This is a genomic window from Streptosporangium sp. NPDC050855 (genome assembly GCF_044456585.1).
Classification (GTDB): Bacteria; Actinomycetota; Actinomycetes; order Streptosporangiales; family Streptosporangiaceae; genus Streptosporangium; species Streptosporangium longisporum.
On record NZ_JBITFY010000001.1, the window covers coordinates 962478 to 1020148 of the forward strand.

The following is a 57671-nucleotide window of genomic DNA, read 5'->3' on the forward strand; positions in this document are numbered from 1 at the left end:
CCCGAGCCGTACTGGGCCGCCTACGTCGAGGCGCTGCTGTCGCGCTGAGCGGCCCGGTCGCGGAGCGCGTCCGCGGAGGGGTCGCCGTCCTGCCGGGCGGTCCCGGTGCGGGAGAGGCGTCCCCACAGAAAGCCGATCCCGGCCCAGCTCACGTCGGCCAGGGTGAACATCACCCTGGACACCACCGCCGCCACCAGGGCCCTGGGGGAGTCCAGCACCGGTGCCAGGGCGAGCACCATCGCCCCCTCGCGGACGCCGATCCCGGCGGGGACGATCACCGTGACGATGCCCGTCGCCCAGGCCAGCGCGTAGGCGCCGGTGGCCACCGCGTACAGCGAGCCCGCCTCTCCCAGGGCGCCCAGGTCGGCCAGGGGGAGCAGCAGGTGCGGGCCGTACGCCAGCCAGCCGGTGACCGTGAGGGCGACCGCGGCCAGCACGGTCCTGCCGCCGAGCAGCCGGCCCTGGCCGAGCGGCTCCTGGCGGGCGACGCGCAGGGCCGTCTCCAGCCCGAACGTGAGCACCCTGGGGTGCAGGCAGACGGCGATGACGGGGATCAGCGCCGTCAGGTACCACGCCTGGGCCATGGTCTCGCGCAGGGTCACCGCCGCCACCAGCAGGGCGCAGCCCAGGGAGATCAGCAGCGCCAGGGAGATCGAGCCGAACATCCGCCGGGGCGGGACGCGGTGGTCGCGGCCCAGCTCGATCATCGCGGCGTACGCCCAGACGCTGCCCGGCACGTACTTGCCGAGCTGGCCGACGAAGAACACCCGCGCGGCGGCACCGAGCGGCAGCGGCGAGCCCATGCCGGCCAGCACGGTCCGCCAGGCCAGCACCATCACGGCGATCCCGGCCATCACCGACAGGTAGGAGCCCACCAGCGTCCACACCGATAGCTGCGCCACCGCCGCGGCCGTCTGCTCGCGGTTCCCGGCCAGGCCGTACCCGAGGAAACCCAGCGCGACCAGCGCGAGCAGCACGCGGAGCAGGCGGCTTGACCGCAGTCGGCTGAGCATCCGCCCAGGGTACGACGGCGTCGTCACACGGCGGTAGGGCGGCGGGCCACCGGTACTCTTGTGCGGCGTGGCGCCCCGGCGCCGCCCGGACGGGAGAACAGGAGCGGTGAGGCAGTGATGAGCGCCGAGCGGGTCGCGCAGCTGGAGTACTCCGAGTTCCAGGCGGCGATGCTGGACGAGGAGAAGCGCCGCAGGAAGGCCGCGAAGATCGTCGCGGTGCTCGGCCACTTCCTCGGCCGCGACACCGACGTGCTGGCCGGTCTGACGGTCGCCGACATCGGCTGCTCGGCGGGCTTCATCGCCGACGAGCTGGCCGCGGCGGGCGCCCACCGGACGTTCGGCGTCGACATCGACGTGCCGGGGCTGCGCAAGGCGGCCCGGCGGTTCGGCGAGCGGGTCGAGTTCGTCTGCGCCGACGGCACCGCGCTGCCCTTCCCGGACGGCTCGATCGACGTGCTGGTGTTCAACCACATCTACGAGCACGTGGTCGACCCGGACGCGATCATGGCGGAGATGCGCCGGGTGCTCTCCGACGACGGCGTCCTGTACCTGGGGCTGGGCAACCGGCTCGGGGTGATGGAGCCACACTACAGACTGCCGTTCCTGTCCTACCTGCCGCCCGCGCTGGCCGACCGCTACGTGCGGCTCTTCGGCCGCGCCGACAGCTACTACGAGCGTTACCGCACCCGGCGCGGCCTGCGCCTGATGGTGCGGGGCCTGAGGGTGTGGGACTACACCTTCCCGGTGCTGGTCACCCCGGCGGCCTTCGCCGGGAACGAGCTCTTCCCCGGCACGGTGGGGCGGGTGGCCGGGGCCGTGCTCTCGCGGCTGCCGAGGCCGGTGCTGTGGGCGCTGCTGCCGGTGGTGCCCACCTACCTGTGGGTGGCGACCAAGGGGGGACGCCGCCCGGCCGGGCCGTCCCTGCCCCGGCCGCCGGAGCCGGTGCGCCCGCGGTGAAGCGGCTGGCCCGCATCGCCTTCCTGGCCCTCGCGCTGGGATTCGGCGCCTGGGTGGTGGTGAGGCAGTGGGACGAGATCCGCGACGGGTTCGCCCTGCTGTCCTGGACGTCGCTGACGCTGTCCCTGGTCGCGGTGGTCGCCGCGCTGTGCGGCGGGATGATGACCTGGCGGGCGCTCCTGGCCGACCTGGGCTCGCCGCTGCCGCTGCGGGCCGGGGCCAGGGTCTTCTTCGTGGGGCAGCTCGGCAAGTACATCCCGGGCTCGCTCTGGCCGGTGATCGCCCAGATGGAGATGGGCCGGGAGCTGGGCGTGCCGCGCTCGCGCAGCGCCGCCGCGTTCTTCCTGACCCTGCCGGTACAGCTCGGCAGCGGGCTGGTGGTGGCCGGGGTGACGCTGTCGGCGACCCTGCCGGGCTCGGTCGCGCCGTACGCGTGGGCGTTCCTGCTGATCCCGGTGCTGGCGGTGGCGTTCCAGCCGAGGGTGGTCAACGCCGTCCTGGGGTTCGGGCTGCGCAGGCTGGGACGCGAGCCGCTGGAGCGCCCGCTCACCCGCAGGGGCCTGCTCACCGCACTGGGCTGGGCGCTGGCCGGCTGGGTCGCCTACGGGCTGCACCTGGCGGCGATCGTCGCGGACCTCGACTCCGGGGGGTCCCCGGGGTTCTCCGCCCTGTCGGTGGCCGTGTTCTGCGTGGGGGCGTTCGCGCTCTCCTGGTGCCTGGGCATCATGACGTTCGTCGTCCCGGCCGGGGCGGGGGTGCGGGAGGTCGCGATGGTGGCCGTCCTGGCGCCGGTCCTGGACCGGGGACCGGCCATCGCGGTGGCGCTCTGCTCCAGGATCGTGATCATCGCCGGTGATCTTCTCTGCGCCGGTCTGGCCGGTCTGGCCGTGCGCCGCGCCGGGGGGTCCCGGAAGGACCACGCTTCGGGAAAAGCCGTGTGATTTCCCCCACGTTTCCGGAGCTGCGGGCAATAGAGTGAGCAGAAGAAGGGGACTGTCGTCCCGAGTGGATCATGAGGGGAGCGATCCTTCTTGTCGCCCAGAGTGCTCGTCGACGCGGCCGCGGTCCCGGCCGATCGCGGTGCGCTGATCCGGTACGTCGACGGGCTCGTCGCCGCCCTGGACCGGGCGGGCGCCGATCTCGCGGTCGTCTGCCAGCGTGCCGACGCGGCCCGCTACGCCGCGCTGGCGCCCTCGGCCCGGATCGTGCCGGGGCCCCACGGGATCACCAACCGGGCCGCGCGCCTGACGTGGGAGCAGACGGGGCTGCCGTTCCTGGCCCGCCATGCCGGGGCCGAGGTCATCCACGCCCCCTTCTACTCGATCCCGCTGAGCCCGGGCCTGCCGACCGTCGCCACCGTGCACGACCTGACCTCCTTCACCGAGCCCCTGCAGCACGACGCGGTCAAGGCGGCGTTCTTCCGGGCGGCGACCCGCACCGCGGTCCGGCACGCCACCCGGGTGATCGTGCCCTCCAAGGCCACCAGGGACGAGCTGATCCGGCTGCTGTCGGCCGACCCGACCCGCATCGACGTCGCCTACCACGGGGTCGACCCGGCGCTGTTCCACCCGCCGTCCGAGCGCGAGATCGAGCACGCCTCCGACCGGCTCGGCCTGCACGGCGCCCCGTACGTGGCCTTCCTGGGCCCGCTGGAGCCCCGCAAGAACGTGCCGAACCTGATCCGCGGCTTCGTCCGCGCCGTCGAGGACCTCGCCGACCCGCCCGCCCTGGTGCTCGCCGGGGGCGTCCGTGACGCCCAGGTCGACGCCGCGGTGGAGGAGGTCCCCGCGACCGTGCGGGTGCTGCGCCCCGGATTCCTGTCCTTCGCCGACCTGTGCGGCTTCCTCGGCGGGGCGACGGTCGCGGCGTTCCCCTCCCGGGGCGAGGGCTTCGGCCTTCCGGTGCTGGAGGCCATGGCCTGCGGCGCGCCCGTGCTGACCACACACCGCACCTCGCTGCCCGAAGTGGGCGGCGACGCGGTCGCCTACACCGAGCCGGACGCCGAGAGCATCGCGGACGCGCTGCGTACGCTGCTGTCCTCGCCCGAGCGCAGGAAGGCGCTGTCCGCGGCCGGGATCGCCCGCGCCAAGGAGTTCACCTGGGAGGCGTCGGCGGAGGCGCATATGCTCTCCTACCGGCGTGCGGCCGAGCAGTGAGTTAACCTCGCGGAATGACGGAGACCCCTTTGCCGGATCTTGAGGCGATCCTTCTCGTCGGTGGGCAGGGAACGCGCCTGCGTCCCCTGACGCTGGGCACGCCGAAACCGCTCCTGCCCACGGCGGGAGTGCCCTTCCTGGCGCACCAGATCGCCCGTGCCAGGGCGTTCGGCGTCCGGCGCATCGTGTTCGCCACCTCCTACCGGGCGGAGATGTTCTCCGAGGCGTTCGGCGACGGCGAGGCGTTCGGCCTCGCCCTGGAGTACGTGACCGAGGACCTCCCGCTCGGCACCGGCGGCGCGATCCGCAACGCCTCCCGGGCGCTGACCGCGGGCCCGGACGATCCGGTGCTGGTGCTCAACGGCGACGTGCTCTCCGGCCACGACATCGGCGACCAGGTCGCCACGCACGTCGCCCGCCGGGCCGCCGTCACCCTGCACCTGACCGAGGTGGACGACCCCTCGCGCTTCGGCTGCGTGCCGACCGACGAGCAGGGACGGGTGACGGCCTTTTTGGAGAAGACCCCCAACCCGGTCACCAACCGGATCAACGCCGGGTGCTACGTCTTCACCCGCTCGGTGATCGACACGATCCCGGCGGGCGAGGTCGTCTCGGTCGAGCGCCAGACGTTCCCCGGGCTGATCGAGGACGGCGCCCTGGTGCTCGGGTACGCCGACGCGTCCTACTGGCTCGACGTGGGCACGCCCGCCGCCTTCGTGCAGGGCTCCCGCGACCTGGTGCTGGGCCGCCTGGCCTCGCCCGCCCTGCCGGGCCCCACCGGTGACTTCCTGGCCCTGCCCGGAGCGATGATCTCTCCCGAGGCGAAGGTCTCCGGCGGATCGGTGATCGGTGCCCGCGCGCTCGTGGAGTCCGGGGCACAGGTCAGCGGCAGCGTGCTCGGGGACGACTGCGAGGTGCACTCGGCGGCCGTCGTGGTCGACTCGGTGGTCGGCATCGGCGCGCGGATCGAGTGTGGAGCGGTCCTGAGGGACGTGGTGGTCGGCGACGGGGCCGTGGTCGGCCCGGGGAACGAGCTGCTCGCCGGGAGCCGCGTCTGGCCCGGGGTCGTGCTCCCCGAGTCCGCGATCCGCTTCTCCAGCGACATCTGACGGTCACGGCGCGGACGGCGGGGTCGTCGATGGTCACCACCTCCGGCCGGTCCGCGGTGCGGGAACGCCGGTGGAGTGCCCCGTGGCCGGTGGACCCGGCGCTGGTGCTGGGCCCGTACCAGCGCGGCCCGGGGGATCCCACGATGAGGGCGGAGCCCGGCGGGGCCTTCTGGCGCACCTCGCGCACCCCGGACGGGCCGGGGACGCTGCGGGTGGCGGGAGTGTCCGGCCGGGTGGCGGCCACGGCGTGGGGGCCGGGGGCGGAGTGGATGCTGGCGACGCTTCCGGCGCTGCTCGGCGCCGACGACGACGTCTCGGGGTTCGTCCCCGGGCACGAGGTGGTGCGGGACGCGGCCAGGCGCTATCCGGGGCTGCGGATCGGGCGGACGTCGCGGGTGCTGGAGGCGCTGGTGCCGGCCGTCCTGGAGCAGAAGGTGGTCGTCGCCGAGGCCAGGCGGGCGTGGCGGTGGCTGCTGGGCCGTTACGGGGATCCCGCGCCGGGGCCCGCGCCCGAGGGGATGCGCGTCTTCCCGGGCCCCGAGGTGTGGCGGTCGATCCCGTCGTGGGACTGGCACCGTGCCGGCGCGGAGGCCGTACGGGCCAGGACGATCGTGAACGCGGCCGGGCACGCCGCGAAGCTGGAGGCGGCCGGGGGCAGCGCCGAGCTGGACAGGCTGCTACGGGCGCTGCCCGGGATCGGGGTGTGGACGTCCGCCGAGGTGCGACAGCGTTCGCACGGCGACGCGGACGCCGTCTCGGTCGGGGACTTCCACCTGCCGTCGCTGGTCGGCTGGTCGCTGAGCGGGGAACGGGCGGACGACGCGCGGATGCTCACGCTGCTCGCTCCCTACCGGGGGCACCGGCACCGGGTCAGCCGGTTACTGCGGTTGGGCGGTGCGCGGCCACCCGCTCGCGGGCCGCGGGCACCCGTACGCGATCATCGGTGGTTCTGAGCTCGCCTTCCTCGGGGGAGGGCTCGTGGCTCTGCCAGTCGCGTCCGTCGCGGGTGTCGGCCCCGATCATCGGGGCGAGGACGGCGACGGCGACGAGGGCGAGAAGAAACCAGATCATTGTCGGCTCCTGGGTCGAGGTCCGGGGCGGGTGCCCCGTCTGTCCGGCCGGTTCCCGCGGGTGCGGGCCGGGGTGATGCCTCTAATCTATGTAGCTGCAAGCATTTATGTCTATCGAGATCTGCTTGCGCGACACTTTAGGGATCCTGAAGTGTCGGCCCGGGTGGCGGGCACCCGCCGCCCCGCGGGTGCCCGCCGCGCCGTACTGTGCGGTCATGAGCTCCAACCCCACCGACACCGCGATGCGCCGGGCTCTGGCCAGGGCCCGCGACGGCAAAGCTCTTGATATGACCGAAGCGACCGTTCTGCTGCACGCGCGGGACGACCATCTGCAGACCCTGCTCGGCCACGCCGGCCGGGTCCGGGACGCCGGGCTGGAGGCGGCCGGCCGCCCGGGGGTCGTCACCTACAGCCGCAAGGTCTTCATCCCGCTGACCCGGCTGTGCCGCGACCGCTGCGGGTACTGCACGTTCGCCACCGCCCCGCACAAGCTGGAGAGCATGTTCCTCAGCCCCGACGAGGTGCTCGAGATCGCCCGGCAGGGCGCGGCGATGGGGTGCAAGGAGGCGCTGTTCACCCTCGGCGACCGGCCCGAGGACCGCTGGCACCAGGCCCGCGAGTGGCTGGACGCGCACGGCTACGACGACACGCTCTCCTACGTGCGCGCGATGGCCGTGCGGGTGCTGGAGGAGACCGGGCTGCTGCCGCACCTGAACCCGGGCGTCATGACCTGGCAGGACCTGCAGCGCCTCAAGCCGGTGGCGCCCTCGATGGGCATGATGCTGGAGACGACCTCGCGGCGGTTGTTCGAGGAGAAGGGACAGGCCCACCACGGCTCGCCCGACAAGGACCCCGCCGTGCGGCTGCGCGTGCTGGAGGACGCCGGGCGGACGAACGTGCCGTTCACCAGCGGCATCCTGATCGGCATCGGCGAGACCGTCGCCGAGCGCGCCGACTCGCTGTTCGCGCTGCGCAGGGTGGCACGCGAGTACGGCGGCCTCCAGGAGATCATCGTCCAGAACTTCCGCGCCAAGCCGAACACCGCGATGCGCGGCATGCCCGACGCCGACCTGCAGGAACTGGCCGCCACCATCGCGGTGACCCGGCTGGTGATGGGGCCGAGGATGCGGGTGCAGGCCCCGCCGAACCTGGTCGACTCCGAGTACGAGCTGATGATCGCCGCGGGCATCGACGACTGGGGCGGCGTCTCGCCGCTGACGCCCGACCACGTCAACCCCGAGCGCCCCTGGCCGCAGATCGACAACCTGGCCGCCCGTACGGCCGCCGCCGGGTTCACCCTGCGCGAGCGGCTGACCATCTACCCCGAGTACGTGCTGGCCGGGGAGCCCTGGCTGGACCCGAGGCTGAACGCGCACGTGGCCGCGCTGGCCGACCCGCGGACCGGCCTGGCCCGCGAGGACGCGGTCGTGACCGGCCGTCCCTGGCAGGAGCCGGACGGCGGCTTCGTCTCACTGGGCCGGGTCGACCTGCACACGGCCGTCGACACCGAGGGGCGCAGCGCCGACCGCCGCGCCGACTTCGACGACGTCTACGGCGACTGGGAGGCGATCAGGGAACGGCTGCCCTCGGCGGGCGCCGGGACCGCCGCCGGTGCCATCGGGGCCGCCGGCGCCACCGGCACGGCGGGCCGGGTCGCGGCGGACGTGCGGGAGGCCCTGCGCGCGGCCGAGACCGACCCGGCCGGGCTGAGCGACGCCCAGGCGCTCGTCCTGCTTGGCCTGGCCGGGGACCAGCGCGGCGCGGGCGCCGACGACGCCGCGCTGGACGAGCTGTGCCGGATCGCCGACGGCCTGCGCCGGCAGGCGGCCGGGGACGAGGTCACCTACGTGGTGAACCGGAACATCAACTTCACCAACGTCTGCTACACCGGCTGCCGCTTCTGCGCCTTCGCGCAGCGCCGTACCGACGCCGACGCCTACACGCTCTCGCTGGAGCAGGTCGCCGACCGCGCCTGGGAGGGGTGGCGGGCCGGGGCGACCGAGGTGTGCATGCAGGGCGGCATCCACCCGGACATGCCCGGTACGGCGTACTTCGACATCGCCAGGGCGGTCAAGGCGAGGGTGCCCGGGATGCACGTCCACGCGTTCTCGCCGATGGAGGTCATCAACGGCGCCAGCCGCACCGGCCTGTCCATCGAGGACTGGCTGGTCGCCGCCAGGGAGGCGGGCGTGGACTCGCTCCCGGGCACCGCGGCCGAGATCCTCGACGACGACGTGCGCTGGGTGCTGACCAAGGGCAAACTGCCCACCGCCGAGTGGGTCGAGGTCATCTCGACCGCGCACCGGACCGGCATCCCCACGACCTCCACGATGATGTACGGCCACGTGGACACCCACGCCCACTGGGTGGCGCACATCCGGCTGATCCGCCGCATCCAGGAGGAGACCGGCGGGTTCTCCGAGTTCGTGCTGCTGCCGTTCGTCCACCACAGCGCGCCCATCTACCTGGCGGGGATCGCCCGGCCCGGGCCGACGGCACGGGAGAACCGGGCCGTGCACGCGCTGGCCCGCATCCTGCTGCACGGGGCGATCGCCAACATCCAGTGCTCCTGGGTGAAGCTCCAGGACGACCTCTGCCGCGAGGTGCTGCGGGGCGGGGTCAACGACCTGGGCGGCACGCTGATGGAGGAGACGATCAGCAGGATGGCCGGGTCGGAGAACGGCTCGTTCAAGACGATCAGCGAGCTGGAGGCCATGGTCGCCCACACCGGAAGGCCGGTGCGCCAGCGGACCACCTCCTACGGCGTGCCGGACGCCGAGCGCCTGGCCGCAGCCGCGGCCAGCGACGGCGTCTGCCGCAGCGTGCGCGGGGCCGGTCTGCCGTTGCTCATGCCGGAGCCGTCTGCGAAGTCATAACAAGTTCTATATTTCCTTGCCGCCCGGACGGGGCCGCTTGGGAGAATCGTCATCCCCCTCCGACGAGAGGTGTCCGCGTGTCCTCCTCCGGCCGGCACCGTGTGGCCGCCGGCGCCGCCCGGCGCCGGCGGCAGGTCCGTCTGCGGCTGTCCCTGGCGGCGGTCGCGATCACCGTCGCCCTGACCGGGACCTTCGTGCTGGTGACCGGCCGGACGGGGGGCCCGTGCTCCACCCGCGACCCGGTGCTGGTCGACGTCGCCGCGGCCGTCGACATCGCCCCGGCCGTCATGGAGGCCGCCCTGAGGTTCAACCGGGACCGGACGGGGGTCGAAGGCAGGTGCGTGCTGGTGCAGGTGACCGAGCAGCCGCCCGCCACCGTGCTCCGCACCCTGCTGGGCGGCACCGCGGGGGTGCTCGCCGGCCGCCCCGACGGCTGGATCTCCGACTCCTCGGCGTGGATCAGGCTGGCCCGCAAGCAGGGGGCCGCGGACCTGGCCGCCACCGAGACCGTGATGGCGACCTCGCCGCTGGTCTTCGCCACCCGCACCTCCCTCGCCCGGCGCTTCGCCGTCGGCAGGACCGACATGAACTGGCGGATGGTCTTCCCGGCGACCACCCGCGGCCGGATCCGGCCGACCGAGAAGGAACCCGACGTGGTCCGCGTCCCCGACCCGTCGCTCGCCGGGGCCGGGATCGCCACCGTGGCCGCGGCCAGGGACGTGGTGGGCACCGGGGCCGAGGCCGACCGCGCGCTGACCGCGTTCGTCCGCTGGGCGCAGGCCGGGTCGGCGCCCGACTACCGCAGCATGCTCGCGGCCGTGGACGACCGGTCCTTCTGGCGGCGGCCGGTCGTGATCGTGCCCGAGCAGTCGGTCTGGCAGCACAACCGCCTCCCGTCCGACGACCCGGTGGTCGCCCTGCATCCCCGCGAGGGAACCGTCAACCTCGACTACCCGTACGTGGTGACCTCCTCCGACGAGGCCAGGGCGAGCGGGTCGCGGGCCTTCGCGGCCTGGCTGCGCTCCCCGCAGATCCAGGAGGCGGTCCGCCGGGCGGGCTTCCGCTCGGCCGACGGCTCCCAGGGGCCGTACGCGCCGGGCCCGGGGATCCCGACCGAGGCGCCCCGCACCCGCCCGAGCATCCTGCCCGCCCGGATCGACGAGGCGCTGGAGGCATGGAGCAGGCTCGCCCCGCCGACCAACATCCTGGTGCTGGCCGACACCGGCAGGCACATGGCCGAGCCGATCAGCGGCAGGAAGGGGAGGACCAGGCTGACCGTCGCCCTGGAGGCGGCCCGGCTGGGCCTGCAGCTCTTCCCCGACTCCACCCACATGGGCATGTGGGAGTTCTCCTCGGCCGAGGGGCCGGACCAGCGGGAGCGGGTGCGGCTGGGCCCGATCACCGAGCCCGACGGCGGGCGGCTCGTCCGGCGCGGCCGCCTGGAGGAGGTGAGCCGGACCCTGCGCGCCGACGCCCGGCGGCCCAGCGCCCTGCACGACTCGATCCTCGCCGGGTTCCGCGAGCTGACCGGCGCCTACGACGAGAGCATGAACAACACCCTGCTCGTCATCACCGCGGGCAGGGACGACGGCAAGGGCATCTCCGCCGGGGAGCTGGAGAAGGCGCTGCGCGAGGAGTGGGACCCCGAGGCGCCGGTCCAGGTGGTCGTCCTGGCCTTCGGCACGGACCTCGACCGGGACGGCCTGAGCCGGGTCGCCGCCGTCACCAACGGCTCCCTGCACGTCGCCCGGCGTCCCGAGGAGATCATCGACGTCTTCCTGTCGGCGCTGGCCCGGCGGCTGTGCCACCCGACCTGCCGCACCCCGGCCTGACCGGCCCCGTCCGAACAGGACCGTCCGGGTCCTGTCCGAACGGTCCCGGCCGATCGGTCGCGTCCGAACGATCCCGGGCTCGGTGGCCCGGGGCGCGGTGGTCAGGAGCGCGGAGGTGGCGGGTGCGGCGGCTCAGCGCACGGCGATGAAGTCGGCCGCGTGCCGAGGGGCGCGGTCGCGGGGCGGGGCCGCGGGGTGGCCGATCGCGACGGCGCCCATCGGGTCCCAGCCGGACGGCAGGTCGAGCACCTCGCGGACCACGTCGCGGCAGAACATCGTGGACGACACCCAGGCCGAGCCCAGGCCCTCCACCGCGAGCTGGACCAGGAAGTTCTGCACCCCGGCACCGGCCGCGACCACGAACATCTCCCGCTCGGCGGCGTTGCGCCGGTCGTCGCGGTAGGTGTGCGCGCCGTCCGCGACCAGGCACGGCACCGCCAGGTACGGGGCCGCCCGCAGCACGTCGCCCCGCCTGACGCGCCTGGCCACCGACTCCTCGGAGAAACCGTCGCCGCGCAGGTCGGCGATCCAGGCCTCGCGCATGGCGTCGAGCAGCTTCTCGCGGATCGCGGCCGACTCCAGCAGGACGAACCGCCAGGGGGTCGTGTGGTGCGGGGCGGGCGCGGCGATCGCGGCCTCGACCGCCCTGCGGACCGCGGCGCCGTCCACCGGAACGGCGGAGAACTCCCGGACCGTCCTGCGGGCGAAGACCACGTCGCGTGAGCCGTACCGGAACATGTCCTCGGCCGACGGGCGGACCAGCTCGCCGACGCCCGGTCCGTCCTCCTCGGTGGTGTACTCGGCCAGGCCCCTGATCACCGCGACCGGCGTCTGGGCGACCTTGCCCTTCACCAGGTCCCCGGCCGCGGCGAACTCGTCGGCGACGGCGGTCAGGGTGACCTCCAAGGGGTTGCCGTGGTCGTCGGACATGCCCCGGTAGTCGAGGGCGGGCGTGACCCCGGCCAGGCCGACCGCCATGTCGGTCTGGCCGTTGCGCCACGGCCGGCCGAAGGTGTCGGAGACCACCACGCCGACCGAGACGCCGAGCAGCTCGGCCAGGCGTGCCCGGATCGCCGACGCCGAGGCGTCCGGGTCGGCCGGGAGCAGCACCACCGTGCCCGGCCGGGTGTTGGAGGCGTCGACCCCGGCGGCGGCCATGACGAACCCGTGCGCGGTCTCGGCGATCACGGTCTCACCCCTGCGGGCGACCACCCGCCTGGTCTCGGCCTCGACGGCCTCGGCGCGGGTCACGCCGTGCAGGACCCGGCCCTCGGCCTTGCTCGCGATCTTGGAGGTGACCACCAGGATGTCGCCGTCGCGCAGGCCGGGCAGGGCCGTGGCGATCAGCTCGCCGAGGTCGTCGCCCTCGCGGACCTCGGGCATCCCGGGTACGGCGAAGATCTCCACCTTGACGTCCCCGGGCTCGCGTCCGGCCCGTCCGGGCCCGCGCCCGGCCCGGCCCGTCACGCCCCCTCCCCGGGGGAGGCGTCCGTGGCGGGGCTGTCCGCGCCGGGGGCGCCCGCGGGGGAGGGGGCCGCGGCGCCGGACGAGGTGGCGGGGGCCGCGGCGGTGGCCGAGGCGGCGGGCGAGGTGGCGGGCGAGGTGGCGGGCGAGGCGAGCCGGACGGCCATGTCCAGGGCGGCGCGGGCCAGGGCCGCGGCGGAGTCGAGGTCGTGCATGATCAGCGGGCGGGCCTCCACCTCCACGCCGTCGAGGGCGACCCCGGCGTCCTCCTCGGCGACCAGCCAGCCGTCCACCAGCGCCGGTCCGTACAGCTCCAGGACGGCCTGCGCGGTCGTGGGGACGCCGATCGCGGTCAGGCAGGCGTCGGCCATGCCCCGGACCGGGGCCCCGCCGACGATGGGCGAGACGCCCACGACCGTCCTGCCCTCCAGGGCCTCGCGGATGCCCTTGATCTGCAGGATCGTGCCGATGCTGACGACCGGGTTGGACGGCGGCAGCAGGACCACGTCGGCCGCGGCGACGGCGTCCAGCACCCCGGGGGCGGGGACGGCCTGCTCCGCGCCCACCAGGATGATCTGCTCGGCGGGCACCGAGGCGCGCAGCCGTACCCACCACTCCTGGAAGTGGACGGCGCGCCGGCCGCGCTCGTCGGAGATGACCACGTGGGTCTCGGTACGGTCGTCGCTCATCGGGATCAGGCGGACGCCCGGCTGCCAGCGCGCGCACAGCGCCTCGGTGACGGCCGAGAGCGGGTATCCCGCGTCGAGCATCTGGGTGCGCACGATGTGGGTGGCGAAGTCGCGGTCGCCGAGACCGAACCACTGCGGCTCCACGCCGTAGGCGGCCAGCTCCTCCTTGACGACGTGGGACTCCTCCCGCCGCCCCCAGCCCTGCTCCTCGTTGATGCCGCCGCCCAGCGTGTACATCACGGTGTCCAGGTCGGGGCAGACCCGCAGGCCGAAGAGGCTGATGTCGTCACCGGTGTTGCCGATGACGGTGATCTCGGAGTCGGGGGCGGTGGTGCGGAGACCCCGCAGGAAGCGGGCGCCGCCGATTCCACCGGCGAGGGACACGATGCGCATGCCGTCCAGTGTTCCACTAGGTCGTCACGGGCGCGGGCGGGGTGTCGCGCGGGGCGTTCGGGGGGTGTCCGGGCGGGGCGCCCGGGGGTGTCCGGGCGGGGCGCCCGGGGGCCGTCCGGTCGGGCCGTCACACCGCCGGTACGTGCGAGTTGTCTGTCGGAAATATGCATGTATGGGGGACAATGGAGCACTTATGGGGGTGGTGGGCTTCCTGGGACCACCGGCGGCAAAGTCGGCCATGTGCAAAACTGACCCGGGTTTACCTAAAGACCCTATGGGGGTAGTTGTGATCAATGTCGAAGCGAGCCGGCTTCGGGAACCGGCGGCGTGGCTCATGGCCGCCGTCGCGTCCGCGATCGTTCTCGTCGGCATCGAACGCCTGCTGTTCGGAGGGTCCGCGTTCGGGGACTCGTCCTTCGCCGCGCGCGCCGCGGCCCGCCTGGGCACCTTCACCTCGCCGGTGACCGTCGCCCTGCTCGTCGGGGCCGTGGTGCTGGCCACCCACCTCGGCCCGGTGATCGCGCGGCTGCGCCCGCTGGCGCTGCTGGTGACGGTCACCCTCGGGCTCTGCGTGCTGTTCGGCCTGATCGCCCTGCTGGCCGGGGTGCTGGGCGGCGCGACGAGCGCCCGGGAGAAGATCGAGCTCCTCCTGGTCCACCTGCCCTCCCTCGCGCTCGCCGCGGTCGCGTTGCTGTACGTGCTGCCCAGGGCGATCCCGGCCGCCTCCCGGGCCGGTGGCGTGTCCGGCCCGCTGTTCGGGGGGCAGGGACACGGTCCCGTCCCCGGGTACGGCCCGGCGGGCGGGCAGGGTCCCTTCCAGGGGCAGGGCCAGGGGCAGGGTCCCTCCCGCGAGCACGCCCCGTTCCAGGGCGCTCCGGACGGCCGGGGCCCGCGCGACGGCTATCCCCAGGACGGGGACCGCTACCCCCAACCCCAGAGCGGGGACGGCTACGCTCACCCCCAGGGCGCCCCCGGCCAGGGCCCTCACTCCCAGGGCCCGCACTTCCAGGGCGCCCCCGGACAGGGGCCCCACACCGGGCAGCACCTTCCCCAGCAGGGGTTCCACCCGCAGGACCGGCCCGCGCAGGAGATGCAGCCCGCGCAGTCCCCGCCTCCGCACGTCCCGTACGGCCGCCCGGCCCTCCCGCCCGCCCCCGCGCACGCCTCCACCGGCACCCCCGCCGAGAACACCGCCCAGAACGTCCCCTCCGGGGGGTACGACGGGCACTCCTCCGCGCCGACCGGGGACGGGCACCACTCCCAGGCCGGTCATCCCCGGCAGCCGGAGAACCGGCAGCAGGCCGAGGACCAGACCTGGCCGGGACGGTCGCGGACGCCGGAGCAGCAGGCGTCGCAGCGGCCCGCCCAGGAGTCCGTCCCGCTGTCGGCTCCCCCCGTGGGGCACGCCCCGAGCCCGTACACCGCCGCGGACGCCCCTCCCGCGCCCCCGGTCACGCCGTACGACGCGCCGTCCCTCTCCTCCGCCTCCTCCGCGCCGGCGGAGCAGCAGGACCGGACGGAACCGCGCCTGCCCGACCCGCTCTCCTTCGACCCGTCGTACTCCCCGGACCCCTCGCACGGGCGGCCCGACCCGGCGTACGGGCAGTCGTCCTCCGACCCGGCCTACGGGCGGCCCGACCCCCAGGATCCCGGGCACCGGAGCGACGCCCCGGCCTACGGGTGGCAGGAGGCGACCTCGCCGGGATCCTCCGGCCGTCACTCCGAGACGCAGGGCACCGGACGGACCGAGCAGGGCTCGTACCCGCAGCCCGAGCAGCAGGGCTCGTACCCGCAGCCCGAGCAGCAGGGCTCGTACCCGCAGCCCGAGCAGCAGGGCTCGTACCCGCAGCCCGAGCAGCAGGCGGACCCGCGCACCGAGCAGTGGGCGACGGCGGGGTATGCGCAGCCGGAGACCCAGGGGTACGCGCAGACCGGGCCGGACGACCGGCGACGGACCGAGGCACAGGAGCGGGAGCAGGGACGGCGAGCCGAGTCCCGCCGATCCGGGTACGGGCAGCACCACTCCAGCCCGCGGCTGCCCGATCCGCTCTCGTCCGAGTCGTTCACCTCGAACCCGCGACTGCCGGACCCGCTCTCGTCGGACCCGCTTCCGGAGTCGTTCACCTCCAGCCCACGGTTGCCGGACCCGCTCTCGTCCGAGTCGTTCACCTCGAACCCGCGGCTGCCGGACCCGCTCTCCTCCGAGTCGGCGTACGGGCGGCCCGAGCCGCGCGACCAGGGACCGCAGGAGTCGTACGGGCGGCAGGAGCCCTCGCCCGCCGAGCCCTCGGGCTGGTACACCGACTCCCAGGCGCCGGGTGCCGACCGGTCCGAGCAGTGGGCCCGCGGGGGTCCCGAGCAGGGTCACGGGTCCGAGCCGCAGGCGCACGGATTCCCGGAGCCGCAGGGCTACCTCCGGCCGGAGCCGGAGGACCGGCCGCACCCCGGATCCCAGGGATCCGGGTACCGGCAGGACCCGCAGGGGTTCGGGCAGCAGGGCCCGTACACCCCCGACCTTCAGGCCGCCCCCCGGGCGCACCGGCCGGAGCGGCAGGTTCCCGGTGGTCAGGCCGGGGTGCCTCTCGCGCCCGACGACGTCTCCGCGTCGCCGTTCGAGGACCGTCCTTCCCCCTTCGAGGACCGGGCGCCGCACGGTTTCCCCACGCCTCCGGAGAACTACGGCGGGCCGGTCGCCGGCCACCCGGGTGCGGACCCCTCCTACTCGACCGCGCCGGACCTGCACTACCCGACGCCCGACCCGGTGGACCTGAGGTCCCAGCAGATGGCCCAGGCCTACCAGCAGGCGAAGAACTACCAGCAGGCGCACGGCAACGAGTCACCGCTCCGCCTTCCGGAGTACGGGGCCCCGGGCCACGGCGACCCGCTCGGGCACCCGCAGACCCCGCAGGCGTCCCAGCACCCCCAGCCCTCCCAGGACCGGTACCCGCAGACCCCGTCCCCTCAGGCCCCCCAGGAGCAGTACCCGCAGGCACAGCCCTTCCAGCCGCAGTCCCCCCAGGACCGGTACTCGCAGGCCCGGCCCGCGTACGACCCGTCGTCGCAGGACCGGTACTCCCAGGCGCAGCAGCCCCCGTACGACCCGGCGCAGCAGTACCCGCCGCGTGACGAGCAGCGGTGGGAGCCCGAGTCCGAGGCGACGCTCCGGTTCGACCCGGCCGCCTACCGGGACGACCCGCTGGGCGCCCCGGCCCCGCCCCCGGCGGCCCCCGCCCACGCCCCCGAGACGTGGGACTCGAAGCCGATAGATCCCACCGCGATCTATCGTCCCGAGCAACGCCGGGGACAGGTCACGGATGAGGAAACGCCGGATACAGAGAAGGTGGGCCCCGGTCAGGATCAGAACATCTCCTGGTACGGTTCCGACCGCCGAGAGCGCTGAGCCCCTGGCGGTGACAGCGATCACCTGGTGCAATTGCCGTCGTGGCAGGCAGACGACCCACAACCGGGGAGAGCAGGTCTTTCCCCGGATACCAGCATGCCGCTTGACGTCACACCGGGCACGCGCGTGTAATTACACACGTGTTGTTACGCCTTCCTCTGGGTGGGTAAGGGGCAGGCGTTCATAGGGGGGCTCCATTTTGCGGGCGTGCGGCAGGGAGGTGTGCAGTGGCCGACCTGGTCATCGCACAGGAGAGCATCGCTGAAGAGCAGCTTGGCTGGCAGGAGCGTGCCTTGTGCGCGCAGACCGACCCGGAGGCGTTCTTCCCGGAGAAGGGAGGCTCCACCCGCGAGGCCAAGAAGGTTTGCCGCTCCTGCGAGGTGCGTGCCGAGTGTCTTGAGTACGCACTGGAACATGACGAGCGGTTCGGCATCTGGGGTGGACTGTCCGAGCGTGAACGCCGCCGGATCAAGCGCGAGGCCGTCTGACCCGTCCGGACGAGGGCCGGCCGGCAGGCCGGAGCACACCGAGGATCCGGACGGTACGCGAATCCGAGCACCGATGAACACCTGACAACATCCGACCGGTACCGAACGGGTGCCGTGCAGGGCACCGTGCGGGTGCCGCAAGGCCACCGGAGAGGTCCGGACGGTCCGACAGAGAACACGTGACGCCCTCACGGGGGCTTGACGAATATGCCCACGGGGCCACGTGACGTCGGTCGCGTGGCCCTTTTTCCTGGGCGTCATCAGGTGTAAGACATACACCGACATAGGGTGCCGTATCGTGGTCGCGCCGATCATCACCCCCTCCTGAACACGGGACGTATGTCCATCAACGACCCCCAGCGCCCCCCTCGCCCCCAGCACACGGTCACCGCGATCGTCGTCTCCCACGACGGTTCCCGCTGGCTGGGGGAGACCCTGGAAGCCCTGCTCCGGCAGACCCGCCCGGTGGACCGGGTCGTCGGGGTGGACAACGGCAGCAGGGACGGCAGCGCCGACCTGCTGACCCGATCCCTCGGCCCCCGTGCCGTCCTGACCCTGCCCCGCTCGACCGGATTCGGCGAGGCCGTCACCGAGGTGCTCGACCGGCTCGGGCCCGGCGGCGGCCGGGAGTGGATCTGGCTGCTGCACGACGACTGCGCCCCGGACGCCCACGCCCTGCAGACCCTGCTGGAGGCCGCGGACTCCGATCCCAAGGCGGCGGTGCTCGGCCCCAAGCTCCGCGACTGGGTGGACCGGCGGCTGCTGCTGGAGGTCGGCTTCACCGTCGACCGGACCGGCCGCAGGGACACCGGGCTGGAGGCCCGCGAGTTCGACCAGGGACAGTACGACGGCACCAGGGACGTACTCGCGGTCTCCACCGCGGGCATGCTCGTCCGCAGGGACGTCTGGGAGGAGGTGGGCGGGCTCGACCCCGCCCTGCCGCTCTTCCGCGACGACCTCGACCTGTGCTGGCGGGTCAGGGCCGCCGGGTACCGCGTGCAGAACGTCACCCGGGCGGTCGCCTGGCACGCCGAGGCCGCCACCCGGCGCAGGCGCCGCATCACCGCCAGCGGCGACCATCCCCGCCGCCTGGACCGCCGCAACGCCCTGTTCGTCGTCATGGTGAACCTGCCCCCACGGGCGCTGCCGTGGGCGCTGGTCCGCAACCTGTTCGGGTCGCTGCTGCGCACGGTGCTGTTCCTGGTGGCCAAGCAGCCGGCCAACGCCCTGGACGAGTTCCTGGCCTTCGGCTCGGTCTTCGGCCACCCGGTACGGATGGTCAAGGCCAGGCGGGCCCGGTCCAGGGGACGCGGATCGGGGGCCGTGGCGGCCGCCAGGCTGCTCACCCCCGCGGGCGCGGGCTACCGCAGGCTCGTGGACCGGGCCCGCAACTACCTGGCCGGGGCCGGGTTCGTGGAGTCCGCGGGCCGCCACCACGCCGTGGCCGCCCAGCGCCCGCAGGAGGACGGCGAGGAACTGCTCGCCGACACCGGGGTGATGCAGCGCGTCTTCGGCAACCCGGGGGTGCTGCTCTTCCTGGCGCTCACCCTGGTCACGCTGATCGCCGAGCGGGCCCTGAACGGCGGTGCCCGGCTGGGCGGCGGCGCGCTCGTCCCGGCGATCGGCGGCGCCTCGGACCTGTGGGACCTCTACCGCGAGGGCTACCACCGGACCGGCCTGGGCACCGACGCCTGGGCCCCGCCGTACGTGGCGGTGCTGGCCGCGCTGTCCACGGTGCTGTTCGGCAAGACCTGGCTCGCGGTCTCGGTGCTGCTGCTCGGCTGCGTGCCGCTGGCCGGGATCTCCGCCTACGCGGCCACCCGGTGGATGATCCCGGGCCGCTGGACCCGGGTCTGGCTGGGCTCGTCGTACGCCCTGCTGCCGGTGGCCACCGGCGCCGTCGCCGCGGGGCGGCTGGGCACCGCGGTGGTGTTCGTCCTGCTGCCCGTCTACGCGGCGCTGGCCACGGTCGTGCTCGCCGGGGAACGGCGCCGGGCCCGTCGCGCCGCCTGGGCCCTGGGACTCCTGCTGGCGGTCGGCACGGCCTTCGCACCGCTGGTCTACCCGCTCGCCGCGGTGCTCGGCGCGCTGGCGGCGCTGGCCTTCCCGCGCCGGGGCGTCGCGGTCTCGATGCTGGTGGCGTTCGCCGTGCCGGTGGCCCTGCTGCTGCCCTGGCTGGTCCAGATGGCCGCGGCCCCGGGACGGCTGCTGCTGGAGGCCGGTCTGCACCAGCCCTCCCTGGTCGATCCCGCGCTGAGCGCCGAGTCACTGCTGCTGCTGAGCCCGGGAGGGCCGGGCATGCCGCCGCTCTGGGTGACGGCCGGTCTCATCGTGGCCTGCCTGCTCGCGCTGCTGATGCGGCGCAACCGGATGGTCATCGCGGTCGGCTGGGGCGTCGCGCTCTTCGGGCTGCTGACGGCGATCCTGGTCAGCAGGACCTGGGTCACCTCGATCAACGGCGACGTGGAGGCCCCGGCCTGGCCGGGGGTGCCGCTGGCCTTCGCGGCCACCGGCATGCTGGTGGTGGCCGCGCTCACCGCCGGCCGGATCACCGAGTTCCGGGCCGCCGGGGGGACGCGCAGGCTCGTCGCGTTCGGCGTCGTCGTGGTGGCGTTCTCCACGCCGCTGCTCGCCGCGGGCATGTGGATCGCCAGGGGCGCGGACGGCCCGATCCGCGGGACCGTGCGCGACGTCGTCCCCGCCCTGGCCGCGGTGAACTCCGCGGGCGGCGAGCGGACCCTGCTGCTGCGCGCCTCGCCGGACCGGCTGCTCTTCACCGTGCTGAGCGGGCGCACGCCGATCGTCGGCGAGGCCGACATCCCCGTCCCGGAGGGTCCCAGGGAGCGGGTCCGCCTGGCAGCCGCCGGGCTGGTGTCCGGCAGGGGCGGGGACGACGCCCGCGTGCTCGCCGCCCACGGCGTCCGTTTCGTCGTGGTGACCGCGCCCGTCGATCCTGAGGTCAGCGCCGCACTCGACTCCCAGCCCTCGCTGGCGAGGATGAGCCTGTCCCGTTCGGTCGGCGTGTGGCGGCTGACCCGGCCCGTGGCCGTCCCGCCCGCCCCGCCCGGTGATCCCTGGCACGGCCGCTGGCTCCTGGTCCAGACCGTGCTGGTGATCGTCGTCATGGTGCTGGCGGCGCCCGGCCGCGGCGAGAACGACGAACCCGCGGTCCCCGTGGACCTGCCCGAACCCCGTAGAGAGCCGGTCGCCCGGTGAGATCCCTGATCGAGAACCGATTCGGCCTGCTGGCCCTGGTGCTGGTGGCCCTGCTCGCCCTGTACGGGACGGCCGCCGCGAGCCGGCCACAGGTCGCCGCCACCCCGGTGCCCCGCCCCGAGAGGGTGCCCGTCGCCTCGGTGACGGCCGTCTGCCCGGCGCCCGGCGAGGCCGCCGTCGGCGTGCTCGCGCCCCCGGGAAGCAGACAGGCGGGCGCCGCCTCGCTCGTCACCGGGGAGAAGACCCTGGCCACCCTGGACACCCCGGGACGCCTCTGGCGCGAGGAGGTGCCCGCCTCGTCGCCGTCCCTCGTCGTCACGGCCTCCGGGAGCATGGCCGCGGGCCTGGAGGCGTCACAGACCCGGAAGGAGACCTCGGGCGGGCAGCGGGGGCTGGCCGGGGTGCGCTGCGCCGAGCCCGCGGCGAGCACCTGGCTGGTCGGGCCGGGACCGGCCGCGGCCGACGTCACGCTGTACCTGTCCAACGCCGATCCGGCCGCGGCCATCGCCGAGGTCATGGTCTACTCCGGTGAGGGCCCGGTGATCACCGACCGCGGGAGCGTGTTCACCCTCAAGCCCGGTGAGAGCCGCACGGTCAAGGTCGCCGATCTGGCGCCCTCGGCGCTGGTCATGGCGATCCAGGTACGTACCACCTCGGGGCGGGTCACCGCGGCGGCCCGCGCGCTGATGAACGACGGGCGCGGCGTGGACTGGCTGCCGGTCTCCGCCGCCCCCGCCACCCGCGTCGTGGTGCCCGCCATCCCCGGCGGGGGCGGGAAGCGGGAGCTGCTCGTGGCCTCTCCCGAGGAGGCGGACACGCTGGTCGAGATCAGGGCGCTCACCCCCGACGGGACGTACGCCCTCAAGGGCCGCGAGCTGGTGGAGGTGCCCGCGGGTTCCGTCGCCACCCTGGACCTGTCCACCGGGGTCGGCGGCCAGCCCGCAGCGCTGCTGCTCACCTCGGACAGCCCGGTCGTCGCCGGGCTCGTCGCCACCGGCACCGGCGCGCGGCCGGACGTGGCGTTCACCGCCGGGTCGGCCCCCATCGACCTGGGCAGCGTCGTGGCCGAGAACCGTACGGGCGGCAAGACGGCCTCCCGGCTGCTGCTGACCGCGCCGGAGACCGCGGGCTCGGTGAGCGTGCAGGTGGTGACCGGTACGGACGAGGCGCCCGAGCCGTTCCAGGTGGACATCTCCGCGGAACGCACCCGGCAGGTGGACCTTCCCAAGATCAAGGGGGCCTTCGCGGTGGTCGTGCAGCCGCTGCCCGGCTCGGGGCCGGTCCACGGCGGGCGCGTGATGGAGGAGCGGCTCAAGGGGGGGACGGCGCTGACCGTGCAACCCCTGGCCGCGGCCCGGATGTGGGCGCTGGTCCCGCCGATCGCCGAGTCCGCCGCGACCGTGCTGCCCTGAGCCGTGCCGGGCCGTCCTGAGCCGTGGTGAGGTGGTGAGGTCGTGGTGCCCCGAGCCGGGTGCCCCGGGGGCTGCCGTCCCTGGCCCGCGCGTCCCTGGCCCGTGTCGCCCTGAGCCCGCGCGTCCCTGGCCCGTGGCCATGCCGGGGCGGTCGTGCCGGGGGTCAGTCGTGGTCGTCGAAGCCGGGGTCGACCGACTCGGGGGAGAGCCCCAGCAGGCCCGCGACCTGTTCCACCACGGCCTCGTGCACCATCGCGCCCAGGTGGTCGCGGTCGCGCGACCGGCTCTCCAGGGGGCGGCGGTAGATGATCACGACGGCCGGGCGGCTCCCCGCGGCCGGTTCGGACCGTCCGAACGGGATCGGCTCCCCGGTCAGCAGGCCCGGCCCGTCGCCCAGCTCGCTGATCGGCGGGACCTCCTCGACCGCGAACTCCACGGCCGCCAGCTGCTTGCCCCAGCGGGGCTTGAGCCGGTCGACCGCGTCCAGCACCAGGTCGTCGAACCGCTCGCTGCGGGCCTTGGCGATCGGCACGTGCGAGGGCGCCAGCGGGCCGCGCAGGCCGCGGCCGTGCCTGTCGCGCCTGCGGGGAGAACGAGGTCTGCCGGGTGCCGGGCTCACGGCCCCAGCTTAGACGCGACCCGGGCGGGCACGGGAGGGCGCCGGTCGCGGACGGCGGGACCTCCCGGGGAGATCCGAGGGAGATCCGGGGGGATCCGGGGGCGTGCGGACAGGGGGTGAAGCCGTACAGGCGGGTGGAAGCCAGGACACGTGTCCGAATTGTGGCGACACGCTCGTTAAGAGCGCTCAGATAGTGGCGCCCCGGACGCTTACCGGATACGGTCCCACCGTGAGCCCCGTCCGCCGCTGTTCCCGCACCGCGTGCAGTCAGCCTGCCGTTTTCACGCTCACGTACGTCTACGCCGATTCGACCGCTGTTCTCGGGCCCTTGGCGACGTACGCCGAGCCGCACTGTTACGACCTGTGTGCCGAGCATGCCGAGCGGCTCACCGCCCCCCGCGGCTGGGAGGTGGTCCGCCTGCCGACCGACGGCACCCCGCCCAGCACGGACGACCTGGAGGCCCTGGCGAACGCGGTCCGCGAGGCCGCCAGACCCGCGCCGAGCGGCGGCACCGAGCCGGTCGGCCAGGGGGTCGAGGTCGGCCGCAGGGGGCACCTGAGGGTGCTCCGCTCGGCTCAGCCCCAGCGTGACCGCTGACCCTACTAGGCTGGGGGGCGCCGGACACGACGCAAAGGGTGGAGCTGGAGTGGGCGACCTCGCCAAGATCTTCAAGGCGTACGACGTTCGTGGCGTCGTGCCGGACGAGTTCGACGAGGCGACCGCCGAGGCGGTGGGCGCGGCCTTCGCCGAGGTGACGAACGCGAGGACCGCGGTCGTGGCGCACGACATGCGGGCCTCCTCGGTGCCGCTGACGGCGGCCTTCGTCCGGGGGGTCGTCTCCCGCGGGGCGGACGTGATCAACGCGGGCCTGGGCTCCACGGACATGCTCTACTACGCGAGCGGCAGCCTCGGGCTCCCCGGCGTGATGTTCACCGCCAGCCACAACCCGGCCCGCTACAACGGCATGAAGATGTGCAGGGCCGGTGCCGTGCCGATCGGCGGCGCCACCGGGCTCGTCGAGATCCGCGACCGGGCGGCCGAGATCCTCGCCTCCGGCTCCCTGGGCGGCCCCGGGGGCGGCACGGTCTCCGAGCGCGACCTGCTGGCCGGTTACGCCGAGTACCTGCGCACCCTGGTCGACCTGTCCGGCATCCGGCCGCTGCGGGTCGTGGTGGACGCCGGCAACGGGATGGGCGGGCACACGGTCCCGACGGTGCTGGCGGGGCTTCCGGTCGAGCTGACCGCCCTGTACTTCGAGCTGGACGGGACCTTCCCCAACCACGAGGCCAACCCCATCGAGCCCGACAACCTGCGCGACCTGCAGAAGGCCGTGCTGGACGTGGGCGCCGACCTCGGGCTGGCCTTCGACGGCGACGCCGACCGCTGCTGGGTGGTGGACGAGCGCGGGGAGTCGGTCTCCCCGTCCACGATCACCGCGCTGGTCGCGGTCCGCGAGCTGGGCAGGCACCCGGGAGCCGCGATCATCCACAACCTGATCACCTCCCGTGGGGTCCCGGAGATCGTCGCCGAGCACGGCGGCAGGGCGATCCGCACCCGGGTGGGCCACTCGTTCATCAAGGCCGAGATGGCCAGGACCGGCGCGGTCTTCGGCGGTGAGCACTCCGCCCACTACTACTTCCGGGACTTCTGGTTCGCCGACTCCGGCATGCTGGCCGCGCTGCACGTGCTGGCCGCGCTGGGCGAGCAGGAGCGGCCCCTGTCGCAGGTCCTGGCGGAGTACTCCCGCTACGCGGCCTCCGGGGAGATCAACAGCACGGTCGCCGACCAGGCGGCCGCGACCGAGCGGGTCCGCGCCGCGTTCGCCTCCCGCGACGGCGTCGCCTTCGACGAGCTGGACGGCATGACCGTCTCCGGCCCCGGATGGTGGTTCAACCTCCGTCCGTCCAACACCGAGCCGCTGCTCCGGCTGAACGCCGAAGCGGCCGACGAGACCCAGATGGCAGCGATCAGGGACGAGGTCCTTGCCCTCGTGAGGAGCTGAACACGTGAAGATCGACGACTGGCTGCTGGAGATCCTGGCCTGCCCCAACTGCAAGTCCCCGCTGCGGGCCGAGCCCGCCGTGGACGAGCTGTCCTGCACCTCCGCCTCCTGCGGCCTGGTCTACCCGGTCCGCGACGACATTCCGGTCCTGCTGGTCGACGAGGCCCGGAAGTCGTGAACTGGGAGCCGGATCGGCTCGACGACCAGAAGTGGCTGACCGAGGGCGACCCCTCGGGCATGCTGCGAGCCGTGGCCGACTCGGCCGCGCAGATCCGTACCTCCCGCAGGGCCGCCGTGGAGGCGGGCCTGTCCTCGCTCACCGGCCAGGGCCGCCCCCGGGCGATCGTGGTCGCGGGCATGGGGGGTTCGGGCACCGCCGGTGACATCCTCAACGTGGTGTGCGGCCCCGGCGCCCCGCTGCCGATCGTGACCGTCAGGTCCCATCGGCTTCCAGGCTGGATCGGCGCGACCGACCTGGTGATCGCCGTCTCCCGCTCCGGCGGGACCGAGGAGACCCTCACGGCGGCCACCGAGGCCGTCCGGCGCGGGTGCCGCCTGCTCGCCGTCGCCGCGCCCGGCTCGCCGCTCCAGGCGATCGCCAGGCAGGCGGGGGCGCCGTTCGTGCCCGTCGCCGAGGGGACGCGTCCGCGTGCCGCGCTGTGGGCGCTGGCGGTCCCCCTGGTGGTCGCCGCGGCCGAGCTCGGCCTGGTCGAGGCCGGGGAGGAGATCTTCGAAGGGGTCGCCGGCCGGCTGGAGGACCTGGCCAACCGCTGCCGCCCGGCCAGCGAGTCCTTCATCAACCCCGGCAAGTCGCTGGCCATGGACGTCGCCGAGACCGTGCCGATGATCTGGGGGTCCTCGCCGGTGGCGACCGTCGCGGCCCACCGGTGGGCCTGCCAGTTCGGCGCGACCGGCAGGTACCCGGCGATGTGGGGGGAGCTGTCGGAGACCGGCCACAACCAGGTCGCCGCCCTTGACGGCCCGCTCGCCCAGCGCGACATCTTCGCCGACGAGAGCGGCAGGTCGCTCCGGCTGTTCCTGCTGCGCGACGTGGAGGAGGACCCCCGGCTGCTACGGCGCAGGGAGGCGTCGGTCCGGCTGGCCGAGGGACGCGGTGTCCCGGTCACCCAGATCGCCGCGGAGGGGCTGCACCCGCTGGAGCGACTGGCCACGCTGATCGCGCTCGGAGATTTCGCGAGTACATACCTCGCACTCGGGTACGGGCTCGACCCGACCCCTGTATCGGCCATCACCGAACTCAGGGCGAGAATTTCCCAATAGGATTCCTGTCTCGTCTTTCGACCATACGAGCTGAGCGGAGGCTGCCGTGAGCGCGGGCGGCGGTACTAAGGCAATCATCGCGGCATTGGTCGCCAACCTGGCGATCGCCGTGGCCAAATTCGTGGCGTTCCTGTTCACCGGTTCGTCATCGATGATCGCCGAATCGGTCCACTCGGTGGCCGACTCGGGCAACCAGGCACTGCTACTGCTGGGCGGCAAGCGCGCGCAGCGCGAGCGCACGCCCCAGCACCCCTTCGGGTACGGCCGGGAGCGCTACTTCTACGCGTTCGTCGTGGCGGTGGTGCTGTTCACCATCGGCGCGGTGTTCTCCCTCTACGAGGGGATCCACAAGATCCAGCACCCCGTGGAGCTCTCCACCCCGCAGTGGGCGTTCGGCGTGCTGATCTTCGCGATCATCGCCGAGTCGTTCTCGTTCAGGACGGCGATCATCGAGTCCAACCACGTCCGGGGCAACCAGTCCTGGGTGCAGTTCATCCGCCGTTCCAAGTCGCCCGAGCTGCCGGTCATCGTGCTGGAGGACCTCGGCGCGCTGCTGGGCCTGATCTTCGCGCTCTTCGGCGTGACGATGGCCGTGGTGACCGGCGAACCGATCTGGGACGGCATCGGCACGATCATGATCGGCGTGCTGCTCGCGGTGATCGCGATCATCCTGGCGATCGAGACCAAGTCGCTGCTGCTCGGCGAGGGCGCGGGCCCGGAGGTCGAGGTCGCCATCATGCAGGCGCTGGAGAGCGCCCCCGAGGTGACCCGGGTCATCCACATGCGCACGCTGCACCTGGGCCCCGAGGAGGTCCTGGTCGCGGCCAAGATCGCGGTCGACCACGACGACACGGCCGCGGACGTGGCCCGCGGCATCGACGAGGCCGAGAAGCGCATCCGCGCCGCCGTCCCCACGGCCCGGGTCATCTACCTGGAGCCCGACCTGTACCGGTCCGACGTGTCGGCGCCCTCCTCCGGCGCCGTCTGACCGCACGTCCCGCCGTACCCCGGCCGGTCACCGGACGGTGACCGGCCGACGCCGTCCGGCCGCCCCGACGGGCCTTGTTCTCCTCGGGGCGCCCGTCGCGGGCGTCAGGGCCGCCCGTCGCGGGAGGTCCCCGGGACGCCGCCGCGGGAGGCCACGGAAGTGCCACCGCGGGAGGCCCCGGGAACGCCGCCGCGGGGGGCGCCGGGGCCGCCCTGGAGCAGGCGCAGCGCCTTCTCCTTCTCGAAGTCCAGGGCCCTGCGGGGGACCTGCAGGCGTCCGATCCGCAGCCCCAGATCCCGTACGGCCTGGGCGACCGCGGGTTCGCTCAGCACGCGCAACGCGAACGCCAGCTCGGCCGGGGAGACGTCGAACCGCCTCTCCAGTTCCAGGCTCTGGGCGACGGCGGCGAGCTCCTCGGGGCCGAACCGGCGGTGCGCGCCCTGGTTCCTGATCGGGGGCAGCAGCCCGAGCGCCTCGCGGTAGCGGAGCATCCTGGGGGACATCCCGAGCCTTCTGGCGGCCTCGGTGATCCGCATCGACGACCCCTTTCCGCGAAACCTTACATTCTTGTGTCAGGTTAACCCCTCAAAGGGTGCGCGCGGTCGTTCCGTCCGCCTAAACTCGCAAGCGTCGAACTTTCCGGTGGAGCGGTGAGCCGGGGCCCGAGAGCGAGGCCGGTCGCGGGACGAGAGCGACGGGCGCGGGCGCGAGGCACGCACCGCCCATCAACCAGAGGGGTAACCACACATGGACTTCAAGGTCGCCGACCTTTCCCTTGCGGCCTTCGGCCGCAAGGAGATCCAGCTGGCGGAGCACGAGATGCCGGGCCTGATGGCCGTCCGCGAGGAGTACGCCGCGGCCCAGCCGCTCGCCGGTGCGAAGATCATGGGCTCGCTGCACATGACCATCCAGACCGCCGTGCTCATCGAGACCCTGGTCGCGCTGGGCGCCGAGGTCCGCTGGGTGAGCTGCAACATCTTCTCCACCCAGGACCACGCCGCCGCCGCCGTGGTGGTCGGCCCCGACGGCACCCCGGAGGACCCCAAGGGCGTCCCGGTCTTCGCCTGGAAGGGCGAGACCCTGGAGGAGTACTGGTGGTGCACCGAGCAGGCGCTGCTCTGGCCCGGCGGCGGTGGCCCCAACATGATCCTCGACGACGGCGGTGACGCCACCCTGCTCGTCCACAAGGGCGCCGAGTACGAGAAGGCCGGCGCCGTGCCGAGCGCCTCCGAGGACGACCCCGAGGAGTGGGGCGTCATCCTGGAGCTGCTCCGCCGCACGGTCACCCCCGAGGGTCACTGGACCAAGGTCGCCGCGGGCATCAAGGGCGTCACCGAGGAGACCACGACCGGTGTGCACCGCCTGTACGAGATGTTCAAGAACGGGACGCTGCTCTTCCCGGCGATCAACGTCAACGACTCGGTCACCAAGTCCAAGTTCGACAACAAGTACGGCTGCCGCCACTCGGTGATCGACGGTCTCAACCGCGCCACCGACGTGCTGATCGGCGGCAAGGTGGCGCTCGTGGCCGGCTACGGCGACGTCGGCAAGGGCTGCGCCGACGCGCTCCGCGGCCAAGGCGCCCGCGTGATCATCACCGAGATCGACCCGATCTGCGCGCTCCAGGCGGCCATGGACGGCTTCCAGGTCGCCACCCTGGACGAGGTCGTCGGCAGCGTCGACATCTTCGTCACGACGACCGGCAACTTCAACATCATCACGGCCGACCACATGGCCCAGATGAAGCACAACGCCATCGTGTCCAACATCGGCCACTTCGACAACGAGATCGACATGGCCGGCCTGGCCAGGATCCCGGGCATCGAGAAGACCGAGGTCAAGCCGCAGGTGCACACCTGGCGCTTCCCCGACGGCAAGCAGATCATCGTGCTCGCCGAGGGCCGCCTGATGAACCTGGGCTGCGCCACCGGCCACCCGTCGTTCGTGATGTCGAACTCCTTCACCAACCAGGTGATCGCGCAGATCGAGCTGTTCACCAAGACGGACGACTACCCGATCGGCGTCTACGTGCTGCCCAAGCACCTGGACGAGAAGGTCGCCCGCCTGCACCTGGACGCCCTGGGCGTGAAGCTCACCAAGCTCACCAAGGCCCAGGCCGAGTACATCGGCGTGGACGTCGAGGGCCCCTACAAGTCCGACCACTACCGTTACTGATACCGATCGGTACGTTCCACCGGGCCCCCGCGACGTCGCGGGGGCCCTGCCGGGTGAGCGGGGGAGAGACGTGGACAGCGCTCTGGTGGCCGCCGGGGAGCGGAGGATCGGGTGGGCGGCGCGGGCGATGCCGGTGCTCACCGCCCTCGGTGAGCGGTTCGCCGCCGAGCGGCCCTTCGAGGGCCTGCGGATCGCCGCCTGCCTGCACGTCACCGCCGAGACCGCCGTGCTCATGGGCACGCTCCGGGCCGGAGGGGCCGAGATCGCCCTGGCCGCCTCGAACCCCCTGTCCACCCAGGACGACGTGGCCGAGGCGCTGCGCGACTACGGGATCGTCGTGCACGCGGAGGCCGGGGTGACCAGGGAGGCCTACTACCGCCACATCCACCAGGCGCTCGACATCCGCCCCGACCTCGTCCTGGACGACGGCTGCGACCTGGTCAACATCCTGCACACCGAGCGGACCGAGGTGCTGGAGACGGTCTCCGGGGGGTGCGAGGAGACCACCACCGGGATCATCAGGCTCCGCAGGATGGCCGCGGAGAACGCCCTGCGCTTCCCCGTGGTGGCGGTCAACGACACCCGGACGAAGCGGATGTTCGACAACCGCTACGGCACCGGCCAGTCGACCATGGACGGCATCATGCGGGCCACCAACACGCTGCTCGCGGGCAAGACCGTGGTGGTCGCCGGGTTCGGCTACTGCGGCCGGGGCGTCGCCGAGCGGGCCAGGGGGCTGGGCGCGCGGGTCGTGGTGACCGAGATCGACCCGGTGAAGGCGCTGGACGCCCTGCTCCAGGGCTACGACGTGCGGTCGATGACCGCCGCGGCCGAGACCGGGGACGTCTTCGTCACGGTCACCGGCAACCGTGACGTGATCAGGGGAGAGCACCTGGTCCTGATGAAGGACGGCGCGATCCTGGCCAACGCCGGGCACTTCGACGTCGAGATCGACGTCCGTGCCCTGGACGACCTGGCACAGGCCGTCCACCGCGGCGTACGCCCCAGCACCGACGAGTACGTCCTCGCCGACGGTCGCAGGCTCCTGCTGCTCGCCGAGGGCCGCCTGGTGAACCTGAGCGCCGCGGAGGGGCATCCCGCGGCCGTCATGGACATGTCCTTCTCCGCGCAGGCGCTCTCGGTGGAGTGGCTGGTCCGCGAGCGGGCACGGCTCGCGCCCGGGGTGTACGACGTGCCCGAGGACGTGGACGTGGAGGTGGCGCGGCTCAAGCTGGCCGCCGCCGGGATCGAGGTGGACGAGCTGACCGGTGACCAGGAGGAGTACCTGCACTCCTGGCGGCTCGGCTCGTAGGCGTCACCCGCCTCCCGCAGGCGTCGCCCCGCTCCTCACAGGCATCGCCCACTCCTCACAGGCGTCGCCCCGCTCCTCACAGGTGTCGCCCGCTCCTCACAGGCATCGCCCCGCTCCTCACAGGTGTCGCCCCGCTCCTCGCGGGCGTCACCCGCTCAGAGCTCGGCCTCCATCTCCCGCATCCTGCGGATCTCGGCGCTCTGGGTGACCGAGACGTCGTTGGCCAGCTCCTCGATCCGCTGGTGCGAGCCGGAGACCAGCAGCTTCTCGGACATGGTGATCGCGCCCAGGTGGTGGGCGGTCATGAGCTTGATGAAGAGCCGGTCGAAGTCCTTGCCCGAGGCGGCCTTGAGCGCCTCCATCTGCTCCGGCGTGGCCATCCCGGCCATGCCCTCGTGCCGGGCGTGGTGGTCGGGGGCGCTCACCCCCTGCTGCTGGAGCCAGGAGATCATGAACTGGATCTCCGGGCCCTGGGTGTCCTTGATGCGCGAGGCCAGGCCCTTCAGCCGGGTGTGCTCGCCCCTGGTCGGGGCCAGGGCGGCCATGTCCAGGGCCTGGCGGTGGTGGACGACCATGTTCCGGACGTACGTCACGTCGGCGGCGTTGGCGGTGTCGGTGGGGACGATCGTGGCGGCCTCGGAGGGGCCGACGGTCCTGGCCTGCTCGCCCGGCCTTCCCGGGACGATCACCGGTGCCGACGCCCCGGACGCCGCGGGCGGTTCCGCCTCCGAGGTGCACGCGGTGAGGGAGAGTGCGGCGATCACGACGACGAGCGCGGCACGCACCCGGCCTCCTTCTACCAGTTTCCAGTAATGCATGACCGTAACTGCCTGCGCATCCGTCCGTAAAGGGCTCACCCCGGCAACAGTTGCTAACACTATGACAACTTGTCGCGCGAGGCGCTTGGGTAAACTATTTGGACTTTATGCTCCATTTATAGGTGCATGTACCAAGGAGGTCCACGAGTGTCCACCCTTTTCGGGAAGGGCCTGACCGGCCGTTTCCTGATCGCGGCAGGCATCGCCGCCGCGACGGCACTGGCCGCGCTACCCGCGCAGGCCGCTGACATCCCGGCGCCCGGTGAGATCGCCAAGAGCGCGAACATCGAGCACGTGCTCAATGTTCCCAAGCCCGCCGAGCTCCCCGACATCCACACCGACATGGCGTTCCAGGGCGACTACGCCTACGTCGGCAACTACTCCGGCTTCTCGATCTACGACATCCGGAAGCCGAAGCGGACCTCGCTGGTCAGCTCGGTGCTCTGCCCCGGCGGCCAGATGGACGTGGCGGTCTACGGCAACCTCCTCTTCGGCGCGGTCGACTCCCCCCGCAACAACGACTCCTGCAGCAGCGTCGGCCAGACGGCCGACGTCAAGGAGTCGTGGGAGGGTGTGCGGATCTTCGACATCAGCGACAAGAAGAACCCCAAGTACATCAAGGCGGTCGAGACCAACTGCGGCTCGCACACGCTGACCCTGGTCCCGGGCAAGGGCAGGGACCGTCGCAACGTCTACGTGTACGTGTCCTCGTACCGGCCGAGCGCCGCGTTCCCGGACTGCCAGCCGCCGCACGACAAGATCTCGGTCATCAAGGTGCCGCTGCGCACGCCCACCGACGCGGCCGTGGTCGCCACCCCGGTGCTCTTCCCGGACGGCGGCAACCCGGGTGACGGCCTGCCGTACCCGGAGGGGACCTCGGCGACGAGCGGCTGCCACGACATCACCGCCTACCCGGAGAAGAACATCGCGGCCGGAGCCTGCATGGGCGAGGGCATCCTGATGGACATCTCCGACCCGGTCGCCCCCAAGGTCACCGCCACGGTCCGGGACGACGAGAACTTCGCGTTCTGGCACTCGGCGACCTTCAACAACGAGGGCACCAAGGTGATCTTCACCGACGAGCTGGGAGGCGGCAGCAGGGCCACCTGCAACGAGGCGATCGGCCCCAACCGCGGCGCCAACGCCTACTTCGACCTCGTCGGCGGGCAGTTCGTCTTCAAGAGCTACTTCAAGATCGCCCGCCACCAGGCCGACACGGAGAACTGTGTCGCGCACAACGGCTCGCTGATCCCGGTCAAGGGCAAGGACATCATGGTCCAGGCCTGGTACCAGGGCGGCATCTCGGTCGTGGACTTCACCGACTCGGCCAACCCGCAGGAGATCGCGTTCTTCGAGCGCGGCCCCGACGAGACCGCCGCCCCGCTCAGCGGCGGCTTCTGGTCGGCGTACTACTACAACGGTTACATCTACGGTAGTGACTTCAACCTCGGCCTCGACGTGTTGAAGATCAACGACCGGCGCACGGACAAGGCGTCGAAGGTGAGGTTCGACATCCTGAACGCGCAGACCCAGGCCTCCTACCGGGAGGGCCACGGCCACGGCCACGGCCACGGTCACCACTGATCACGATCGACGGCGGGACGGCCGCCGGGTGCCCGGACGGGGCACCCGGCGGCCGTCCCTTTTCCGTCGCGGCGCGCCCGGTCCTCCCGGGCCGTCCGTCTCCCCGGAAGCCCGCGTCCGTGCGGCCGGTCCCGTCGCGGGCGCTCGCCGCCGGCATATGCCCAGGCCGGGGACCGGGACCTCGGACATCCCGACCCTCGCATGCGAAAAATGCATAAATCATAATGTCTACAAGATGCCAAGTAAAGGCCCTGTATCGCATTTTATTGTGACAAACCGACAGGGGATCCGCCCGAGCTGTCAAGGACGTTGTTTGTTAATTTATGGGTGCCTTATGTCTGCTCCTAGGAGGCACCCGAGTGTTCGCTCATCGAAGAGCCGTACGGGCGTTGGTGGTGGTCGCGACGGCCGCGGCCACGCTGATGTCCACGGTGTCCGCGCAGGCCAACGACATCCCCCCGCCCGGTGAGGTCGTCACCAGCCCCAACGTGACGCACGTGGGCACCCTGCCCAAGCTCCCCGGTCTCGAAGCCACCACCAACAGCGACATCGCCTTCCAGGGCGACTACGCCTACGTCGGCAACTACGGCGGCTTCTCGATCTACGACATCAGGAACCCCACGCGGGCCAAGCTGGTCAGCGGAGTCCTGTGCCCCGGCTCTCAGATGGACGTCTCCGTCCACGGCGACCTGCTGTTCACCGCGGTCGACAACTCCCGCAGCGACGACTCCTGCAACAGCGTCGGCCAGACGGCCGACGTCAAGGAGTCGTGGGAGGGTGTGCGGATCTTCGACATCAGCGACAAGAAGAACCCCAAGTACATCAAGTCCGTCGAGACCGACTGCGGCTCGCACACGCTGACCCTGGTCCCGGGCAAGGGCAGGGACCAGCGGCGCAACGTCTACCTGTACGTCTCCTCGTACAACCCGAGCGCCGCGTTCCCGGACTGCCAGCCGCCGCACGACAAGATCTCGGTCATCAAGGTGCCGCTGCGCAAGCCCACCGACGCGGCCGTGGTCGCCACCCCGGTCGTCTTCCCCGACGGCGGCAACGAGACCCAGCCGGGCCTGCTGCTGCCGACCAGCGGCTGCCACGACATCACCGTGTACGCCGAGAAGGACATCGCGGCCGGAGCCTGCATGGGTGACGGCGTCCTGTTCGACATCTCCGACCGGGAGAACCCGGTGGTCACCGAGCGGACCACGGACCCGAACTTCGCGTTCTGGCACTCGGCGACCTTCAACAACCGGGGCAACAAGGTGATCTTCACCGACGAGCTCGGCGGTGGAAGCCTGGCCACCTGCAACGAGGCCACCGGCCCGACCCGGGGTGCCGACGCCGTCTACGAGATCGTCAAGGGCAAGCTCGTCTTCAAGGGCTACTTCAAGATCGGCCGCCACCAGACCGACACGGAGAACTGTGTCGCGCACAACGGCTCGCTGATCCCGGTCAAGGGCAAGGACATCATGGTCCAGGCCTGGTACCAGGGCGGCGTCTCCTTCGTGGACTTCACCGACCCGGCCAACCCGAGGGAGTTCGGCTACTTCGAGCGCGGCCCCGAGCCCGACGGCGGACGCGGCGGCATCTGGTCCGCGTACTACTACAACGGGTACGTCTACGCGAGCGACTTCCGCCGGGGACTGGACGTCCTGCGGATCGACGACCGCCTGACCGACCCGGCCAAGCGGGTCCGCATGGACCGGCTGAACGTGCAGACCCAGAGCTCCTACCCGGAGCGCCGGCACTGACCGCCCGGCGGGCCGCCGTCCCGTGTCCCTGACGGGGGCGGCGGCCCGCGACGACGGATCCGTCGACCGACGGGTCCGCCCCACCGTGAACGACGCCCCGGCCGCCTGCGGCCGGGGCGTTTCGGCGTGACGGAACCCTCTCCCGTCGGCCATGGTCCAGGCCATGTCGCGACTGTTTAGACTGTTATAGTCTAATGCAAATAGTAGGAGGTGGGATCGTGTTCATTCCCCTGTCCGCAGCGTCTCCCTGCCGCTCCGATCACGCCGCGCCGGGACGGACGCGCCGGTTGCTTCTGACGATCTTCGGCCCGGTGCTCCTCCTGACCGTCTCCCTGGCCGTGATCAGGTTGTACGGCGAGCACCTTCCCGCCCACGTCCGCTTCGCCGGGCGCCCCGTCCACACCGGGCAGGGGTTCACCTGGCAGGGCGCGTCCTTCCCGCAGGTCCTGGGGATGATGATGTGGATCGAGGCGGCGTTCGTCATCCCCTTCCTGTACTACTGGCGCCTGCCTCGGGTCCAGCGGGTGCTGGTGGCCCTGAGTTTCGCCGTCGGCCTGCACGCTCCGGTGTCGGGCCTGCTGCTGGCGTCGGCCACGGGCTCCGCGGCCCGGCCGGTGTGGCACGTGGCGGTGGAGGCCGTCGTGCTGGCGGTGGGGTTCGCGCTGGGCCGGGTGGCGGCGGGTCCGCTGCCACAGCCGCCCGAGGTGACCGCCGCACCACCGCCGCACGCCCCCGCCATGACGCTCGGCCCGCGGCAGCGTGTCCTGTTCACCACCTCGACCTGGTCGATCCGTACCCTGCTGGTCGCCACGACGCCGGCGGCGGCCACCGTGTCGATCGTTCTGTGGGACGACCTCGAATGGCAGCGCGTGGTGCTGCTCGTCGGGATGACGGTCTTCGTGGCGGCACAGGCGCGTACCCGCCTGCAGATCGACGGCTCGGGGGTGACCCTGCGAGTCCCCTGGATGCCCTTCCTGAGCCGTACCGTGCCGTATGCGCTGATACGGTTCGCCGAGGCCAGGAACGAGCCTCCCCCCTACCGCGGGCCGGCCGAGGCCGAGGCGGGCGTGGCGGGGAGCGAGCCCCCTCCCGGGCGGTACAGGCTGGGCGACGGCACGAACGGGTGGGGTGCCGTCAGCGGAAAGGGCCCGGTGCTCGCCCTGTCCCTGGCCGACGACCGGTGGTTCGTCTACTCCACGCGTGAGGCGCGGGAGGCGGCGGCCCTGGTCAACGGATGGCTGCACAGGCGACGACAGGCGGAGACGGCATAATGTTGATCACGGTTGATCCCTCGTCGGCCCAGCCGCTCGCCGACCAGGTGGCGGACTCGGTCCGCGTCGCGCTGGCCGGCGGCATGGTGGGCCCCGGGGATCGGCTCCCCTCGGCGCGGACCGTGGCCGCCGCCCTGGACATCAACCTGCACACCGTCCTGCGCGGTTACCAGCAGCTGCGCGAGGAGGGGCTGGTCGAGCTGCGCCGGGGCCGGGCGGCCGTCATCACCGGGCAGGCCGACGGGCTCCGCCTGCGGCTCGCCGCGGCGGCCGAGGAGTTCGCCAAGGCCGCGCGGCAGGCCGGTGCCTCCACCGAGGAGGCGCTCGCCGCGGCCCGCGAGGCCCTGGCGCGATGACGCGACCGGCACGACAGGCGTGACGAGCACAGCGACGGGCGCCGCGACGGGCGCGGTGGCGGTGGCGGTGGCGGTGGCGGTGGCGGGACGACGGTCAGGCCGGGGGGACGAAACCACCCGGGGTGGGGCCGCCCGCCCGGTCGGCGGGTTCGGGGGCGACCGGCGGACGAGCGGGCCCGGTCGGGTACTCGCCGGACGCGGGAACACCGGTCCGGTACGCGCCGGTCTGAGGAGCACCGGTCTGGTACGCGCCGCTCTGAGGAACACCGGCCTGGTACGCCCCGGATGAAGGAACACCGGGCCGGTACACGTCGGGTGCGGGAGCACCGGTCCGGTACGCGCCGGGTGCCGGCACGGCCGGGGGGTACGCGCCCGTGCTCCGGGCCAGGCGGAACTGCTCGCGGCGCCGGCGCTCGGCCAGGACGGCCGTCAGGTAGGCGAAGGGCGGCACGCCCGGCGGGGCGGGCGGGGAGACGAAGGCCGACACCTCGGTGGCGATGCGCACGCCCATCTGGTGCCGGACGGCGGGTGACAGGTCGTGCCAGCGCATGAGGTACTGCCGCGCGGTGGCCGCGACCTGCTCGGGCAGCCGGGACAGCTCCAGCGTCGCCGCCCACGCGGCGAGCGGCGGGGGCATGTCCAGCACCGGCCCGTACTGCCGGGGAGCACGCTCGGAGATCACCATGGTGCCGGAGAAGACGTCGCCGAGCCTCTTGCCCCGCTCCGAGATCAGCGAGCTGATCAGCGCGGGGGCGCCGCTGAGGATCCAGAACTCCAGGACCCCGGCCAGCCCGCGGAACAGGGCCTGACGGAACCGCTCGGGGCCACCGTCGTCGCTGACCACCCGGAGCCCCAGGGCGAGCTTGCCCAGGCTGCGCCCGCGGCTGAGCGTCTCGAAGATCACCGGATAGCCGACGAGCACGAGCACGCTGAGCGCGAGATAGACCATCGTGGTCAGGGCGGGGTCGTTCAGCAGGCCCAGGCTGCCGACCAGCAGGGAGACGCCCAGCAGCGTCGCGGCCTGGACGGCCATGTCGATCAGCAACGCCGCGGCCCTGCTCGGGAGCTGGGCGACGCGTACCTCTACGACCACGGCCTCGCCGGTTACGACATCGGACACATCCAGCACCCTACCTTCGACTGGATAGGCTGCCCGCGTGGACATCGACGCCTTCGTCACCGCGCACCGCCCCGCCTGGGACCGCCTGGAGGCCCTGATCCGGCGGCGCAGGTCGCTGAACGGCGCCGAGGTCGACGAGCTGGTCGACCTCTACCAGCGGGTGGCCACCCATCTGTCGCAGGTCCGCTCGGCCTCGGCCGACCCGATCCTGGTGGGCCGCCTGTCGGCGCTGGTGGCCCGGGCCCGCTCGGCCGTGACCGGCGCGCACACCCCCGCCTGGCGGGAGTTCGTCCGCTTCTTCACCGTCTCCTTCCCGGTGGTCGCCTACCGGGCCCGCCACTGGTGGGTGGCCACCACCGTCGCGTTCCTGCTGGTCTCCACCGTCGTCGCGGCCTGGGTGGCGGGAGACCCCGCGGTCCAGGCGGCGATCGCGACGCCCGAGCAGATCACCCAGCTCGTCGAGCACGACTTCGCCGACTACTACTCGGAGAACCCCGCGGCCTCGTTCGCCGGGCAGGTCTGGGTGAACAACGCCTGGGTCTCGATGCAGGTCATCATGATGTCCCTGCTGCTCGGCCTGCCGATCCCGTACGTCCTGTGGGAGAACGCGCTCAACGTGGCGGTCTCGGCCGGGCTGATGGCCTCGCGCGACAAGCTGGACATCTTCTTCGGCCTGATCACCCCGCACGGTCTGCTGGAGCTGACCGCGGTGTTCCTCGCCGCGGCCGTCGGCATGCGCCTCGGCTGGACGGCCGTGGACCCGGGCCCGCGAGGGCGCCTGGAGGCCCTGGCGGAGCAGGGCAGGGCCGTGATGAGCGTGGCCCTGGGCCTGGTCGTGGTGCTCCTCGTCTCCGGCCTGATCGAGGGCCTGGTCACCCCCTCGGGGCTGCCCACCTGGGCCCGGATCGGCATCGGCGTGGTGGCCGAGGTCCTCTTCCTCGCGTACGTGATCTTCTTCGGCCGCCGGGCCCTGGCCGACCGCGAGACCGGCGACATGGAACGCGCCCCCGATCTCGCCCCGAGCGCCGGCTGACCGTTCCCGCGGGGCGCGGTTCTCAGAGCCGTCCGGCCGCCTTCAGCGCCAGGTAGGCGTCGGCCAGCGCGGGGGCGAGCCGCTCGGGAGCGGCGTCCACGACCTCCACGCCCTGCGCGCGCAGCAGGGCGGTGATCCTGCGCCGCCCTGCCGCCAGGTGTTCGGCCGCCGCGGCGCCGTAGACCAGCTCGGAGGTGCCGCGCCCGGCCGCCATCTCGGCCACCTGCGGGTCCGAGACCGCGGCCAGGAGAACCAGGTGCCGCGAGGAGAGCCGGGGGAGCACCGGCAGCAGGCCCTCCTCCAGCGCGGCCGGGTTGAGATCGGTCAGCACCACGACCAGGCAGCGCCGCCTGGCCCGTGACAGGACGGCGGCGACCATCCCGGCCGAGTCGGCCTCGACCAGCTCGGCCTCGATCGGGGCCATGGTGGTGACCAGCGAGGAGAGCAGCTCCGCGCGGCCCGCGCCCGAGACCCAGGCCCGTACGGCCCGGTCGTGGGCCATGAAGTCGACCCGGTCACCGGCCCGCGAGGCCAGCGCGGCCAGCAGCAGCGCCGCGTCCATCGACCAGTCCAGGCGCGGCCAGCCGGGTACGACCCGCGCCTCACCGGCGAGACCGGCCCGGCCGGCCCGCTCGGTGACGGCCGCCGTGGCGGACGGCGGGATCGGGGAGATGCCCACCCTGCCCGCGGAGGTACGGCCGGTGTCCAGCACGATCAGCACCCGCCGGTCGCGCTCGGGCCGCCAGGTGCGCACCACGACGTCGGCGCGGCGCGCGGTGGCCCGCCAGTCGATCGAGCGGACGTCGTCCCCGGCCACGTACTCCCGCAGCGAGTCGAACTCGGTGCCCTGCCCGCGGACCATCGAGGGGTGCTGCCCCTCCAGCTCCCTGAGCCTGGACAGCTTGGCGGGCAGGTGCTTGCGGCTGAGGAAGGGCGGCAGCACCCGGACCGACCAGGGCACCCGGTGCGATCCCTGACGCGCCGCGACGCCCAGCGGGCCCAGCGCCCGTACGGTCACCGTGACCGCCTCGCGGTCGCCCCTGCGGGTGGGCGTGAGCGTGGTGACCAGGCGGCGGCGCTCGCCCGCGGGCACGTCCAGCGGCAGGTGCCGCGGGGTGGCCCCGGCCGAGGGGGGCCAGGCGTCCCTGAGCACGCCCCGCACCCGGCGCGGTCCGGGGTTCTCCACGATCAGCTCCACCGTCACCGACTCGCCGAGCCGTACGAGCCGCTCGCCCGACCGGGTGAAGCGCAGCGGGCGCACGCTCCCGGCCAGCAGCAGGTCGACCACGACCAGCGCCGCGATCAGCAGCGTCACCCCGGCCACCGCGGCTCCCGGAGCGGGCGCGAACAGTACGGCCAGGGTTCCCAGCAGGGCCAGCAGGGCGGCCCGTCCCGTCAGCGCCATGGGTCAGCGGGGGACGGGGACGGAGGCGAGGATGGCGTCGATGAGGCCGTCGGCGCTCGCGCCCTCCAGCTCGGCCTCGGGCCGCAGCTGGATCCGGTGCCGCAACGCGGGCCTGGCCAGCGCCTTGACGTCGTCGGGCGTCACGTAGCCGCGGCCGGACAGCCAGGCCCAGGCGCGGGACGCGGCCAGCAGCGCGGTGGCGCCACGCGGCGAGACGCCGAGCCGGAGCGCGGGCGACTGACGGGTGGCCCTGGCGATGTCCACGATGTAGCCGAGCACCTCGGGGCTCGTGTGCACCCGGCCTACCGCGGCGCGTCCCGCGGCGAGGTCGGCGGCGCCGGCCACGGCCCGGACGTGCGACAGGTCGCGCGGGTCGAAGCCGAGCGCGTGCCGTTCCAGCACCGCGACCTCCTGGTCGCGCGGCGGCAGCGGGACGGTCAGCTTGAGCAGGAACCGGTCGAGCTGGGCCTCGGGGAGCTGGTAGGTGCCCTCGTACTCGACGGGGTTCTGGGTGGCGGCCACGATGAACGGGTCGGGCAGGGCGCGCGCGTCCCCCTCCACGCTGATCTGGCGCTCCTCCATCGCCTCCAGCAGCGCGGCCTGCGTCTTCGGGGGCGTGCGGTTGATCTCGTCGGCGAGCATGAGGTTGGTGAAGACGGGTCCCTCGCGGAACTCGAACTCCGAGGTCTTCGCGTCGTAGATCAGCGATCCGGTGATGTCGCCGGGCATCAGGTCGGGGGTGAACTGCACCCGCTTGAAGTCGAGCGAGAGCGCCGCGGCCAGGGTCCTGACCAGCAGGGTCTTGGCGACGCCGGGCACGCCTTCGAGCAGTACGTGTCCCCGGCAGAGCAGCGCGATCACCAGGCCGGTGACCACGGCGTCCTGGCCGACGACCGCCTTGGACACCTCCGTCCTGAGGGCCGCCAGCGCCTGCCGCGCGGCGTCCGCCCCCGGCACCTCCGGTGCCCCCGGCCCGTTCGGCGCGCCCTGCATCCCCGGTGCGCCCTGGGTCCCGGGCGCCCCTGACGTCATCGGCGCCCCCGGCCCGTGCGGTGCCCCGGGGCCGTGCGGTGCCCCGGGTCCGTGCGGTGTCCCGGGCGTGCCCGGCTCGGTCCCGGCGGGGGAGGAGACCGTCGCGGCGAGATCGCCGTTCCCCGGTGGTGTGGTCACGACTTTCCGACCTGCCTTTCCACGAAGTCCATGTATGCGGCCAGGGCCACCAGCCCGGCCTCGTCGGCCGGCGGCGGCCCGTACAGGGCGGCGCCGATGTGCGGCGCGGCCTGGCCGGTCCGTTCGGCGATCGCGTTCACCAGGGCGTCGGCCCCCGCCCCGGAGGGCAGGCCGAGCCGGGGGGTGACCCGGTCGGTGAAGCCCTCGCGCAGCGCCGCGGCGGCCCGGTCCCGGGCCCGCCTCGCCCGGTACAGCCTCGCACGTCCCTCGACGGTCTCGGCCGCCCTGACCACGACGGGCAACCGTTCGGTCACCACCGGGCCGAGCCTGCGGCCCCGCCACAGCGCCAGCAGCAGCACCGCGAGGAACAGCTGCACCACGGCCCACCTGACCCCCTCGGGGACCAGGTCGTAGAACCCCGCGGGCCCGTCCGACTGCGGGCCGGTCTCCGGGACGGTCAGCCAGATCAGGGTGGGCCTGGCACCGGCGAGGTTCATCGCCAGCGCGGCGTTGCCGTCCTCGGCGAGCCGGAGGTTGGTCATGAACGCGTCGTCGCCGGTCACGGTGACCGTCCTGCCCCCGGTGGAACGGGAGACCAGGGTGGGCCGTCCGCCCGAGGGATAGCAGCCGACGGCCCCGGCCGGTGCGACATAGGTCATGCCGCCGACGTGGGCACTGCCCGCCCGCGTCGCGGCCGGCAGCCGGCAGCCGGGTTCGCGGGAGCGTACCCGCGCCTCGCGGACCGGGGTCACGCCCGGTGCGAGCAGCCGCAGGTGCCGGCCCACCCCGGCGAGCAGCAGGTCGCCGGGGATCGCGGCGAGCCGTCCGGCGTCCCCGGCGGTGAGCGGGAAGGCCGAGGTCACCAGCAGCGTGCTGCCCGCCGGTCCGGCCCGTCCGGCCTGGGCGGCAGCCTCGGCCACCGAGGTGACCGGCAGCACCCGTACGCCCTGGGCCTGCAGCAGCCGGGCCAGGCCCCTGCCGCCGGACAGGGAGGCGTCGGCCGGGTCCAGGAGCCTTCCGCCCTGGCCGGAGCCGCCCAGCAGCACGCCGGCCACCGCGCCCGCGACCACCACCAGCGCCACCAGGAGCATGCCCCTGCCGCCGCGCCACAGACCGGCGGCGGTCGGGGAGACGGAGGTCGTGGCAGCGGCGGAGCCTGAGGAACCCGCGGAGCTCGCGGAACTCGGGGACGGCGTCAGGGGTCCCGGGGAGGCGGGGCCGGATCCGGGCGAGGGGGCCGCGAGGGCCGCGTCGGCCCGGCCGGGCGCGGCCGGGCTCACGGCGCCGCCGTCGGTGCCGCCGGCGTCGCGACCGCCGAGGGGCGGGCCGCCCGCAGGTGCTCGTCGAGATCACGCATGATCCGGTACGCCTCGGGCGTGCCGGGCACCTCGCCGTAGGTCACGTCGTCGAACACCCGGGCCGCCACGGTCAGCTCGGCGGCCAGCGCGGGCAGCGCACGCCCGGCCTCGGCGGCCAGCTCCCCGGCGGTGCGGCCGGGGGCGACGTCGACGATCACGCGGTCCTCCAGGTCCCGGGCGACGGCCCGGAGCCGTTCACGGACCGCCTCGGCCCACCTGCCCTGTTCCGCCAGCCGCTCGGCGGCCTCGCGGTGCTCGGCGGCGGTGAGGCGGCGGTCGCCGAAGACCCCCCCGGTACGCGCGGTGCCGCTCCGGGAGGTCCTGCGGGCGACCAGGAGCAGGGCGACGACGGCGGCGACCACGATCGCGACGAGGGCGGTCCGCGCGGCCACGCTGCCGACGACGCCGATGGCGTCCTGGTCCAGCAGGTCCCCGAAGAACTGGTCCATCCACCGGGAGAAGCGGTCGAGCGATGACTCCCTGGCGTACTCCGGCCCGAGCAGTTCCCCGGAGGCCCGGCGCCGGGCCTCCTCGCGGTCGATGCCGACCGGGGGCGTCAGGGCCGGGAGGGTCGGCAGGGAGATCACGGGGCTCCCCGGTCCGGCCGCTCCTGCCCGGGGAACAGGCCGGGCGCGACGGACGGGTCCCACAGGTCGTCGGTCGAGGCGTGCACCCAGCCCTGCCGCTGCTGCTCGATCGCCCCGGTCTGCAGCACCAGGTCGAAGGCCTCGACGCGCATCCGCCGGTCGGCGTAGAGCAGGCCGTTGACCGCGGCCTGCAGGGGATAGGTGATCATCGAGCCGAGGGTGACCCCGACCGCGATGAGCACCGCCGCGAGGATCTTCGAGGTGAGGGAGCCGTCGCCCAGGACGCCGAGGAAGGTCCCGCCGAACACGAAGGGAAGGGCGAGCGCCTGGCCGATGAGGAAGGCGATGATCTGGGTGAGGATCAGGATGCCCAGGGTCCGCCAGAAGCCGCCCGTGATCAGCTGCCAGGACCTGCGCAGCGAGTCGACGACCCCGCGCCGCTCCAGCACCGCGGCGGACGGGGCCAGCGCCAGCCGGGTGGTGAAGAACATGGCGTAGGCGATGAAGGCCAGCAGTGCGAGCACGCCCGCGATACCCGTCGCCGCGTACCCGGCCCCGGTCGCGGCGAGCGCGGCGAAGAGCCCCACGATCAGCAGGATCGGGACGAGCATGATCAGCAGGGTGACGCCCACCAGCCCGAACAGGGTCGGCACCCGGCCGCGGGTGCGCGCCCAGGCCTCGCCCGCCGTCATCCTCCCGCCGAAGACCGCGCGGCCCAGGATGGCGGTGATCACACCGGTCAGCAGCGTGACCGCGACGAACTGCACGCCGTAGGAGATCAGGGTGCCGCCGTAGTCGGCGAAGAAGCCGGCGTCGGGCACGTTGGCCGCGTCGGGGTCCTGGATGGCCGCGCCGATGGAGTCCAGGGCGAGCGTCTGGGATATCGCCAGCGGGATGGCCGCCAGCGCGGCGGCGATCGCCGACAGGCCCAGGACGCTCTTCGGGTTGGAGCGCATCAGCTTGATCGCGCCGTCCAGGATGTCGCCCAGGCCGAGCGGGCGCAGCGGGATGATCCCGGGCCGCATCGCCGGGGGCGGCGCGCCGTAGGGCTGCTGACCGTACGGAGGCTGCCCATATGGCTGCTGCCCGTAGGGAGGCCCGCCCTGGGGAGGCGGCTGCCCGTACGGCTGCTGCCCGTACGGCTGCTGACCGTGGGGCGGCTGCCCGTGGGGCGGTCCCTGCGGGGGCGGTGCCTGCCCGTACGGGGGCCAGGGGCCGGGGGCGGACTGCGGTGCCGGTCCCGCGGGCGGGGCCGGGGAGGCGCCGGGGGTCGCGCCGGGCGCGGTCCACGGCGATCCCGGGGCGTCGCCGTACGGCGGAGGTTGGTTGGACGCCCAGCCCGGGGGAGTGCCGGGGGCGTCGGGAGCGCCGGGAGTGGTGCCGTGACCGTCTGACATATCCCAATCCTGGCATGTGGACACACCGTTCGTGGTGATCGGGCGATCACGTACCCGTTTCACCCGCGGAGATCGGCGGAGATGCCGGAGAGATGGCCGAGACACCGCCGTCTGCCGCAGACTGGGACCGTGGTCATCACCGCCCGGTGCCCGCAGTCGCCGGGCAGGGGGCGGCCGTGCGGGGGCATCACTGTCCGTTCCACGTCGTGTACGCCTAAAATTCGTCATTCGGACGCCCGGTCATCGACCGGTGTCATCCAGTAGGCGGACGAGGGTAATCTTCGACCACCGAGCGGTTTATCCCATTACTCCCGAACTGCGTAAACCGAATGAGGGGCCATGAAAGGACGCGTGCTGGTCGTCGACGACGACGCGGCTCTCGCCGAGATGCTCGGGATCGTGCTGCGCGGGGAGGGTTTCGAGCCTTCCTTCGTCTCCGACGGGGACAAGGCGCTCGACGCGTTCCGCGACACCCGGCCGGACCTGGTCCTGCTCGATCTGATGCTGCCCGGTGCCGACGGCATCGACGTCTGCAGGCGCATCCGGGCCGAGTCCGGGGTGCCGATCGTCATGCTGACGGCCAAGAGCGACACCATCGACGTGGTGCTGGGGCTGGAGTCGGGGGCCGACGACTACATCGTCAAGCCCTTCAAGCCCAAGGAGCTCGTCGCCAGGGTCCGCGCCCGGCTGCGCCGCACCGACGAGCCGACGCCGGAGATCCTGCAGATCGGTGACATCACCATCGACGTCGCCGGGCACTCGGTCAAGCGGGAGGAGGAGACCATCAACCTCACCCCGCTGGAGTTCGACCTGCTGGTCGCCCTGGCCCGCAAGCCGCGCCAGGTCTTCACCCGCGAGGTCCTGCTGGAGCAGGTCTGGGGCTACCGCCACGCGGCCGACACCCGCCTGGTCAACGTGCACGTCCAGCGGCTCCGGGCCAAGATCGAGAAGGATCCGGAGCACCCCGAGATCGTGGTGACGGTCCGCGGGGTCGGATACAAGGCCGGACCGGCCTAGCCGCGGCTCCCCCCGGACCCCGTGATGCCCTCCGCACCGAAGAGACGCCGTCGCACCCCGCGCCAGCTGCTGCGGGGTGCGCGGCGGCGTACCCGGCGCGCGGCCGGGCGGGTGCGCCGGATCTTCTGGCGTTCGCTCCAGCTGCGCGTGGTCACCAGCACGATGGTCATCTCCATCGTGGTCGTCGCCGTGCTCGGCGTCTTCCTGATGCAGCAGATCGTCAGCGCCACCCTGGAGAACAGGGAGATCGCGGCGAAGAGCGAGGCGCAGGCCGACAGGAACGCGGTGCTCGGCTATCTCAGCCAGCCGGCCGCCGAGACCGCCAAGCAGCCCGCCGACTCGGGGCAGGCGCTCCCCGGGGCCGGGGACACCCCGCTCGGCCAGGCCACCGCCGCCCTCGCCCGCCGCGCGGGGTCCGCCAGCCGGTACTCGGTGATCATCCGTAACGAGACGCGGCCCGGTGAGTTCTACGGGACCACGAACATCGACCCGATCAGCATCCCGGCCAGGCAGCGCGAGGAACTGTTCAGGAAGGAGCCCGGCGAGGAGACCACCTGGTACACCCCGCTGCACTACCTGGGCCAGCGGGAGACCGTCCCGGGCATCGTCATCGGCACCCGGCTGGACACCTTCGGCACCCCCCTGGGCTCCTCGTACGAGATCTACCACCTGGTCCCGCTGGAGCGGGAGGAGCTGATCCTCGCCTCGGTGCAGCGGATGCTCGTCCTGGTCGGCGCGGGGCTCGTGCTGCTGCTGGCCGCCATCGCCTCGCTGGTCACCCGGCAGGTCGTCACGCCGGTCCGGCTGGCCAGGCAGGCCGCCGAACGGCTGGCCGCGGGCCGCCTGGACGAGCGCCTGAAGGTCCGCGGCGAGGACGACCTGGCCAGGCTGGCCGCCTCCTTCAACGACATGGCCGCGAACCTGGCCCTCAAGATCCACCAGCTGGAGGAGCTCTCCCAGGTCCAGCGCCAGTTCGTCTCGGACGTCTCGCACGAGCTGCGCACCCCGCTGACCACCGTGCGGATGGCCGCCGACCTGCTCTTCGACGCCCGCGAGGACTTCGATCCGATGGCCGCCCGGTCGGCGGAGCTGATGCAGAACCAGCTCAACCGGTTCGAGGCGATGCTCGCCGACCTGCTGGAGATCAGCCGCTACGACGCGGGCGCGGCCGACCTCGACGTCGACTCCGTCGACGTCAGGGACGTGGTGCTGCGCGCCGTGGCCGACTCCGAGGCGCTGGCCGAGCGCCACTCCACCCGCTTCGACCTGCGTCTTCCCAGTGAGCCGTGCATGGCCGAGATGGACAGCCGCAGGGTCGAGCGGATCCTGCGCAACCTGCTGTTCAACGCGATCGAGCACGGCGAGGGCCGCGACGTGGTGGTCTCTGTCGCCGCCGACAGGGACGCGGTGGCGGTGGCCGTACGCGACCACGGGGTGGGCCTGAAGGCCGGCGAGGAGAACCTGGTCTTCGACCGCTTCTGGCGGGCCGACCCGTCCCGGGCCCGCACCATCGGCGGCACCGGCCTGGGCCTGGCCATCTCCCGCGAGGACGCGATCCTGCACGGCGGATGGCTGCAGGCGTGGGGCGCGCACGGGGAGGGCTCGCAGTTCCGGCTCTCCCTGCCCCGGGTGGCCGGGGCGGTGCTGCGGGGCTCGCCGCTGCCGCTGGTCCCGCCGGAGGTGGAGATGCGCCGCACCTGGCGCGGGCAGATGACGCCGGTGCTGTCGCCGGCCGCGAGCGACGGGGGACGGGATGCCGACTAGGGGCGGCCCGCGGCCGCTTTCGCCGCGGCCCGGGGTGCCGGTGGCGCGGGGCAGGATCGCGCGCCGGGCCGGGGCGGTGCTCCTGGCCGTGGTCACGGCGTGGGGGACGGCCTCCTGCTCGGTCATCCCCACCGGCGGCAAGTCCGTCGTGTCCGTCGACGACGAGCGCAAGGGGGACCAGCTGGGCGACCCGTACGCGCGGGTCATCGCCATGCGGCCGAAGCCCGGCTGGTCGCCCGAGGAGGTCGTCACCGGTTTCCGCGCCGCCATGGCGAGCCTGGACGACCCCGGCTTCGGCATCGCCCGCGAGTACCTGGCCGCCGACTTCGCCGCCAAGTGGAACCCGGGCAGCGGCGTCACGGTCTACCGGCAGGGCGCGTACGAGAGGTTCGCGCCGCTCAGGACCGAGGACAGGCAGGCCCAGGTCACGCTCAAGGGCACCAAGGTCGCGACCATCGACCCGGACGGCCGCTACCGGCCGGGCGGCGGCCCGCTGAACGAGCCCTTCACCCTCTCCATGCAGGCGGGCGGGGAGTGGCGGATCAGCTCGGCCCCGGACGGGCTGCTGCTGTCCGAGGCCGACGTCGCCCGCGGCTACCTGCCGGTGGACCTGTACTTCCTCGACGCCCGGCGCAAGGCGCTGGTGGCCGACCAGGTACGGGTGCCCATCGACCCGGGGGCCAACTTCGCCAAGACGACGGTCGAGCGGCTGCTGCGGGGACCGAGCAGCTCCCTGAAGGACGCGGTGCGCACCGCCTTCACCGGTGTCGGGCTCCTCGACGTCACCACCGAGAACAACCGGGTCGTCGTCGACCTCGACGACAGGGTGCCCGCCGACCTGATCGACCCGATGTCGGCCCAGCTCGCCGCCACGCTGTCCGCGCTCACCAAGGGCGGCCTGGGCTTCGAGGTCAAGGTCAACGGCGAGTCCTACCACCCGGACGCGCCCCTGCGCATCGACGCCCAGAAGCAGTCGAGCTTCGACTCCTGGCTGGCCCCCGGCACCGTCGAGCCGTTCTACCTCTCCGGGGGCGGCCTGCGGCTGCTGGGCAAGGAGAACACCGGGCAGCCCGTACCGGGCAGGGCCGGGCAGAAACAGCAGGGCGACCACCCGCCGGCGATCAGCGGGGAGGCCGAGAGGCAGGTGGCCGAGCTGTCCCAGGAGCGCACGGACATCTCGGTCGCGCCGATCGCCGCCGGAGGCGAGTGGCGGATCTGGGTGACCGGGCACTCCCTGGCGCCGCCCGCCTGGGACCGCTACCACACGCTCTGGGTGGTGGACCGGCCCAACGACCACACCTCGGTCGTGAGCCGGTACGAGAGCGGCGGCAAGCGCCACTACCGGGTGCAGGCCCCCGACCTGGAGACGGTCTTCGTCAAGTCGCTCAAGGTCGCGCGGGACGGGGTGCACGTCGCGGTGATCGTCAAGGACGGGCTGGGCGAGCAGGTCCAGGTCGGCACGGTGATCGGCGAGAAGGAGCGCACCCGCATCACCAACCTGCAGACCGTGGTGCACAGCGAGGCCGGCCGGAAGATCGAGGACATCGCCTGGAACGACGGCAGGACCCTCTACGTGCTCACCGGGACCTCGGAGCTCCTGGAGGCGTCGGTCGCCGCCGAGCCCGTCTCGCTGGGCACCGGCTCGCGGATCAAGAGCATCACCGCCCTGGACGGCAGGCTGCTGGCCGGGGCCGAGAACGAGCAGGGCGAGCGGCAGGTCTTCTACTGGACCTCCACCAAGTGGGAACCGCTGGTCAAGCACGAGGACGGCTCGACCGACTTCGTGGAGAACGGCCCCTCCTTCCCGGTCTTCCCGCTGGACTGAGCGCCGGGGCGGCCCGGTGGTCCCCGGGCCGCCCGGTCCTTTCGCGCCCGGGCCGCGGGCGGGTGCCCCCGGTCCGCGCGGGACTCCCGCCGGTGCCCTGGGCTGGGCTTTTTTGTCGGTGCGGTATGGCACGGTGAATTCGTGACGACCGCCATGCTCGACCTGATCCTGCCGCCCCGCTGCGCCGGATGCGACGCGCCGGGCGCCCTCGTCTGCCCCCGCTGCGCGGCGGAGCTGCACGGGGAGCCCGCCCGCCGCACCCCCGACCCGGCCCCGCCCGGCCTGCCGGACTGCTGGTCGGCCGCCGAGTACACCCCCGCCGTACGGCGGGCGATCATCGCCTACAAGGAGCGCGGGCGCACCGCCCTGGCTCCGCCCCTGGCCGGGGCGCTGGCCCTGGCCGTCGCCACCGCGGCCGGTGAGCGGCCGGTGCTGCTCGTGCCGGTGCCCAGCGCCCGCCCGGCGCTGAGGCGCCGCGGGCACGACCCGGTCGCCCGGCTCGCCGAGCTCGCGGCCGGTTACCTCCGGGAGGCCGGCTGGCCGGCGACCGTGGCGCGGGTGCTCGCCCAGCGCCGCCGGGTCGCCGACCAGGCGGGGCTCAGCTCTCTCCAGCGGGCCGCGAACCTCTCCTCGGCCTTCACGGTCGCGGTCGGCCGCAACGCGCCCGTGCCGCGCTCCTGGGGCGGCACGGAGGCGATCGTGCTGGTCGACGACGTCGTCACCACCGGGGCGACGCTCGCCGAGGCGGCCAGGGCGCTCCGGGAGGTGGGCGTGACCCCCTCGCTGGCCGCCACGGTCGCCGCGACACGCCGGAGAACACGATCCGAAGATCGTGACCCTGGGTGAGGCCCCCGCCGTGACGGTTCCCTCACCCCGCGGCCACACCTCGCTGTCCTCGACGCGCCGTCGGCGCTGCTCATCACCGGGGCCCGGAACGCGGCCCGGCCGCTCCACCGCCCCCCGGACGGAGCCTCCCCCGGGCCCGGACCGGGCCGCGGACTACGCAAAGTGATCCTTTGATCGGCCGCCGTGCTGACATTCGGCCTGGATACGGATAGCGTCTGAGCCATGGCACCCGCTCGGGTCCGTGGTTGCGCCGGACCGACCTCCGAAACGAGGCCGGCCCGGCTAGCCGATGCCAGCCGCAGGCGAAACGGTCCACGTAAGACGACTTCTCGTCGATCGATCACGGTGCGGCTTAGAGGTAAGTCCTGCCTTCCCAAGGAGCCAGATGTTCCTTGCCAGGAGAGAAGGGCATGTAGTGGCAAAGAGCTGCGAAACCCTCAGCAGGCGGATGTGGGGACGAAGACCAGGTCGGCCGAGCGGGTGTCGCAATACCACCGTCGAGATTCGAAGGGGGGCTGTGCATGGAGATCATCGTCAAGGGTCGGCACACCGGAGTGAGTGACCGATTCCGTGACCACGTGAACACCAAGCTGGCCAGGATCGAGCGTTTGGACCACAAGCTCATTCGCGTTGACGTGGAGGTGTCCAAGGAACGTAATCCGCGCATCGTCGACCAGCGTGAGCGGGTCGAGCTCACCATCCACTCACGTGGTCCCGCGGTCCGGGCGGAGGCCTCGGCCGACGACCGCTTCGCCGCCCTTGACATAGCACTCGGAAAACTCGAAGGACGGCTGCGGCGCCTGGCCGACCGCCGGAAGATCCACCACGGCAACCACTGCCCTCCGTCGGTCGCCGAGCTGACCGCCGGCGCGCTGGCGGAGTCCCTGGAGAGCGACCCCGGCGCGGTGCTCACGAAGCAGCCCGAGGCCGAGGCCGACGTGGAGAGGAACACGGAGGACGACCTCCCCGAGGACGAGTCGCTCATCCCGATCCAGATGGACGGCGACGGGCCGCTGATCGTCCGGGAGAAGTCCCACAAGGCCGAACCGATGACGATCGACCAGGCCCTCCTCGAGATGGAGCTGGTCGGGCACGACTTCTACCTGTTCCGCGACAAGGAGAGCGGGCAGCCGAGCGTCGTGTACCTGCGTCAGGGGTACAACTACGGCGTGCTGCGGCTCGTCGAACCCTGACGGCCGCGTTCGAAGATCCTCTCCGACCAACCGAGGACCATGAAACCCGTGTCATCATGGCGGTCCACCGGCTCTGGCCCCCCGAGGAGGAGGCGTGACGGAACCCGACGACGCAACCGGCCCGACCGGGCGCGGTGAACCGATCCGTGTGCTGATCGTTGACGATCACGCGCTGATCCGCCGCAGTCTGGAGATGGCGCTGGCCGCCGAGACGGACATAGAGGTTGTCGGCGAGGCGAGCGACGGTCAGGAGGCGGTCGAGCTCGCCGACCGCCTCACCCCGGACGTCATGCTCATGGACGTCCGGATGCCACGCAGGAGCGGCATCGAGGCCACCCGCGAGATCAAGGCCTCGGTGCCGAGCACGCGGATCATCATGTTGACGGTGAGCGACGAGGAGGAGGACCTCTTCGAGGCGATCAAGGCGGGGGCCACCGGCTACCTGCTGAAGAACGTCCAGCTCGACGAGGTCCCGGAGGCCGTGCGCGGCGTCCACGAGGGGCAGTCGCTGATCAATCCGGCGATGGCCGCCAAACTCATCAGCGAGTTCGCCAACATGAGCCGCAAGGAGGCCGAACGGCCCCCGCAGCTCCCCGTCCCGCGCCTGACCGAGCGGGAGATGGAGGTCCTCCGCCTGGTCGCCAAGGGGATGAACAACCGCGAGATCGCCAAGCAGCTGTTCATCTCGGAGAACACCGTGAAGAACCACGTCAGGAACATCCTGGACAAGCTTCAGCTGCACTCCAGGATGGAGGCCGTGGTCTACGCGGTCCGCGAACGGATGCTGGAGATCACCTGACCTGCCGCCGACGCGGTGAGCGCCCAGGCGTTCACCGCGTCGGCGCCGTCCGTCCCGGAGCCCGGTCGGGCCGCCCGGCCCGGAGCCCGGTCCGAGGCGTCCGGCCCGGGTTCGGGGTGCCCGGTCCGGGGCGCCCGGCTCAGGGTTCCCGGTTCAGGGCGTCTCGCAGGGGACCGGCGAGCGCCGCGTCCACCCGGTCGACGCGGACGGTCTCGCAGCCGACCCACCCGGCCGCCTCCCAAAGGGCCGCGGCCAGCGGGGCCGCGCCCCTGGCCGGGGTGACACCCGCCTCCAGGCTCACCTGGCGGGCCACCAGCACCGAGCCCTCCCGGGCCGGGTCGACCCGGCCGATCAGACGCCCTCCGGCCAGGACCGGCATCGTGAAGTAGCCGTGGACGCGCTTCTCCCGGGGCACGTACGCCTCCAGGCGATGGTTGAAACCGAACACCCGCGCGGTGCGGGCGCGGTCCCACACCAGGGAGTCGAACGGGGACAGCAGGGTCGTGCGGTGACGGCCCGAAGGGGCCGCCTCCAGCGCGGCCGGGTCGGCCCAGGAGTCGGCGGCCCGTTCCGGCCAGCCCGGGACGCGGACCGGCACCAGCCCGGTGATCCCCTCGGACAGGCACCTGTCCAGCAGCGACGCCTCGGGCGCCTTGAGGCGCAGGAAGTCGACCAGGTCGGCGCGGGTGGCCACCCCGAGCGCGCGCCCGGCCATCCCGGCCAGGCGGGTGACGCACTCGGCGTCGGAGAGGTCCTCGGCCAGCAGGTCCGCCGGCACCGCCCGCTCGGCCAGGTCGTAGACGCGCCGCCAGCCCACCCGGCGCGTGCAGACGACCTCGCCGGTGTCGAGCAGCCACTCGATGGCGATCTTGGAGTCCGACCAGTCCCACCACGGGCCGCCCTTCTTGGCGCCGCCGATGTCCGCGGTGGTGATCGGGCCGTTCTCGCGGACCAGGTGCAGCACCTTGCCGACGCTGTCGGGCACCTCGTGCCAGCGGAACTTCCTGGCCTTGAAGTACCTCCGGCGGAAGGCGTACAGCGGCCAGTCGCCGATCGGCAGGATGCACGCGGCGTGACACCAGTACTCGAACGCGCGGGCGGGCTCGTCCCAGTAGGCCCGCTCCACCGCCGCCCGGCCCACGGCGCCCAGCCGCGCGTAGGCGACCAGCTCGTGGGAGCGGGCCAGCACGGAGATCGTGTCGAGCTGGACGGCTCCGAGCCGGCGCAGGGTCGCGGGGACTCCGCCACGCCGGGCCTGCGCGCCCAGGAAGCCCTGGGCGTGCAGGATCACGCGGCGGGCCTCGTCGGGGGAGAGGGAGAGCTTCATGAACCGCCCCTGGGGAGACAACACGTCGTACGGCCGAGGCTAGCGCCTCACACCGACGAAAACGTTATGCCGGTGTCAACGGGGGAGTCCCCGCGCCGTCCCGTCCGCCCAGGGCGTGACGCCCGTGTCAGTCGAGGACGCTCTGCCCGCTGAGACCCTCGCTCGTGTTCGCGCGCGGGGCGTCCACGACGACGTCGGAGAAGACGTTGAAGACGAGCGTCAGCACGCCGCCCATGGCGCAGACCGCCACGCCCATCCAGAAGACCGTCCAGTTCGGGCCGATGCACAGGGCGACCCCGCCGATCGCGAAGCCCAGCAGGATCACGGTCACCGCGAGCCAGGACGACGCCCTGCCGCCGTGGCTTCCCTCGGGCGTCTCCCTCGTGCGGGGATGCCCGGCCTCGGTGGCCCTGGGGTTCTCTTCCGCCGTCACGGCCCCTCCTTCCAGATCCGGCGACACATCCGAAGGTCGATCATTACGGAAGTGGCGAACTCCGACATACCCTTTAAAGCTGGTCGTACTCTCTCAAAGAAGAGGGCAAGGAACTCCGTGGGCCACAAGAGCGTCTTTCAGGGTGGCTGTGTCTGGTGGCGGAACCGCCTACGATGGCAGCGGAGAACCATGTCTCGTCCTCAGCCGGGCCGGTCCGGCCGCGGAAGACCTGCGAGGAGCTTTACCTAAAGTGCCAGCCTTTCTCGATAGAATTCTTCGCGCCGGCGAAGGCAAGCTTCTGCGTAAGCTCAAGCGGATCGCCGACCAGGTCAACTCCATCGAAGACGACTTCACGAGCCTGACCGACGCCGAGCTTCGCGCGCTCACCGACGACTACAAGAAGCGCTATGCCGAGGGCGAATCCCTCGACGATCTGCTTCCCGAGGCCTTCGCCACCGTTCGCGAGGCCTCCCGCCGGGTGCTGGGCAAGCGCCACTTCGATGTGCAGATCATGGGCGGGGCCAACCTGCACATGGGGAACATCGCGGAGATGCGCACCGGTGAGGGCAAGACCCTCACCTGTACGCTGCCCACCTACCTCAACGCCCTGACGGGCAAGGGCGTCCACGTCATCACGGTCAACGACTACCTGGCCAAGCGCGACGGCGACGAGATGGGCCGCATCCACCGCTTCCTGGGCCTCGAAGTCGGCGTGATCCTGGCGAACATGCCCGCCGACGAGCGCCGCAAGCAGTACAACGCGGACATCACGTACGGCACGAACAACGAGTTCGGCTTCGACTACCTGCGCGACAACATGGCCTGGTCGCTCGAGGAGTGCGTGCAGCGCGGCCACCACTTCGCCGTGGTCGACGAGGTCGACTCGATCCTCATCGACGAGGCCAGGACGCCGCTGATCATCTCCGGTCCCGGCGAGCAGTCCGGCAAGTGGTACTCCGAGTTCGCCAAGATCGTCCCCCGGCTCCGCAGGGGCACCGAGGGCAAGGACGGCGAGGAGAACACCGGCGACTACGCCGTCGACGAGAAGAAGCGCACCGTGGGCATCTTCGAGTCCGGCGTGGAGAAGGTCGAGGACTGGCTCGGCATCGAGAACCTCTACAAGCCCGAGCACACCCACCTGGTCGGCTTCCTGAACAACGCGCTGAAGGCCAAGGAGCTCTACAAGAAGGACAAGGACTACATCGTCGTCGACGGTGAGGTCCTGATCGTGGACGAGTTCACCGGTCGCGTCCTGCACGGCCGCCGCTACAACGAGGGCATGCACCAGGCCATCGAGGCGAAGGAAGGCGTGAAGATCAAGGACGAGAACCAGACCCTCGCCACGATCACGCTGCAGAACTACTTCCGCCTCTACGAGACGCTGTCGGGCATGACGGGTACGGCGGCGACCGAGGCCAACGAGTTCCACCAGACCTACAAGCTCGGCGTCGTCCCGATCCCCACGAACAAGCCGATGATCCGCAAGGACCAGGCCGACGTGGTCTACAAGACCGAGGACGCCAAGTTCCTGGCCGCGGTCGAGGACATCAAGGAGCGCTACGACCGGGGCCAGCCCGTCCTGGTCGGCACCACCAGCGTCGCCAAGTCCGAGCGCCTGGCCAAGGAGCTCAAGCGCCGGGGCGTCAAGCACGAGGTGCTCAACGCCAAGAACCACGCGCGTGAGGCGGCGATCATCGCCGAGGCGGGCCGCAAGCACGCCGTCACCGTGGCCACCAACATGGCCGGTCGAGGCACCGACATCATGCTCGGCGGCAACCCCGACTTCCGCGCCGACCTGGAGCTGCGCGGCCGCGGCCTCGACCCGGTCGAGACCCCGGAGGAGTACGACAAGGCCTGGGGCGAGGCGCTGGAGAAGGCCAGGGCGGCCGTCCAGGCCGAGCACGACGAGGTCACCGAGCTCGGCGGCCTGTACGTCCTGGGCACCGAGCGGCACGAGTCGCGGCGTATCGACAACCAGCTCCGCGGTCGTTCCGGCCGTCAGGGCGACCCCGGCGAGTCGCGCTTCTACCTCTCGCTCGAGGACGACCTGATGCGGCTGTTCAACTCGGCCAGGGTCGAGATGATCATGACTCGCCTCAACATCCCGGACGACGTGCCGATCGAGTCGGGCATCGTCTCCAAGGCCATCGCCTCCGCCCAGCACCAGGTCGAGCAGCAGAACTTCGAGATCCGCAAGAACGTCCTGAAGTACGACGAGGTGATGAACCGGCAGCGCAAGGTGATCTACGCCGAGCGTCACCGGGTCCTGGAGGGCGCCGACCTTCGCGACCAGATCCGCGGCTTCGTCAACGACGTGATCGACGAGTACATCACGGCGGCCACCGCCGAGGGCTTCGCCGAGGAGTGGGACCTCGACAAGCTCTGGAAGGCGCTCGGCCAGCTCTACCCGATCGGCATCACGATCGACGAGGTCGTCGCGGAGGCCGGTAGCCGCGAGGAGCTCACCGCCAAGCTCCTGGAGGAGCGGGTGAAGGCCGACGCGATGGCCGCCTACGACCGTCGCGAAGAGGAGATCAACGCGCAGGCCATGAACCCGGAGGGCATGCGGGTCCTGGAGCGCCGCGTCATCCTGTCGGTCCTCGACCGCAAGTGGCGCGAGCACCTGTACGAGATGGACTACCTCCAGGAGGGCATCGGCCTGCGCGCGATGGCTCAGCGCGACCCGCTGATCGAGTACCAGCGCGAGGGCTACGAGATGTTCACCCAGATGCTCGACGGCATCAAGGAGGAGTCGGTCGGCTACCTGTTCAACCTCGAGGTCGAGGTGCAGAGCAACCCGATCGTCGAGGAGGCCGACCCCTCCGAGGACGCGGCGATCGCGGAGGCCCGCTCGATCATCGCCCGCGGCCTGCGCGGCCCGCAGCGCCCGTCCGAGCTGGAGTACACGGCCCCGGGCGAGAGCGGCGAGGCCGAGCACACCAAGGTCAGCACCAAGGCCCAGCGTGACGCGTACGGCAACGTCGAGCGCAACGCCCCGTGCCCCTGCGGCTCCGGCAAGAAGTACAAGCGCTGCCACGGCGACCCCAGGCACGTCGAAGCCTGATCGCCGCCCGAAGGGCCCGCACGTCACCGTGCGGGCCCTTCGGCGTGCCACGGCCCCTTGTGTCACGACCCTTCCGGCGTGCCACGGCCCCGGTGGCGTGCCGCCGTTCAGGGGGTCGTCTCGACCTCGACGCAGAGCCACCGCACGCCCCTGCGCTCCAGCCTCAGGGCCAGCACGCGCGAACGGTCGCCGCAGTCGACCACGGCGCACATCTCCACCACCCCGGTCTCCGGCCGGGAGACGTGCGTCCTGCCCGCCCTCGGAAGGCGCGTGCACCGCATCGTCCCTCCCTTGCGGGCCAGCTCGGCCTGGGTCCTGGCGGTCAGGTGGGCCGACACGCTCGCCGGGGGACGCCTCCCGGCCAGGATCTCGGCGACGGCCTGGACGAGGGTCCACAGCCACCGGTCGTCGGGGGGCGCGCCCGGCGACCTCGTGCCCACGGGATCCGGGGTTCTCGTGGCGGGACCCGGGGTGCCCATGGCGGCGGGCCCCGGCGGCCCCGGCGGTCTCGTCGGCCTCGTCGGCGCGGGGTCCGGCGCCTCGGGGGCGGGACCTCGGCGCGCACCGCCGATCCGGGCCACCGGGGGCGGGGGCTCCTGCGTCACCGGGCCGAGGAGCAGGGCGAGGGTCCCCTGCACGTACGGCGGCGCGGCCGAGCCGTCCCCGCCGCGGCGATCGTCGTCGTAGGGGGGCTCGGCGGCCGGGGAAGGCGTGAGTCGGGGAAGCGTCGGCGGGCGTCGGGGGGATGACATGGGCGACTCCGTGATGGGCGGCTCATGGGCGGTGAAACTCACACATCAAGGAGGTTCCGGCCCGCCCTCCAGATACGCCGCACACCAACTTCCGTGAGATCCCGGTGGTTTCGTCCTGGTCGGTGAGGAAGGTCACCCCAGGTTGGAGTGGCCGGTCGCGGTGGCGAGCGGGTTCCGGCCCGAGCGGTGATCGCCGGCGGACGCCCGGAACCGCCCCGGACTACCCGGACCCGGTGGACCCGGTGGACCCGGAAGGCCCGGTGGACCCGGAAGGCCCGGGAGGCCCGGGAGGCCGGGGAGCACCGGTGGGCTCGGGGGGCGCGGTGGTGACCGCGGGGGACTCGCCGGAGT

The 57671-nt window shown here is 72.8% G+C and carries 47 protein-coding genes (2 of these 47 cut by a window edge); 31 read left to right on the top strand and 16 right to left on the bottom strand.

Translation table 11 applies throughout. The features are described 5' to 3' along the window. On the top strand, positions 1-48 hold the final stretch of the coding sequence (locus ACIBCT_RS04410; RefSeq protein ID WP_399185960.1) for a glycosyltransferase family 4 protein. It extends 1035 nt beyond the left edge of the window; 48 of the gene's 1083 nt are visible here — the last part of the coding sequence; its start codon lies beyond the left edge, outside the window; its stop codon occupies positions 46-48. Here ACIBCT_RS04410 and ACIBCT_RS04415 read toward each other — a convergent pair. After that, positions 21-1013: a lysylphosphatidylglycerol synthase domain-containing protein gene (locus ACIBCT_RS04415; RefSeq protein WP_399185961.1), complete on the bottom strand. Its 993-nt coding sequence runs from the start codon at positions 1011-1013 to the stop codon at positions 21-23. The genes ACIBCT_RS04410 and ACIBCT_RS04415 overlap by 28 nt on opposite strands. Before the next feature lie 117 nt (positions 1014-1130). On the opposite strand from ACIBCT_RS04415, the gene ACIBCT_RS04420 reads away from it, so the two are divergent. From ACIBCT_RS04420 to ACIBCT_RS04450, 7 genes are all read left to right on the top strand, one after another. Then, the gene (locus ACIBCT_RS04420) at positions 1131-1970 is read left to right on the top strand and encodes a methyltransferase domain-containing protein (RefSeq protein WP_399185962.1); all 840 of its coding nucleotides are present in this window, start codon (positions 1131-1133) and stop codon (positions 1968-1970) included. Further along, entirely contained in the window at positions 1967-2911 is a 945-nt protein-coding gene (locus ACIBCT_RS04425; protein ID WP_399185963.1) for a lysylphosphatidylglycerol synthase domain-containing protein, read from the top strand. The genes ACIBCT_RS04420 and ACIBCT_RS04425 overlap by 4 nt, the downstream gene beginning before the upstream one ends. Before the next feature lie 90 nt (positions 2912-3001). Next, positions 3002-4126, top strand: coding sequence for a glycosyltransferase family 4 protein (locus ACIBCT_RS04430; protein ID WP_399185964.1), 1125 nt, complete (start codon positions 3002-3004; stop codon positions 4124-4126). Positions 4127-4140: 14 nt separating this feature from the next. Next, positions 4141-5235: a sugar phosphate nucleotidyltransferase gene (locus ACIBCT_RS04435; protein WP_399185965.1), complete on the top strand. Its 1095-nt coding sequence runs from the start codon at positions 4141-4143 to the stop codon at positions 5233-5235. Positions 5236-5264: 29 nt separating this feature from the next. Beyond that, positions 5265-6188 carry a DNA-3-methyladenine glycosylase family protein gene (locus ACIBCT_RS04440; RefSeq protein ID WP_399185966.1) on the top strand — a complete coding sequence of 308 codons (924 nt, stop codon included), beginning with the start codon at positions 5265-5267 and terminating at the stop codon, positions 6186-6188. A 359-nt stretch (positions 6189-6547) separates the two neighbouring features. Continuing rightward, on the top strand, positions 6548-9181 hold the full coding sequence (locus ACIBCT_RS04445) for a bifunctional FO biosynthesis protein CofGH (protein ID WP_399186098.1): 2634 nt from the start codon (positions 6548-6550) through the stop codon (positions 9179-9181). Positions 9182-9258: 77 nt separating this feature from the next. Beyond that, positions 9259-11013 (top strand): substrate-binding and VWA domain-containing protein, encoded by a 1755-nt coding sequence (locus ACIBCT_RS04450; RefSeq protein ID WP_399185967.1) that lies wholly within the window; start codon positions 9259-9261, stop codon positions 11011-11013. A 132-nt stretch (positions 11014-11145) separates the two neighbouring features. Here the strand turns inward: ACIBCT_RS04450 and ACIBCT_RS04455 are convergent, their stop codons facing one another. Both ACIBCT_RS04455 and cofD read right to left on the bottom strand, forming a co-directional pair. Next, the gene (locus ACIBCT_RS04455) at positions 11146-12480 is read right to left on the bottom strand and encodes a coenzyme F420-0:L-glutamate ligase (RefSeq protein WP_399185968.1); all 1335 of its coding nucleotides are present in this window, start codon (positions 12478-12480) and stop codon (positions 11146-11148) included. After that, positions 12477-13559, bottom strand: coding sequence for a 2-phospho-L-lactate transferase (cofD, locus tag ACIBCT_RS04460; protein ID WP_399185969.1), 1083 nt, complete (start codon positions 13557-13559; stop codon positions 12477-12479). Before cofD ends, ACIBCT_RS04455 begins: the two co-directional genes overlap by 4 nt. 286 nt (positions 13560-13845) lie before the next feature. Here cofD and ACIBCT_RS04465 point away from each other — a divergent pair, with 286 nt between their 5' ends. From ACIBCT_RS04465 to ACIBCT_RS04480, 4 genes are all read left to right on the top strand, one after another. Then, a complete protein-coding gene (locus ACIBCT_RS04465) occupies positions 13846-16959 on the top strand; it encodes a hypothetical protein (RefSeq protein WP_399185970.1) in 3114 nt (1037 codons plus the stop codon). Between the two features lie 227 nt (positions 16960-17186). Continuing rightward, complete coding sequence (locus ACIBCT_RS04470; RefSeq protein WP_037969494.1) at positions 17187-17447, top strand: WhiB family transcriptional regulator; 261 nt, start codon at positions 17187-17189, stop codon at positions 17445-17447. 339 nt (positions 17448-17786) lie between these two features. Further along, on the top strand, positions 17787-20663 hold the full coding sequence (locus tag ACIBCT_RS04475) for a glycosyltransferase (RefSeq protein ID WP_399185971.1): 2877 nt from the start codon (positions 17787-17789) through the stop codon (positions 20661-20663). Beyond that, the gene (locus ACIBCT_RS04480; RefSeq protein WP_399185972.1) at positions 20660-22075 is read left to right on the top strand and encodes a DUF5719 family protein; all 1416 of its coding nucleotides are present in this window, start codon (positions 20660-20662) and stop codon (positions 22073-22075) included. Before ACIBCT_RS04475 ends, ACIBCT_RS04480 begins: the two co-directional genes overlap by 4 nt. Positions 22076-22238: 163 nt before the next feature. Here the strand turns inward: ACIBCT_RS04480 and ACIBCT_RS04485 are convergent, their stop codons facing one another. After that, positions 22239-22694: a metallopeptidase family protein gene (locus ACIBCT_RS04485; protein ID WP_344889350.1), complete on the bottom strand. Its 456-nt coding sequence runs from the start codon at positions 22692-22694 to the stop codon at positions 22239-22241. A gap of 229 nt (positions 22695-22923) precedes the next feature. Between ACIBCT_RS04485 and ACIBCT_RS04490 the strand changes: the two genes are divergently transcribed. From ACIBCT_RS04490 to ACIBCT_RS04510, 5 genes are read left to right on the top strand one after another with little or no spacing between them, the layout of a single operon-like run. Beyond that, positions 22924-23292, top strand: coding sequence for a DUF3499 domain-containing protein (locus tag ACIBCT_RS04490; RefSeq protein ID WP_344889347.1), 369 nt, complete (start codon positions 22924-22926; stop codon positions 23290-23292). 49 nt (positions 23293-23341) lie between these two features. Beyond that, positions 23342-24697 (top strand): phosphomannomutase/phosphoglucomutase, encoded by a 1356-nt coding sequence (locus ACIBCT_RS04495; protein WP_399185973.1) that lies wholly within the window; start codon positions 23342-23344, stop codon positions 24695-24697. A gap of 4 nt (positions 24698-24701) precedes the next feature. Further along, positions 24702-24875 (top strand): Trm112 family protein, encoded by a 174-nt coding sequence (locus tag ACIBCT_RS04500; RefSeq protein ID WP_344889341.1) that lies wholly within the window; start codon positions 24702-24704, stop codon positions 24873-24875. Further along, positions 24872-25978, top strand: coding sequence for an SIS domain-containing protein (locus ACIBCT_RS04505; protein ID WP_399185974.1), 1107 nt, complete (start codon positions 24872-24874; stop codon positions 25976-25978). Before ACIBCT_RS04500 ends, ACIBCT_RS04505 begins: the two co-directional genes overlap by 4 nt. 46 nt (positions 25979-26024) lie before the next feature. Beyond that, positions 26025-26966 (top strand): cation diffusion facilitator family transporter, encoded by a 942-nt coding sequence (locus tag ACIBCT_RS04510; protein WP_399185975.1) that lies wholly within the window; start codon positions 26025-26027, stop codon positions 26964-26966. A gap of 104 nt (positions 26967-27070) precedes the next feature. Here ACIBCT_RS04510 and ACIBCT_RS04515 read toward each other — a convergent pair whose 3' ends face one another. Then, positions 27071-27502, bottom strand: coding sequence for a MerR family transcriptional regulator (locus ACIBCT_RS04515; protein ID WP_399185976.1), 432 nt, complete (start codon positions 27500-27502; stop codon positions 27071-27073). A gap of 211 nt (positions 27503-27713) precedes the next feature. Here ACIBCT_RS04515 and ahcY point away from each other — a divergent pair, with 211 nt between their 5' ends. Together ahcY and ACIBCT_RS04525 are read left to right on the top strand one after the other, a co-directional pair. Next, entirely contained in the window at positions 27714-29141 is a 1428-nt protein-coding gene (ahcY, locus tag ACIBCT_RS04520; RefSeq protein ID WP_399185977.1) for an adenosylhomocysteinase, read from the top strand. A gap of 70 nt (positions 29142-29211) precedes the next feature. After that, the gene (locus ACIBCT_RS04525; RefSeq protein ID WP_399185978.1) at positions 29212-30453 is read left to right on the top strand and encodes an adenosylhomocysteinase; all 1242 of its coding nucleotides are present in this window, start codon (positions 29212-29214) and stop codon (positions 30451-30453) included. A 155-nt stretch (positions 30454-30608) separates the two neighbouring features. On the opposite strand, the gene ACIBCT_RS04530 is transcribed toward ACIBCT_RS04525, so the two are convergent. Continuing rightward, the gene (locus tag ACIBCT_RS04530; RefSeq protein WP_399185979.1) at positions 30609-31238 is read right to left on the bottom strand and encodes a DUF305 domain-containing protein; all 630 of its coding nucleotides are present in this window, start codon (positions 31236-31238) and stop codon (positions 30609-30611) included. A 159-nt stretch (positions 31239-31397) separates the two neighbouring features. On the opposite strand from ACIBCT_RS04530, the gene ACIBCT_RS04535 reads away from it, so the two are divergent. The 4 genes from ACIBCT_RS04535 (at position 31398) to ACIBCT_RS04550 (ending at position 36230) form a co-directional block, all read left to right on the top strand. Then, positions 31398-32855 carry an LVIVD repeat-containing protein gene (locus tag ACIBCT_RS04535; protein ID WP_399185980.1) on the top strand — a complete coding sequence of 486 codons (1458 nt, stop codon included), beginning with the start codon at positions 31398-31400 and terminating at the stop codon, positions 32853-32855. Between the two features lie 422 nt (positions 32856-33277). Next, the gene (locus tag ACIBCT_RS04540) at positions 33278-34603 is read left to right on the top strand and encodes an LVIVD repeat-containing protein (RefSeq protein WP_399186099.1); all 1326 of its coding nucleotides are present in this window, start codon (positions 33278-33280) and stop codon (positions 34601-34603) included. Positions 34604-34890: 287 nt separating this feature from the next. Beyond that, positions 34891-35874 (top strand): hypothetical protein, encoded by a 984-nt coding sequence (locus tag ACIBCT_RS04545; protein ID WP_399185981.1) that lies wholly within the window; start codon positions 34891-34893, stop codon positions 35872-35874. After that, the gene (locus tag ACIBCT_RS04550) at positions 35874-36230 is read left to right on the top strand and encodes a GntR family transcriptional regulator (protein ID WP_399185982.1); all 357 of its coding nucleotides are present in this window, start codon (positions 35874-35876) and stop codon (positions 36228-36230) included. Before ACIBCT_RS04545 ends, ACIBCT_RS04550 begins: the two co-directional genes overlap by 1 nt. Before the next feature lie 94 nt (positions 36231-36324). On the opposite strand, the gene ACIBCT_RS04555 is transcribed toward ACIBCT_RS04550, so the two are convergent. Further along, positions 36325-37350, bottom strand: coding sequence for an RDD family protein (locus ACIBCT_RS04555; protein ID WP_399185983.1), 1026 nt, complete (start codon positions 37348-37350; stop codon positions 36325-36327). Positions 37351-37387: 37 nt separating this feature from the next. On the opposite strand from ACIBCT_RS04555, the gene ACIBCT_RS04560 reads away from it, so the two are divergent. Continuing rightward, positions 37388-38383 (top strand): stage II sporulation protein M, encoded by a 996-nt coding sequence (locus ACIBCT_RS04560; RefSeq protein ID WP_399185984.1) that lies wholly within the window; start codon positions 37388-37390, stop codon positions 38381-38383. A 22-nt stretch (positions 38384-38405) separates the two neighbouring features. On the opposite strand, the gene ACIBCT_RS04565 is transcribed toward ACIBCT_RS04560, so the two are convergent. The 5 genes from ACIBCT_RS04565 to ACIBCT_RS04585 form a co-directional block, all read right to left on the bottom strand. After that, positions 38406-39788, bottom strand: coding sequence for a DUF58 domain-containing protein (locus tag ACIBCT_RS04565; RefSeq protein WP_399185985.1), 1383 nt, complete (start codon positions 39786-39788; stop codon positions 38406-38408). 3 nt (positions 39789-39791) lie between these two features. Continuing rightward, positions 39792-40781 (bottom strand): AAA family ATPase, encoded by a 990-nt coding sequence (locus ACIBCT_RS04570; protein ID WP_399186100.1) that lies wholly within the window; start codon positions 40779-40781, stop codon positions 39792-39794. Between the two features lie 173 nt (positions 40782-40954). After that, the gene (locus ACIBCT_RS04575; RefSeq protein ID WP_399185986.1) at positions 40955-42049 is read right to left on the bottom strand and encodes a DUF4350 domain-containing protein; all 1095 of its coding nucleotides are present in this window, start codon (positions 42047-42049) and stop codon (positions 40955-40957) included. Positions 42050-42234: 185 nt separating this feature from the next. Continuing rightward, a complete protein-coding gene (locus tag ACIBCT_RS04580; protein ID WP_399185987.1) occupies positions 42235-42903 on the bottom strand; it encodes a DUF4129 domain-containing protein in 669 nt (222 codons plus the stop codon). Next, complete coding sequence (locus ACIBCT_RS04585; RefSeq protein WP_399185988.1) at positions 42900-44300, bottom strand: hypothetical protein; 1401 nt, start codon at positions 44298-44300, stop codon at positions 42900-42902. The genes ACIBCT_RS04580 and ACIBCT_RS04585 overlap by 4 nt, the downstream gene beginning before the upstream one ends. Positions 44301-44639: 339 nt before the next feature. Here ACIBCT_RS04585 and mtrA point away from each other — a divergent pair, with 339 nt between their 5' ends. The 6 genes from mtrA (at position 44640) to ACIBCT_RS04615 (ending at position 51744) form a co-directional block, all read left to right on the top strand. Then, positions 44640-45317, top strand: coding sequence for an MtrAB system response regulator MtrA (mtrA, locus tag ACIBCT_RS04590; protein WP_030907316.1), 678 nt, complete (start codon positions 44640-44642; stop codon positions 45315-45317). 24 nt (positions 45318-45341) lie between these two features. After that, the gene (mtrB, locus tag ACIBCT_RS04595) at positions 45342-47081 is read left to right on the top strand and encodes an MtrAB system histidine kinase MtrB (protein ID WP_399185989.1); all 1740 of its coding nucleotides are present in this window, start codon (positions 45342-45344) and stop codon (positions 47079-47081) included. Between the two features lie 40 nt (positions 47082-47121). Continuing rightward, on the top strand, positions 47122-48906 hold the full coding sequence (locus ACIBCT_RS04600; protein ID WP_399185990.1) for an LpqB family beta-propeller domain-containing protein: 1785 nt from the start codon (positions 47122-47124) through the stop codon (positions 48904-48906). A 141-nt stretch (positions 48907-49047) separates the two neighbouring features. Beyond that, positions 49048-49752, top strand: coding sequence for a ComF family protein (locus ACIBCT_RS04605; RefSeq protein WP_399185991.1), 705 nt, complete (start codon positions 49048-49050; stop codon positions 49750-49752). Positions 49753-50273: 521 nt separating this feature from the next. Next, positions 50274-50945, top strand: a complete 672-nt coding sequence (gene hpf, locus ACIBCT_RS04610) for a ribosome hibernation-promoting factor, HPF/YfiA family (protein WP_399185992.1) — start codon at positions 50274-50276, stop codon at positions 50943-50945. A gap of 94 nt (positions 50946-51039) precedes the next feature. After that, positions 51040-51744, top strand: coding sequence for a response regulator transcription factor (locus ACIBCT_RS04615; RefSeq protein WP_329090540.1), 705 nt, complete (start codon positions 51040-51042; stop codon positions 51742-51744). Positions 51745-51883: 139 nt separating this feature from the next. Here ACIBCT_RS04615 and ACIBCT_RS04620 read toward each other — a convergent pair whose 3' ends face one another. After that, positions 51884-53071: a winged helix-turn-helix domain-containing protein gene (locus tag ACIBCT_RS04620; RefSeq protein ID WP_399185993.1), complete on the bottom strand. Its 1188-nt coding sequence runs from the start codon at positions 53069-53071 to the stop codon at positions 51884-51886. Between the two features lie 127 nt (positions 53072-53198). After that, complete coding sequence (locus tag ACIBCT_RS04625; protein ID WP_399185994.1) at positions 53199-53504, bottom strand: HGxxPAAW family protein; 306 nt, start codon at positions 53502-53504, stop codon at positions 53199-53201. 250 nt (positions 53505-53754) lie between these two features. On the opposite strand from ACIBCT_RS04625, the gene secA reads away from it, so the two are divergent. Continuing rightward, the gene (secA, locus tag ACIBCT_RS04630) at positions 53755-56568 is read left to right on the top strand and encodes a preprotein translocase subunit SecA (RefSeq protein ID WP_399185995.1); all 2814 of its coding nucleotides are present in this window, start codon (positions 53755-53757) and stop codon (positions 56566-56568) included. Between the two features lie 107 nt (positions 56569-56675). On the opposite strand, the gene ACIBCT_RS04635 is transcribed toward secA, so the two are convergent. Both ACIBCT_RS04635 and ACIBCT_RS04640 read right to left on the bottom strand, forming a co-directional pair. Next, the gene (locus tag ACIBCT_RS04635; protein ID WP_399185996.1) at positions 56676-57320 is read right to left on the bottom strand and encodes an Rv3235 family protein; all 645 of its coding nucleotides are present in this window, start codon (positions 57318-57320) and stop codon (positions 56676-56678) included. Positions 57321-57540: 220 nt separating this feature from the next. Then, positions 57541-57671 carry the end of a PTS transporter subunit EIIC gene (locus tag ACIBCT_RS04640; RefSeq protein ID WP_399185997.1) on the bottom strand. It continues 1294 nt past the right edge of the window, so 131 of the gene's 1425 nt are visible here — the last part of the coding sequence; its start codon lies off the right edge, out of view — the gene reads right to left on this strand; it ends in the stop codon at positions 57541-57543.

Coding starts and splice junctions, on each gene's coding strand:
- ACIBCT_RS04415 (WP_399185961.1), bottom strand. CDS start 1,013: ATGCTCAGCCGACTGCGGTCAAGCCGCCTGCTCCGCGTGCTGCTCGCG.
- ACIBCT_RS04420 (WP_399185962.1), top strand. CDS start 1,131: ATGAGCGCCGAGCGGGTCGCGCAGCTGGAGTACTCCGAGTTCCAGGCG.
- ACIBCT_RS04435 (WP_399185965.1), top strand. CDS start 4,141: ATGACGGAGACCCCTTTGCCGGATCTTGAGGCGATCCTTCTCGTCGGT.
- ACIBCT_RS04440 (WP_399185966.1), top strand. CDS start 5,265: ATGGTCACCACCTCCGGCCGGTCCGCGGTGCGGGAACGCCGGTGGAGT.
- ACIBCT_RS04445 (WP_399186098.1), top strand. CDS start 6,548: ATGCGCCGGGCTCTGGCCAGGGCCCGCGACGGCAAAGCTCTTGATATG.
- cofD (WP_399185969.1), bottom strand. CDS start 13,559: ATGCGCATCGTGTCCCTCGCCGGTGGAATCGGCGGCGCCCGCTTCCTG.
- ACIBCT_RS04475 (WP_399185971.1), top strand. CDS start 17,787: ATGTCCATCAACGACCCCCAGCGCCCCCCTCGCCCCCAGCACACGGTC.
- ACIBCT_RS04515 (WP_399185976.1), bottom strand. CDS start 27,502: ATGCGGATCACCGAGGCCGCCAGAAGGCTCGGGATGTCCCCCAGGATG.
- ahcY (WP_399185977.1), top strand. CDS start 27,714: ATGGACTTCAAGGTCGCCGACCTTTCCCTTGCGGCCTTCGGCCGCAAG.
- ACIBCT_RS04535 (WP_399185980.1), top strand. CDS start 31,398: ATGTACCAAGGAGGTCCACGAGTGTCCACCCTTTTCGGGAAGGGCCTG.
- ACIBCT_RS04540 (WP_399186099.1), top strand. CDS start 33,278: ATGTCCACGGTGTCCGCGCAGGCCAACGACATCCCCCCGCCCGGTGAG.
- ACIBCT_RS04550 (WP_399185982.1), top strand. CDS start 35,874: ATGTTGATCACGGTTGATCCCTCGTCGGCCCAGCCGCTCGCCGACCAG.
- ACIBCT_RS04565 (WP_399185985.1), bottom strand. CDS start 39,788: ATGGCGCTGACGGGACGGGCCGCCCTGCTGGCCCTGCTGGGAACCCTG.
- ACIBCT_RS04570 (WP_399186100.1), bottom strand. CDS start 40,781: ATGCAGGGCGCGCCGAACGGGCCGGGGGCACCGGAGGTGCCGGGGGCG.
- ACIBCT_RS04575 (WP_399185986.1), bottom strand. CDS start 42,049: ATGCTCCTGGTGGCGCTGGTGGTGGTCGCGGGCGCGGTGGCCGGCGTG.
- ACIBCT_RS04585 (WP_399185988.1), bottom strand. CDS start 44,300: ATGTCAGACGGTCACGGCACCACTCCCGGCGCTCCCGACGCCCCCGGC.
- mtrA (WP_030907316.1), top strand. CDS start 44,640: ATGAAAGGACGCGTGCTGGTCGTCGACGACGACGCGGCTCTCGCCGAG.
- mtrB (WP_399185989.1), top strand. CDS start 45,342: ATGCCCTCCGCACCGAAGAGACGCCGTCGCACCCCGCGCCAGCTGCTG.
- hpf (WP_399185992.1), top strand. CDS start 50,274: ATGGAGATCATCGTCAAGGGTCGGCACACCGGAGTGAGTGACCGATTC.
- ACIBCT_RS04620 (WP_399185993.1), bottom strand. CDS start 53,071: ATGAAGCTCTCCCTCTCCCCCGACGAGGCCCGCCGCGTGATCCTGCAC.
- ACIBCT_RS04635 (WP_399185996.1), bottom strand. CDS start 57,320: ATGTCATCCCCCCGACGCCCGCCGACGCTTCCCCGACTCACGCCTTCC.